Raw genomic sequence first — 44,527 nt, forward strand, 5'->3', positions numbered from 1 at the left:
GTGTTAATGAGGAAGTTTTCAATATAGTATAGTGCTTTCATGACTCAATCTCCTTTTGTGTTATTAGTTTTTGAGATTATTGTCCTAGTTTTTGTGATATGGAAGATTTTTTAGTCTATTATTTTTTTGGGTCGACACGGAATTTAATCTTTGTCCACTGATAGCCCTTTCGTAATATTTAATATATTCTTTGGCCATAGATAAGTGATCAAAATACTCTCTAGCATATTCGTGGCAACGATAAGGTAAATAGCTATTATATTTAATTGCATCAGCTAACTCGTCTTCGACATTAGAAAGTATGCCTAAATCAGGATTGCTCACTAATTCAGGCAATGAGCCATAAGGTGTTGCAAAAACAGGGGTGCCCATAAATAAACTTTCTATTACGGCTAAGCCAAAAGGTTCTTCCCAAGTGATAGGGAAAATAAGGCCATTTGAATTCTGAAGGATGTTGCATTTCTTTGCATTATTAACCATGCCATGAAATTTGACATGACGATTAAAAGTAAATCTAAACCCCATTTTGAAATTAATTCTAGTGCCTCCGAGCACATCGAGCTTCGTTTGAGATTTTTTGGTGATGGCTATAGCGCCTTTAACATTTTTTACTTTCCATGCGGCTTTTCCGAGAAAATGATAACGTCCTCCCTTTCTGATGCCTTTTAGGTTTGGTTCGTTATAGTCGCTCCAATCTAAACCATTATAAACGTAGCTATTACATCCATGGTTTATAGCGTGTCTTTCTGAAACAAAAATCGTATTAGGCTTTGTATTTTCTGAAACTAAGTTGTTCCCATGCTGTGTAACTACGAAAGGTTTTGTTTTTGTCTGACCCCCAGTATGGAAATGGACAATGTCAATGCCAGGTGGGATTTGTTCATCTATCGGGATATTCAGATTCTGTCTTATAGACTTAGCGAAATCACCGCACTCAACTTTGTTTGGATTAAGGATGAATACATTGTGGCCGAGTTGATGAAGTGCTTTTACTAGGCCCCAAACAACACGCTCGGTTCCACCATAGGTAACTGGCGGCAAAACTCCCTTGCAAACCATTAATATATTCATGACTTTTCAACTCAAATCTCGTAGAAATAAAATTTAGTATAGCTTAAGCCTACAGCTTAACGTCTAGTCGGCATGTTCTTGATAACGACCCATTATATGAATTTTCTTTATAACGCGGCTAGGGTCCAAATCCTTTAAACACTTCAAATGCCCAAGTGGACATTCGCGTTGAAAGCAGGGGCGACATTCAATATCTGTATGCACAATGTCGACCTTACTGGTTAAAGGCGGCGTGTAATCGGGGGACGTTGAGCCATAAATGGCAATGACCTGGCAGTTGACCGCCGCGGCGATGTGCATCAAGCCGGAGTCATTACTGACGACGGTTTGGCAAGCGCCTAATAGATCAACAGCCTCAATTAAATTGGTTTTACCCGCTAACACATGAATATTCGGTGCGTTGTCGGCAAGAGCGGCAATTTTTTCACAGGTGTCGATATCTTTGGCTGAGCCAAACAGCCAAACTTGAAACCCCTTAGCATGCATCTGGCGAGCGACCTCGGCATAGTGTTGCTCAGGCCACTTTTTGGCTGGGCCGAACTCGGCACCCGGGCAAAGACCCACGATGGGTCTATCTTGGTTTAAGCCCAGCTTAGTGATCACAGCCGCTTGTGCGTCAGGATCAATGGTTAATTCAGGTTTTGGTAGGCCTTCAAAGCCGCCGAGTGAGACCGAACTTTGCATCGTGGCGCGCGGGTGTGCCAGGGCAACATAGCGCTCAACCATATATTGAAACGCTTTTTTATTGGGCCGCAGGTCGTTGAGCAAACCATAACGCATTTCACCTTTCCAACCGGTACGTGTTGGGATCCCAGCAAACCAAGGGATCAGCGCCGATTTGGCGGAATTAGGCAATACATAAGCATGGTCATAGCCGTGTTTTGCTAAGCGTTTACCCAATTGGTAGCGCTTACCGAGTGCAAATTCTCCATGACCCAGTGGCATGTCGATACTGCGATTAACTTCTGGCATACGCGCCAAAATAGGGGCGCACCATCCAGGCGCCATCACGTCAATGGTGGCGTCAGGGTGTTGTTGTTTGATGGCTTTATACAGTGATTGCGACATCACCATATCGCCGACCCAAGACGGGCCAATGACGAGTACTCGTGTCATGATGCCCGTTTCCTTTTTGCCTCTTGGTAGATATTGCGGCCGTCTTCGCGTGTGCGGAGCAGCTGTAGGATCCACATGTATTGATCGTATTGACCTTCGAGCATGGTTTCGATGTGTTGGTTCATCATGTGGGCGTCCGTTTTGCTATCACCGGTTGGAAACTCGCTGAATGCTGGATGGATGGTTATGACAAACCGGCCGGTTTTGGCATCAAAGCCAGATAGCACAGGCACGATATGTGAACGCGTGACTTTGCTCAACTTGCCGAGACTTGGCAATGTCGCCTTGGTTGTTGAGAAAAAAGGAACAAACTCACTGCTTTCATCACGCATATCTTCATCGGGCAGGTAATAGCCTAAGAAGCCTCGTTTAACCGCACGAATAAAAGGTTTAATCCCTGCTTCTCGTTCGTAGCAGTTACCACCATATTGTACTCGTTGACGGTGCATCAGCCAGTCGAGGAGACCGTTTTTTTGTCGTTTTGAGAAGGCAGCGACAGGTAAGCCCTGTGAGGCAAATAAAATCGCCGCCGCATCAATCGCCCAGGTATGGGGCACAAACAAGATCACCGGCTCACCATGATCGGTGTGGCGGGTAATATGCTCCATGCCAATGACATCACAGTGCTGTTGAAACCACTGACGACCACGTAACGTAATCAGTGGAAAACTGAGTAAAAACGCTCCTGCGGTTGTTAGCGTCTCGACCAAGATCGCTTCGCGTGCTTGCTTAGATTGCTCTGGAAAGCAGGCTTCAAGGTTGAGCCATGCATTCAAAATCGTGCCTTTTTTCTTTTTCACCAGCTTGCGTGCCACCCATTGGGCAAAGCGATACTTTGCTCGTGCAGGCACCAACAAACAGATTGGCAAGGCAGCCAATAACATTAGCCAGGTGCCCCAATATTTCGGTGCGAGGAAGGCACGCGAAAATTCGGGGTTATAGGCATTTGGATCGTAATCGGGTCGCTGTTTTGTCATTATTCGATTTTCTCATACGCCAAGCGTCACGGCTTGGCGTAAACATCATTATATTAGCGATTGATTTCAGCCAGATAGGCGGCAACACCTTCAGCCACAGTCTTAAAGGAAGCGGTATATCCGGCTTCACGAACCTTGGTCAAATCGGCCTGCGTGTAAGCTTGATAGCGGCCTTTTAAGTGATCGGGGAACGGCACCTCTTCAATTTCCCCTTGACCGTGAAACGCGATGACAGCGTTGGCGACGGCGCTAAACGGTTCGGCACGGCCAGTACCACAGTTAAAAATGCCGGAGATTTGTTGCTGCCAGAACCAGATATTCATTTGACACACGTCGCCAACATAGACGAAATCACGCTTAAAGGTGTCACTGCCTTCAAACAGCTTCGGGTTTTCACCGTTTAAGATTTGCTGGTTCAGGTGGTAAGCAACGGACGCCATGCTGCCTTTGTGCTGCTCACGAGGGCCGTAAACGTTGAAGTAACGAAAACCGGTGATCGGTGGCAGTGTTTCACCGTGCGCCTTGGCATCGTCTTGCACGCGACGGACATAATTATCAAACTGCTGCTTCGAGTAGCCGTAAACATTCAGCGCGCCTTCATACTCTGGCGCTTCAATGAAGTCACTGTCGCGGCCGCCATAAGTAGCCGCTGACGAGGCGTATAAAAACGGAATGTCACGGTCAATGCAGTAATGCAATAGCTCTTTAGAATATTCATAGTTATTGAGCATCATGTACTTGCCGTCCCACTCGGTGGTCGCTGAGCAAGCACCTTGGTGGAAAATCGCTTCGATAGGCCCGAAGTTCTCACCGGCCATGATTTGGGTAAGAAAGTCTTCCTTATCCATGTAATCAGCAATATCCAAATCAACCAGGTTAACGAATTTGGTGCCGTCTTTAAGGTTATCGACGACAACGATGTCACGATAGCCTTGCTCGTTAAGTGCTTTTACTAAGTTGCTACCGATCATGCCGGCACCACCAGTCACAAAAATCATATCGTTACCTAATTCATCGTTGCAGGCGACAGACGCCGTCGCCATTATTGTTGACTGTGATAGTATGGTTACGCATCAACCGGGCAGAGGACTGAACCATACATGAAAACCCAAGACCGAATTATCCATGCTGCACTGGCTTTATTCAATCAACACGGTGAGCCAAATATTACCACGAATCATATTGCGGCTGATCTTGGGATAAGCCCGGGAAACCTTTATTACCACTTTCGTAATAAAGAGGCGATTATACACAGCATTTTTGATCAATACGCGCAAGATCTCGCCCTTGCGTTTGATCCTAGTCAGCCTCAAGAAGATACCCAAGCGCTGTTGCAACATTATCTCGATGCAACGTTCAGTTTGATGTGGCGCTACCGCTTTTTTTACGCCAATCTGCCCGATATTCTGCGTCGCGATGAAGCGCTACAGCATAAGTACCTCGATGCACAACAACAGCTTCAAACCAACCTGATGACTATTTTGCAGCATTACAGCCATGCGGGGTGGTTGAATCTGAGTGAGAGTGGGTTGGCTGCCGTGGGCGAAACCTTGAAGCAGGTCGCGTCAAGCTGGATTTTCTACCAAAGTGCGCAAGCGCCACAAACACATATTCATGCCGGTGTGATCTACAAAGGCGTTTTACAGATGTTGGCGTTGCTACATCCGCTGACTTCCTCGCAAGGGCAAACCGCTATCGCTGCATTAATGGACCACTATCAGCAGCAATTGGTTCGCCAAGATATACGCGCACTGGATACCTTAAACTAACCGGTCCAACGTCGTTTATTGTGTTTTGCGCGATATTCCGCCAGCCTAAAGCGGAATACACGATATGAATCACTGTCTCGTGCGGGTTATTGGCACAAACCTAATGAACGTGCCATGATAGCAGCCAATCATTCGCCGTACAGAAACTGTGCGGCGGCCTTCCAAAAGTAATCATCACCAGCATGGAGATTGCGATGACGGCTGCCTTCTATCAGCAAATGCGTCATCAGCTTGAGCAAGTAAAAGCTGATGGCTTGTACAAAAGTGAACGCCTTATTACTTCCCCGCAATCGGCCAGTGTGGCCGTTAATCATGAGCAACAGGTGCTCAATTTCTGCGCGAATAACTATCTAGGGTTAGCCAATCATCCTGCCTTGGTTGAGGCTGCCAAAGCGGGGATGGATGAGCACGGCTTTGGTATGGCGTCAGTGCGCTTTATTTGTGGCACGCAAGACGCCCATAAAACCCTTGAGGCCAAACTCTCTGACTTTTTGGGCATGGAAGATACGATTTTGTATTCGTCATGCTTTGATGCGAATACCGGCTTGTTTGAAACTATCCTGGGGCCTGATGATGCCATTGTCTCAGATGCGTTGAACCATGCATCGATCATTGATGGGGTGCGTTTATGTAAAGCGAAGCGGTTCCGTTACGCCAACAACGATATGGACGAGCTGGAAGCCCAACTTAAAGCCGCGAAAGCAGCCAATGTGGCGAATATCTTGATTGTCACCGACGGCGTTTTCTCGATGGATGGCGTGGTCGCTAACTTGCCCGCGGTGTGCGATCTGGCTGAGCAGTATGGCGCGCTGGTGATGGTGGATGACTCCCACGCTGTGGGCTTTATGGGCGATCATGGCCGTGGTACCCACGAATACCACCAAGTCATGGACCGCGTTGATATCATCACTGGGACCTTGGGTAAAGCCATGGGGGGAGCCTCGGGTGGCTATACATCGGGTAAAAAAGAAGTGATCGATTGGCTGCGTCAACGTTCACGCCCTTATCTGTTCTCGAATTCACTGGCACCGGCGATTGTGTCGGCCTCTATTCGCGTGCTCGATATGCTGGCGGAAAGTGACCATTTGCGCGCACAGCTATGGGATAACAGCGCACATTTCCGAGCTCGCATGACTGAGGCAGGTTTCACGCTAGCAGGCGCGGATCATGCCATTATTCCGGTGATGCTGGGAGATGCCAAAGTCGCGAGTGAGTTTGCCGAACGTATGATGCAAGAAGGCGTCTATGTGGTGGGCTTCTCTTATCCTGTGGTGCCGAAAGGGCAAGCACGTATTCGCACTCAAATGTCAGCCGCACACACGCGTGAGCAACTGGACCGCGCGATTGATGCTTTCATCAAAGTCGGTAAAGAAATGCAACTGATTGGGTAATCGTATGACACAAACAAGCATGAAAGCCCTGGCGAAGCTAAAAGCCGAGCCCGGTATTTGGATGACGGAGGCGGCGCTGCCTGAGCTTGGGCATAACGATCTACTGATCAAAATCCGCAAAACCGCCATCTGCGGTACCGACGTTCATATTTACAAGTGGGATGAGTGGTCGCAAAACACCATTCCGGTTCCCATGGTAGTCGGTCACGAATATGTGGGTGAAGTGGTTGGGATTGGACAAGAAGTCAAAGGTTTCGCCATCGGTGATCGCGTCTCCGGAGAAGGCCACATTACTTGTGGTCACTGCCGTAATTGCCGCGGCGGACGCACCCACCTTTGCCGTAATACCGAAGGGGTCGGGGTCAATCGTCCTGGCGCATTTGCGGAATATTTAGTGATCCCAGCGTTTAATGCCTTCAAAATTCCAGCGGAAATTTCGGACGATTTAGCCTCGATCTTTGACCCATTTGGCAATGCGGTGCACACCGCGTTATCGTTTGATCTGGTCGGCGAAGACGTGCTAATCACAGGAGCCGGCCCGATTGGTATTATGGCTGCGGCGGTTGCGCGTCATGTGGGCGCAAGACATGTGGTGATCACTGATGTGAACGAGTATCGCCTTGAGCTTGCCCGCAAAATGGGCGTGACTCGGGCGGTAAACGTCGCCGAGACCTCGATAGAATCGGTGATGGAAGAGCTTGGAATGACGGAAGGCTTTGACGTTGGCATGGAAATGTCGGGCGTCCCTGCCGCTTTTAATAGCATGCTGTCAGCCATGAACCATGGCGGCAATATTGCTTTACTCGGGATCCCACCGAGCGATATGGGCATTGATTGGAACCAAGTGATCTTTAAAGGCTTGGTAATCAAAGGTATCTATGGTCGCGAAATGTTTGAGACTTGGTACAAGATGGCCTCCTTGATTCAATCAGGGTTGGATTTAACCCCCATCATTACCCACCATTACCACGTGGATGACTTTCAAGAAGGCTTTGAGATGATGTGCTCAGGGCAGTCTGGCAAGGTGATCCTCGACTGGCAGGGCTAATGTAAGAGACCCATAACGCCATATGACCGGGTGATTGAAGGCTCACCAGGCGCTTGGCAATATTGACAGCGCTCACCCATGGGGTGGGCGTTTTTAATCCAACCAAGGAACTGGGTTAGTAGTATTGCCTTTACGACGAATCTCGAAATATAGCGATGGTGTTGATTGTCCGCCACTGTCGCCAACTAAGGCAATCGGTTCACCGGCGGTCACTGTGTCGCCGACGTCTTTGAGTAATGCTTGATTATAGCCGTACAAGCTCATATCCCCCTTGCCATGATCGACGGCAATCAATAGCCCGTAGCCACGTAGCCAACTGGATAGCACCACTTTTCCTGCATGCGCCGCTTTCACTTCCGTGCCACGCTTGGCATCAATCACGATGCCATTCCAAGTCACTTCGCCGGATTGGCGCTCGCCAAAGCGGTGAAGGAGTTTACCTTGGGCCGGCCAAGTGAGTTTTCCTTTGGCGTCACTAATGCCTGCCATATTGACCTGCGCGCGTCGTGCCGCCTCGGCGATTTGTTCTTGCAAGCGCTGCTTATTAGCTTTGAGCTCGGCTAAATATGCGCTGTCACTGGCAATCTTGGCACGAATTTGTTTCGCCGTTTGGCTTTGTGCGTTTTGCTCAGTCTCAAGCTCACGCTTTTTATCGGTTAACTCAGCCACGAGCTGCGTTTGTTTGTCCCGCTGCTGTTTGAGCTGGTGAGCGGTGAGCTGATAATCGGTACGGGTAGCGGCGAGTGACTCAATCGTCTGCTGCATTGTGCCTGCAACGATTTCGGCGTAGCGCGTTAACCGGTCAAGGGTGGCTGGTGATTCTTGGCTGAGCAGTCGTTTGAGTTGATCGTGTTTGCCTTGACGATATTGCGCATCGATAAGCTCGCCCAGTTGGGCTTGTTGGGCGATCATTTCCTGCTTTAATCGCGCTTGTTGTTGCGTCAGCTGGGTAATGTCGGTATCTGTTTCTTGCAGGCTAGCTTGCGCTTGGCGGATGCGCCTGGACAAGGTGTCAATCCGTTTAGATTGCGCTTTTAAGTCGCGCTGAAGTGCATTGAGTTTTTTATTGTGCGCGGCCAGCTGTGATTGTTGGCGGGCAATCTCATCGCTCACGCCCTCAAGTTGTGAGTTAGCGTGCACAGACCCTGTGAATAGACACAGAAAAACGCCAGTGCATAATGCACTGGCGCGGAGGGTTTGACCTAGGCGTGTTCGTTTCTCCCGCATGGGGAGATTATTTCAGATCGAACAGAGGCTTGCCAGTCATCTCTTCAGGAATCGGCATATCGGACAATGCCAACATGGTCGGTGCCAGATCAGACAGCTTACCGCCTTCTTTCAAGGTCACTGGTTTGCTACCGACATACATCAGTGGGACTGGTAAGTTGGTGTGTGCGGTATATGCACCGCCCGTTTCCTCGTTAACCATCATTTCAGCGTTACCGTGGTCGGCGGTGATCAGCATTTGACCGTCCACTTCTTTAATCGCTTCTAGCACGCGACCGATACAGCCATCGACAGCTTCACACGCTTGGACAGCAGCCTCGTAGACGCCCGTATGACCTACCATATCACCGTTCGGGTAGTTACAGATGATCATATCGAACTTGCCGGACTTAATCGCATCAACCAGTTTATCCGTTAGCTCTTCAGAGCTCATTTCGGGTTGTAGATCGTAAGTGGCCACTTTGGGTGACGCCACCAAAGAGCGCTCTTCGCCTTCAAATACGGTTTCCATACCACCGTTGAAGAAGAAAGTGACGTGCGCGTATTTCTCAGTTTCTGAAATACGTAGCTGGGTTTTACCGGTTTTCGATAGCCATTCACCCAAGGTGTTTGACAGGCTTGTCGGTGGGAAAGCCACCGTCGTATCGATATCGGCTGCGTATTCGGTCAGCATGACAAAGTCGGACAGTTCGGCATACTTCTTACGCGCAAACCCATCAAACTCAGGCATAAAGGCACGAGTCATTTCGCGCGCCCGGTCGGCACGGAAGTTCATGAAAATAACTGCGTCGCCGTCGTTGATGGTCGCTTTGTTGTCACCCTCACGGAAGATTTCCGTTGGGGCGACAAACTCGTCATTTTCTTCACGCGCATACGCCGCTTCGAGGCCTTCAACCGCGCTCGTTGCGCTATGCTCGCCTTGCGCCAAGGTCAACAAATCGTAAGCTCGCTCTACACGATCCCAGTTGTTGTCGCGGTCCATCGCGTAGTAGCGACCCACCAGTGAGGCCGTACGTCCTTTGCCTAGCTTGGCAAAAAGGGCGTCAAAACGCTCAAGTGAGGCTTTTGCGCTACGTGGTGGCGTATCACGACCATCCAAGAAGGCGTGCAGATAGATTTGATCCGCACCACGCTCAGCGGCCAACTCAACCATGGCCGCAATGTGGTCTTCATGGCTATGAACGCCACCTGGTGACATCAGACCCATGATATGAACGGCTTTGCCTTTATCCACGGCTTTATCGACCGCGGCAGTGAGTGCGGGGGTCTGGTTAAAGTCGCCATCGGCGATGGATTTGGTGATACGGGTGAGTTCTTGATACACCACGCGGCCAGCACCGATATTCACGTGACCGACTTCTGAGTTACCCATTTGCCCATCAGGCAGGCCAACGTCAAAACCGGATGCTGAAATCAAGGTGCTATTGTCGGCCATCAGGCTGTCGATAATCGGCGTGTTAGCATTGGTGATGGCATTATCGCTTTGTGGGTCACGATAGCCCCAGCCATCGAGAATCACCAGTGCAAGTGGTTTTTTCGCAGACATATTACGTCCTCTTAATTCAAGCTAAAGACTGACATTGGATGCCACTGACATTGAATGTCATGGAGCAGCCACTGAGGCTTGATGCCAGATTTGAGGCTAGCATCAGGCCTCAGTGGTGCAGTGTGCGTAATTTTACAACATTTTACGCAAGGATACGTAGGCTAAGATCAATTATTCCAGCTGATAAGTTAACCAGCAAGGGTTGCATGGCTTGCCTTCTACCCTTGACTCCCCTCATTATGGCGAAGATTGTCGGTATACGCGAATGGCTTCACTCGATGTCTGCGATTGATGAAACCTTCTTTCTTTTTAACATATTGAGGGGAACGAAAATTTATCATTCGATCACCGTGAGTGAGCAAGCGCGCGATTTCGTCTTGGTAGGCTGTAAAACCCTGACGAGCAGGTTATACTCGACACCATTTTCACCCCTTGATGGACTCTCGCCTCGCGGGACAAACAAGCAGTATAGAGCAAAGGTTATGCAGGAATATATCGATTTTGTCTCCAACAACATGATTCTGACACTGGTCTGGGTTGGCTTAGCTGCCACCCTGTCGATGTCGCTGATCAAACAGAAAACCGCCGCTTACAAAGTGGTGGCTCCGAACGATGCCGCGATCCTGAACAACCGTGAAAATGGGGTGTTTGTGGATATTCGCAGTCATGACGAGTTTCGTGCGGGCCATATCACGGGTGCAATCAACGTATTGCCCAGTGAAATTAAATCGCACTCATTTGGCGAACTTGAAAAACATAAAACTGACCCCATCATCGTAGTATGCAAGACCGGTCAAACCGCGGCTGACAGTGCGAATCAACTCGCCAAAGCGGGTTTTGAGTCTGTGTATGTGCTCAAAGATGGCTTGACCTCGTGGAACGATGCCAAAATGCCACTGGTCCGCGCCAAAAGCGGCAAAGGCAAAAGCAAAAAGAAAAAGTGATCCCTCACTCAAATCTCGAGCGACTGCATGACGCAGTGGCTCGCATTTTTTAATGTGCCCGGCACATAAGCAACTAGTTAGAAAGGACGAACCACCATGGCTGAAGCAGAAAACAACCAACAAGCCGAGCAAAACTTTGCCATCCAACGCGTTTTTCTTAAAGACGTGTCTTTTGAGGCGCCAAATTCACCTGACGTTTTTCAGCAAGACTGGGCACCTGACGTTAACTTAGATTTAGACACGCAAAGCCGCGAGCTGGGTGAAGGCATTTACGAGGTTGTTCTGCGTCTAACCGTGACCGTGAAAAACCAAGAGAGCAGTGCGTTCTTGTGCGAAGTACAACAAGGCGGCATCTTCTCGGTTACCGGCATGGATGCGCCGCAATTAGCGCATTGCCTCGGCGCTTTTTGCCCGAATATTCTTTTCCCTTACGCGCGTGAGACGATTTCTAGCTTGGTCGTTAAAGGGACGTTCCCACAGCTTAACCTTGCACCGGTAAACTTTGATGCCTTGTTCATGAACTACCTGCAACAGCAGGCGGACGCGAAATCTGGCAAAGAAGAAGACGCGCAAGCCTAAGGGGTCATTATGACAGATCTTGCTCCCACTCAAGACGCCGCGATTGTTGTATTGGGCGCTGGCTCGTACGGCACTGCCTTAGCGATCTCACTGGCGAGAAATGGTGCCAACGTTGTGTTATGGGGGCACGATCCACGTCATCTTGCGCAGTTGGAAATTGACCGTGCTAACCAGGCTTTTTTACCAGGCGTCGCCTTTCCAGACTCGCTGGTGCTTTGTGCCGATTTGTCCGTGGCGGTGAATGCCAGTCGTGATTTATTGGTGGTGGTGCCCAGCCACGTCTTTGGTCAAGTGCTCGGCCAAATCCGGCCCTACTTACGCGCGGATTCTCGCGTTTGCTGGGCCACAAAAGGGCTAGAACCGGAAACCGGACGCCTGTTGCAAGAAGTCGCGCGTGAACAACTGGGTGATTCGCGCTCGCTGGCGGTACTCTCGGGTCCCACTTTCGCTAAAGAGCTGGCGGCTGGCATGCCGACGGCGATTTCTGTTTCCTCGCCTGACCCTGAGTTTGTGCGTGATTTGCAAGAGACGATTCATTGCCAGCAGAGTTTCCGCGTTTACGGCAATCATGATTTTATCGGCATGCAATTAGGTGGCGCGGTAAAAAACGTGATTGCGATTGGGGCTGGGATTTCTGATGGTATCGGGTTTGGCGCCAATGCGCGCACGGCTCTGATTACGCGTGGCTTGGCGGAAATGACGCGCTTGGGTGAAGCGCTAGGCGCATCGCGAGAGACCTTTATGGGCATGGCCGGTTTAGGTGATCTGGTTTTAACCTGCACCGATAATCAATCGCGTAATCGCCGCTTTGGGCTGGCGCTTGGCCAAGGTGAAGGCGTGCAAGCGGCGCAGGATAATATCGGTCAAGTGGTTGAGGGCTTTCGCAATACCAAAGAGGTGTGGGCACTGGCGCAGCGCGCTGGGGTTGAAATGCCGATTGTGGAGCAAATTTATCAAGTTTTATATCAGGGTAAATTGGCGCATCACGCTGCTCGAGACTTGCTGGCCCGCGATAAAAAATCCGAATAACGGCAACGTGTATCAGCATATAAATAGGCGCGCGGGGTGAGAACCGCGCGTTTTTTTTATACACTGGCACGGTAGGGGAAAGTCCCAGTTGCCGGTGATTTTTGATAAGGATGAAGGCAGTGAATCAGGCTAAAAAAGAATGCCAACAGAACCGTGTGTGGCAAGCGGTAAAAACAGAAGCACGCGAACACTCAGAGCGCGAGCCCATGTTGGCCAGCTTTTACCATGCCACAATTATCAAGCACGATAATCTCGCCAGTGCCCTGAGCTATATTTTGGCCAATAAATTGTCGACGCCGTCGATGCCGTCGATGGCGGTGCGAGAAGTGATTGAAGAAGTGTATGCCAATGATGCGTCGGTGGCTGAATCGGCTGCCTGCGATATTTGTGCCACGGTAGAGCGGGATCCTGCGGTGGAACTGTACTCCACGCCCTTACTGTACCTAAAAGGGTTTCATGCCTTGCAAGGCTTCCGTGTGGCAAATTGGCTGTGGCACCAAGGTCGCAAAGAGTTAGCGACGTACCTACAAAACCAAATTTCAGTGACCAGTCAGGTGGATGTTCATCCGGCGGCCACTATCGGACGTGGGATCATGTTTGACCACGCCACGGGGATCGTGATCGGTGAGACGGCGGTGATCGAAGATAATGTTTCGATCTTGCAAGATGTTACTCTCGGCGGGACCGGAAAAGAAGGCGGTGATCGCCATCCGAAAATTCGGACCGGTGTGATGATCGGCGCCGGTGCGAAAATCCTTGGCAATATCGATATTGGCGAGGGCGCGAAAATTGGATCATGCTCTGTGGTGCTCAACCCTGTACCGCCGCACACCACGGTGGCGGGCGTGCCGGCTAAAATCGTTGGGCGCCCGAGTTCACACATGCCCTCACTGGATATGGATCAAGAGTTTAACGGCTCACACAAAACGTTTATTTCGGGGGACGGCATATAACTGCTTTGACGCCATTCCACAAAAAAAACGGAACCGCACAGTTCCGTTTTTTTGATCGCCATGCGCTAATCAGCGCAATATCGCGAGCGGCTTAGAACAGTTTTTCTGCCACTTCGTAAAGATCATCACGGAATGGGCGCTTCATGTTTTCAATGGCATCAATGATGTCATGGTGAACCATTTTGTCATTTTGAATCCCGACACAGCGTCCGCCTTCGCCGTTTTGCAGCAGGTCGACCGCATAGGCACCCATGCGCGAAGCAAGGATACGGTCAAATGCACCGGGCTGACCGCCACGCTGAATGTGGCCCAAAATGGTCGCACGTGTTTCGCGGCCAGTTTCGGTTTCGATGAACTTCGCCAGTTCATTAGCATCGGTCATTAGCTCTGTAATCGCGATGATCGCGTGCTTTTTACCCTTGTAAATGCCTTCTTTCACTTTGGCAAGCAGCTTGTCTTTATCAAGACCAATTTCCGGTGTGATGATGTATTCACAGCCGCCAGCGATCGACGCCATTAAGGTCAAGTCACCACAGTGGCGCCCCATGACTTCGACAATAGAGATCCGCTGATGCGACGAGGAGGTGTCACGCAAACGGTCGATAGCGTCGATCACTGTGTTCATCGCGGTCATATAGCCAATGGTATAATCGGTACCGGCGACGTCGTTATCAATGGTGCCTGGCAGGCCAATACAAGGATAGCCCATCTCAGTCAGTTTTTTCGCGCCCATGAACGACCCGTCACCACCGATAACCACCAGCGCATCAATGCCGTGCATTTTTAGATTTTGAATGGCTTGCTCACGTACTTTTTCGTCAGCAAACTCGGGGAAGCGAGCTGAACCTAAAAAGGTTCCGCCGCGGTTAATCACGTCAGATACGCTTGTTCGGTTTAGGCGTTCGATGCGGTTTTGATGCAAGCCAAGAAACCCGTCATAAATACCGTAAACTTCTAATCCTTCGCTCAATGCGCTGCGAACCACACCGCGAATCGCTGCGTTCATACCTGGCGCATCACCGCCACTGGTCAAAACACCAATTTTTCTAACCATGGTTACCCTCTGACTGTTCGTCACTTATTTCGTGCCGATTGCGGAAATGGCAACCTGCTTGCCCCAGTGAACCCGCAATGACGCTTGCTTAAACTGTAATTTTCCTACTTCTGTAATAGTATTACAATTACTGTAGAAAAAAAGTTGATACATGTCAGCCCGATGAGCTTTTGTTCAGCCTCTCATCAAGGCTTTTGTTTTCCTTGCCACCACCTGTTTCCCTTGCCACCACCGATTTTGGGTCTTGATGAATCATGACATCCGCGCCGGGAAAGGCGACCAGTAGCCTATCTTCTACGACATCTGCAAGGGTATGTGCATCCACTAAGGGTAGCTCGTCATCAAGCTCTATGTGTAGTTGGATAAATTTTGTCATACCGGCTTGGCGCGTACGCAGTTGGTGAATGCCATGAACGCCGACGACAGAACTGGAAAGTACCGCGATTTTCTCTTGCTCTTCAAGCGGTAACTGCCTATCAAGCAGTGATTGGACCGCCTCGTACGCCATTTTGACAGCTTGAGATAGGATAAAAACACTGATGCCGATGGCAAACCAAGCGTCAGCTTGCGTCCAGCCGTACCAACTCAGTGCCAAGGCGACAATGATCGCAATATTCATTAATAAATCGGATTGATAGTGAAGTGCATCGGCAGCAATGGCTGGACTGGCCGTTTTGCGAATCACCCATTTTTGGAATAAGACTAACCCTAGCGTAATCACGGTGGCACCGGCACTGACAGCAACGCCAAGCTCTGGCGATGCAATCGGCACTGGCTTGAACAAACGTTCAAGGCCACTGAGGAGCAAAAAGGAGGCCGATCCGACGATAAAGGTTGATTGCGCGAGTGCGGCGAGGGATTCGGCTTTGCCGTGGCCGAAACTATGCTCACTATCAGCAGGTTGAACGGCGTACCGCACCACAATTAAATTGGTCAACGAGGCCAGTAGATCGAGCAGTGAATCGACAAATGAGGCCAGCACACTGACCGATCCTGTCAACCACCATGCAATCAATTTGGCCAGAAGTAAGGTGGTCGCTACCGCGGTGGCTGCCCACGCGGCGGCCTCGACCCAGAAAGCATACTGTTTTTTCATAAAAAAGGGCTGTGTAATGAAACGCAACCCTTAGTATATAGACTGTTGACCCGATGCGTATGACACGACGCAGATTTATCGTGAACAATTGCCTCGACGATCATGGTGGCCTTGGCCGCGCTTGCCTTTTTCTTTATCCCAACCGCCGTGTCGGCGTTGGTCATGCATCTTATCTAAGAAGGTTTCTTGCTGCTCCGGCGTCAACACTTGCATCATGGCATGCATGTGGCGAGCGCGCTCGATCCCTTGGCCGTGCATTTGTCGGCCATGTTGTGGCATGGCATTGAATAGCTCGGTGGCCGCCGCTTCATCAAATTCAGGTTGAGTTAGCAGTGCCCCCATTTGCTGCCGGAATCCGTCACGCGCCTGGAGACGTTGATCTCGGTAAGTGTCGCGAAGGGTGTCGAGTTGTGATTGTTGTGCTTCCGTTAAGTCAAGATCCTGCCAGATCCCGCGGTTGGTGTCGTTACCGAACTGCGGTGCAGCAAGGGTGGGAATCGCAATGAGCGCGGCGGCTAAGCCAAGGGTTAAACGTTTCATCCTGTCTCTCCATCATTGAGTAGGTACACGTTTAGATTAACCCTTGGGATGTAAAGTCACGTTATGCGATGTAAAGATGGGTAAAGTCATGCCTGTGCCGATGTCGCTATGATAAAAAGATTGTATTCAGCGTCACTGAATTGAGGAGAGGGTCACGGGCGATGCAGCAGGTTCTAATTATTGACGATGACACCGAATTGACCGCACTGCTTGGTGAGTTGCTGTCATTGGAAGGGTTTTCGGTTCGCTGCGCGGACAATGGACAAATGGGCTTAGCAATGGCGAGTGAATTACCGCCAGATATTATTTTGCTCGATGTCATGATGCCGGTCTTAAATGGTATGGAAACGTTACGGCAACTCCGCGCCACGTCACATGTTGCGATTTTGATGTTGACCGCACGAGGTGAAGAAGTAGACCGCGTGATGGGCTTAGAGCTTGGGGCGGATGATTACCTGGCCAAACCGTTTAGTGATCGAGAGCTTCTAGCAAGAATGCGGGCGATTTTACGACGCACTCGGTTACCGGACCCCGAGCCGCCGACCCAAGCGCAAGAGCCTGTTTTAGCCCATGACGATGTGTGCGTTTACCCGCATCGGTTGGAAACAGTATGCCAAGGCGAGACGGTCGATCTGACCGGCATGGAGACAGAAATGTTGGCGTGCTTGCTGGCGCACCCGGGTGAAGTGGTAAGTAAAGCCCACTTGAGTGAGCAGGTGTTAGGTAAGCGTTTGATGCCCTTTGACCGTGCCGTGGATGTGCACATTTCCAATTTGCGCAAAAAGTTACCTGAACGTGCTGATGCTAAACCAAGAATCAAAACGCTGCGAGGAAAGGGGTATTTATGGGTCGACTAGCCAGCGTGCGCCAAACCCTGTCGCGTGTTCCTTTTTTCTCTAGTTTGTATGGTCGGATTTTCGTGATTTTTTGGCTCACACTATTACTGGTATTAGCGGCGGTCATTTGGGCTCAGCGTGGCGATCCGCGATCGCTGCACCCAGTGCCGGCCGCGGAGCAAGCACGTATTGCTGCTCAAATAAATCAGTTAGTGAACATCGCGACGACACGCGACATACCGATAGCCACGCTCGTTGCCAGACATAATCAGCGTCGTGGTCATCGCCACAGTCGGGCAGCGAACACCCTTTACTGGGTCCCTAAATCGGCCCGGATTGACGATTTACCGACCGAGTTACGTCGCTTTATGGCTCAAACCAATGAGACAGAGCAGCCGATGCAACGCTTGGTGCGTCGCGCCATGCTCGCCGGTCCTTTTTCTGTGAGTACGGATAACGCGCAAGGCAATCTTTATCATGCCCGTCGTTGGCAGCCTCGTCTTCCTTTCGTGTTGAAAATACTGGAAACGCCGCAGCATTTGTTGCTGGTCACTATGTTGGTCAGTACTCCCTTGTTGCTTTGGTTGGCCTATACACTGACGCGTCCGGCGCGGCGGTTTGAGGCGGCAAGTCGTCGTGTCGCCAACGGCGATTTAGTGCCGGATCCTGCGTTAGAGTGCGGCCCGAGAGAATTCAGTGAGGCTGGGAAGGGATTTAATCATATGGTTACGGCGCTCAATCAAATGGTGACCGGACAACAGCAACTGGTGTCGGATATTTCTCATGAGTTACGGTCGCCGCTGACGCGCTTACAAATGGCACGCGCCTTGGCGGAGCGTGAATTAGGACACAGTGATAGCTTGGCCAGGATTGAGCGGGAAGCGGGGCAGCTTGAAGCCTTAATTGCGGAGCTGCTTACGTTGTCAAAACTGCAAGCGCAAGGGCAGCTTGAGCGCGCGTCAGTCAGTGCGGATGTGTTGTGGCAGTCGGTGGTGGACGATGCGAGTTTCGAAGCGAATCAACAAGGCAAATCGATCACGATAACGCCATGGCCGTCGGTCACATTGAGTGTTAATTCGCGCCTAGCTTGTAGCGCGTTGGAAAACGTACTAAGAAACGCGATCCGTTATGCGCACCTAGGTATCGATATCACCACATTCATTGATGATACCATGCTGGTCATTCAGGTTGCCGATGATGGTCCGGGAGTGCCAGAGAGCATGTTGACCGATATCTTTCGGCCTTTTTATCGTGTCTCTGCCGCCCGAGAGCGGCAATCTGGCGGCTCTGGGCTAGGGCTTGCGATCACCGCGCAAGCGGTACAACAGCATGGCGGGCAGGTCTTGGCTCACAATCGACCGCAAGGCGGGTTGGTCGTCACACTTCGCTGGCCGGTGCATTAATATTGCGCTGGTTTCCCGCGGTTGCGACAATAACGGCTTATTTCTCACTGTGGTAACTGACCATGTTTGACATTGCGCTTTATGAGCCAGAAATTGCGCCTAATACGGGCAATATTATTCGATTATGTGCTAACTGTGGCGCTAACTTGCACTTGATTGAGCCGTTAGGCTTCGATTTGGAAGAAAAGAAGGTACGCCGTGCGGGGTTGGATTATCATGACTTGGCGCGGGTGACGCGACATGCGAATTATGCCGCCTTCATTGATGCCATGGCGGGACGTCGGATCTTTGCTTGTACAACCAAAGCGACGCAATATCATACTCAGGCAACATTTGCGCCTGGTGACGTGCTGTTGTTTGGCCCTGAAACACGGGGGCTACCGCAGGATCTTATTCAGGCACTGCCGGACACGCAGCGTTTGCGTATCCCGATGCAGCCAGATGCACGCAGCCTCAACTTATCCAATGCAGTGGCAATTATTGGCTACGAAGCCTGGCGTCAGTTAGGTTTTGAAGGCGCATAGCGAACAGACTGACAGACAAAAAACGCCCCCTACCAATAGGGGGCGTTTTTATTCGCGAGCGCGTTGCTATTGGCTATTTAACCGCACAACGAATTACGCTTTTTTCGCTTCACCGGCGGCTTTCGCGATTGCAGCAAAGCCTGCAGCGTCAAGCGCGGCACCGCCAACCAAGGCGCCGTCGATATCCGGCATCGCGAACAGCTCTGCGGCATTTCCAGCTTTGACCGAACCGCCGTACTGGATGACCACTTTGCTTGCGACGTCTTCGCTGTAAGACGCAATGTGCTTACGGATGGCAGCATGAATGTCTTGCGCTTGCTGAGCGGTTGCCGCTTTACCGGTGCCGATTGCCCAGATTGGCTCATAAGCAATGATCGCACCGTTTAGCGCTTCAACGCCTTGAGATTGGATCACAGCGTCAAGCTGGCGAGAACACACCGCCAGGGTTTCGCCCGCTTCGTTTTGTGCGTCAGACTCACCGATACAAAGTACTGGCGTGAGGCCATTTTCTTTCAAGAAAGCGAATTTTTTCGCCACAAACTCGTCAGATTCTTGGTGATATTCACGACGCTCTGAGTGGCCGATAATAATATGGGTTGCACCAAAATCTTTCAGCATGTCGGCAGAGATATCACCGGTGAATGCACCGCTATTGTTGGTATCAACGTTTTGCGCACCCAACTTAATGGCGCTGTCAGCCAGCAGTTGTTCGGCTTGTGCCAGATACATCACCGGTGGTGCGACGGCAACGTCAACGCTTTCAACGTCTTTGAGTTCAGCATTAAGGCCGTTAAGCAGTTCAGTGACCATGGCTTTGCTGCCATTGAGTTTCCAGTTACCCATTACCAATGGACGGCGCATAGGAGTTCCTCCGCGGTTTAGTTGATTTGAAGTCAAAAGATGTAAAGAAGGTAGTCTATTGTAGCGCGGCCTTCTCTGTTTAAAATCATAGAATGGCGAGAATGTCCTCGTTTTTACCCGTTTTGCGCGCAAAAGGGAACCTTCAGGTAGTAAAATTTCATCATTATTGCGTCAATGGGGCGGCCAAAGTGTGACAGAGGTGCTCGTGATGGCGACTATCTTGCGGCATGATGCAGGTTTGTGTTTTCAACGGAGTGAAACAATGCCTCATTTGGTGATGGAATACACCGACGCGTTAGCAGAGCGTGTGAACATTGATCAGCTGGTGGATGATCTGCACCAAGCGGCGATCGCGACCGATTGTTTTGACCCTGACGCGCTCAAATCTCGCGCTGTTCCATGCGCCGTTTGGCGTGTCGGCGCGCAAGCCGATCGCGGCGAGTTTGTGCATGTCGAGTTTCGCTTACTGGCTGGACGCAGTGATCAACAAAAACAGCAAATCAGTGACGCATTAACCGGGCCGCTGCGTGAGCATGCAGGCCATGTCACCAGCCTAACGGTGGAAGTCCGTGACATGGATACCACCAGTTATCGCAAGTGGGTCGGGCCCAATCATGCACTATGAGTGGCTCAATCGGTTTATCTCGATTGCGTTGGCGATGTGGGGGCGTTGGCTGTTTGTCCCACTTTAAATTCCATGATGTCCGCTTGGTGGCTGCGCAAGGCGTCTGGGTTGGTAAACGCAGTCGAAAAGCGCGAATACTGACGAGTCAGTGCTTGGAAGAGCATCATGTTGACGTGTAATGGATTTTTACCATGATCAATCATGCGATTAATATGGCTTAACATGGCATGGAGCTGTGGCTGAGTGGCGTGGGACGCATTGGCGATCACCTCTTCGCTCATCTTAAGCCGTAATGTTTCTAATGCACGAGGGTCGGTCTGGGCCAACGCCGCTAACTCATCAAAAGAAGGAAGGGTCTTCATCGCATACTCCTTACGCGTCGTCGGCCGCGTGGCCATGTTACCAAAGCGTTAAAGTAACTATGAGTCGGGGTTTGCCAGGGATCAAACTTGCGCTGTCTGGCTAAGCTAGCGCCGTGGATAGAGAGATGGACGACGTGTTGAGTAATCAATTGAATCAACGTCGTTTTTCTGGGATTATTTTTGTGGATAAAAATGCCCCGCTTTACCGTATGCGTATCAGCAAAGCAGGGGGAGGAATTACCAGTAATGCTCAGTGGTCACATTCCCGGGCTTGCGGCGTAAGTTTTTACTGAGGCCTTTTCCTTCCAGCAGTGTTTTCACTTCTTTTACCATGGCTGGGTTGCCACATAACATCACCTGGCTGTGCTCGGACGTCAGAGGCAGACCAACCACGCGTTCGAGCAATCCGTCTTCGAGCGCGTGTGTTACCCGACCTGATAAGGCGCCAGCTATAGGCTCGCGACTAACAAAAGGCTGAACCACCAGTTGGTCAGGGTATTTTTCTGCCAGTGCGTTAATGCGTGCTTGATAGGTTAAATCGGCAGCAAAACGTACCGCATGGACCAAGATAATTTTGCGAAAACGTGACCAGACATCGCCTTGCTCCATCAGCGAAATATAAGGGCCGATGGCTGTCCCCGTGGCAAACATCCAGAGGTGTTGACCTTGTGGTACTTCATCTAGGGTAAAGTAGCCGGCTGGATCTTGGGTAATCATCACGTTATCACCCGGCTCGAGCGCGTGAAGGCGTGGTGACATCAGGCCGTCAGCCACACGTGTCGCATACACTTCTAAGTATTTACTTTGTGGAGGATTCACAAACGAATAGGCGCGCTGGATCAGTTTGCCATCGATCTCCATCCCTAGCTTTGTGAATTGGCCTGCCGTAAAGGGCGCGACAGGGGCGGATAACACCAGGCTGAAGAGATCCTTCGTCCAATGTTGGTTCTCCACGACATCAGCCTTGATCCAAGTGGCCATATTACCTCCTCACGTTTTATCTCCAATGCGATAAGTGCAGCGATGCTGTCCTGAAACAATGTGTTCTTCACGTTCCACCCGATAGCGGTCGCCCAGTAAGTGTCGAAATAACTGGATTTCTGAGCGACATAGCGCAGGACAGGTTTTCGCTGCTTGACAGATAGGGCAGTGATGTTCAATCAACATATAGTCAGCGCCGTCTCGATGGAGCTCGGCCATATACCCCTCGCTCTCTCTAAGATACGCCAAGGTTTGCAATTTAGCCTCTAAATTATCGCAATCTTTGAGCGCATCTTGGTATTGGGCGAAGGTGGCAGCTTCACGTTGGGCGATCACTTTTGCGACCCCTTGGTCGCCAAAAACCTCTTGCACCGAATCGATCAAGGTGACGGATAAATCATGATGACTATCCGCAAACCGTCGGTGTCCGGTGGCGGTTAAAGACCAGTGGCGTGTAGGCCGGCCAACTTTGGCGCGGATATCTTCAAAATCCACCAAGCCATCACGCTCAAGGCTTTGTAAATGCTGACGCACGCCCATGGTGGTCATATTCAGATTATCCGCTAAGACTTTTGCACTGACACGGCCTTCGCGCTTTATGGTGTCTAAAATGCGGTCAGTGGATTTCATCGTCCGGACCTCGATTACCCCAATTGCAAATGTGCGAACGCATACTCACAATTAAATAAAGTAAAATATTTATAAAAGGGTAATCGAAATCAATAGATTTGACCAGTCAGAAGCTGCATTCATCAATGTGGAGATTATAAGATGTGCGGTTTGATCGCTTCATCTTTACGGCTTAAATAGTGGGTCGAGCGAATACGGCGAATGGTCCGACATTGACCACGTACCACTAGGGTTTCTGTCGTGGCCAGATCGCCCTGTCGGCTGATCCCATCAAGTAGGTCGCCTTTGGTGATGCCGGTCGCGGCGAAGACAACATTATCGCTACTGGCCATCTGTGACAGCGTGAGGACTTGGCGGGCTTGAATCCCCATTTGTTGACAACGGGCCAGTTCTTGCTCTCCGTAAACACGGTTTTCTGGGGTGTCACCTTTCACATCGTGTCGAGGGAGCAAACGGCCTTGCATGTCCCCGCCTAGTGCACGGATCACGGCCGCAGAGACGACCCCCTCTGGCGCTCCGCCGATCCCAACCATGACATCCACTTCACTTTCTGGCATGCAGGTTAGAATAGAAGCAGCTACATCACCATCTGGAAAGGCGAATACTCGGATCCCTTGCGCTTGCATACTGGCAATAATGGCATCATGACGAGGTTTTGCTAAGGTGGCAACGACGAGGGTGTCGAGGGTTTTTCCGAGCGCAATGGCGACATTCTTGAGGTTTTCAAGCAGGGGCTTATTGAGGTCAATCATACCTTTGGCGCCAGGCCCCACCACTAATTTTTCCATGTACATATCTGGCGCTTTTAAAAAGCTGCCCTTTTCTCCAGCGGCCAGCACTGCCAAGGCATTGGCCTGACCCATTGCTGTCATGCGTGTGCCTTCAATCGGATCAACGGCAATATCAACCGCTTCACCGCCCAAGCCGACTTGCTCGCCAATATATAGCATGGGGGCATCGTCGATTTCCCCTTCACCGATGACGACTTCACCGTCAATCTCGGTCAGGTTTAGCAAGGTACGCATTACCTCAACCGCTGCGCCATCGGCTGCGTTTTTGTCCCCTCTTCCCAACCACTTATAACCCGCGAGAGCGGCGCCTTCGGTGACGCGAGAAAAAGCCAATGCGAGATCACGTTTCATGAGTACTCCGGAATGTCAGCCACATTAAGACAGGCGTTAGCCTAATTTGCGCGCAGTTTACCAGAAATAGAAAACGTTTGCGTGACGAGAGCGGCGGTGATTTTTATCTTCGCAGTGCGATAGTTGGCGAAGTCGCTGCATTTTTGCGCACTTGTCCATGCATAGGTAGTGAGAATAGTGGCAGTCTGACACCACCTGAGTACAATAAAGTCGGGGTGCACACCTGTTGCACGGGTTACTGCCGGATAAGCAGTAACGGGATCAATCGTCAGAAATAAGGTGGCCTTGATGTCATTGGAAGTATTAGAACAACTCGAAGCTAAAGTACAAATGGCGGTGGATACGATTTCGCTGCTACAAATGGAAATCGAAGAGCTCAAAGAAAAGAACGGGTCGCTGGAGCAAGATGCAGTGGCTGAAAAAGAAAGCCGTGAGCAATTAGCGCAAGAAAACGCCAAGTTAAAAGAAGAGCAAGAAGCTTGGCAGAATCGTATCCGTAGCTTACTCGGTAAGATCGAGAGCGTTGAATAAACCAAAAACAGAGCCGATGGGCTCTGTTTTTTATCGGTCAACTGACGCTACTAATCCTCGTCGAGATCATCGTCTTCTTCGTCGACTTCAGTGATGCTGAGCGGATCCGGCGATAAGATGACGCCAGTGGTGTCCGCATAGACATGGTCATCCGGCAAAAAGGTGACGCCGCCAAAGTTCACGGGGACGTCGGTTTCACCGGTACCTTGTTCATCAGCGCCCACTGGGATAGAGGCCAAGGCCTGGATACCTATGTCGATTTCATCGATGGTATCCACGTCGCGCACGCAGCCATAGACAATCATGCCAGCCCAGTCGTTATCTGCCGCGAGCTGTGCAATCTCGCCATCAATTAAGGCGCGACGTAACGAGCCACCGCCATCGATCAACATAATTCGCTGCTCGCCGTCTTGCTCGGCCATCTCGCGAATTAAGCCTGTATCTTCGAAGCATTTTACCGTGGTAATTTGGCCACCAAACGAGCTGCGGCCCCCATAAGAGCTAAACATTGGCTCCACGACATCCACTTGGTCGAGGTACATGTCGCATAGTTCCGAGGTATTGTATTCCATAGTCTAACTTCTTGTTGAGGCAGAAAAAGGCTGGCAAGCTTGCGCTGCCAACATGGCAAGTCCAAGTATAACGGGGCAATAAGGGTTTGCAATGACAAAGCGGCTAATCTGTGTCTTTATTAGACTAACAGCATCCCAGTCATAAATAGCCCATTAGTCACTAAGGCGCAGCGCACCATGTTGCCCATCATTGGCCGAAGCGCGTTCGCATTCGCCGTTTGATACACTTCGCGTCCGTGGCGAACCAATAAGGGCACACTCGCCAAGAACAACCATCCCAGCCAAGCTTGTAAGGTCAACGCGGCAAATAATGAGTAACAAACAATCGCACCGGCAAGTAGGATGACATGGTACTGCCGGCCTCGCTCGGGACCCAAGCGCACGACCAGGGTGTGTTTGCCACAAGCACGATCATTATCAATGTCTCGTAAGTTGTTGATGTTGAGCACGCCGACAGCCAGCAATCCGCATGCTGTCGCAGGCAAGATCACTAGCGAGTCAATCTGTCCAACTTGCAAATAGTAGGTCCCGGCGACGCCTAACCAACCAAAAAACATCAGCACCGATAAATCACCTAGGCCTCGATAGCCGTAAGGTTTATTGCCGACGGTATAGGTGATCGAAGCGACGATGGCCATCAGGCCGAGCAATAAAAAGCTAATAATATCGGTGGGTTGCTGACAGGCAATCGCGATCAGTCCGCCGCCACTTAACACGGTGAGGGCAATATTGAAGGTCAGGGCGCGGCGCATGGTGGCGAGGCTCACTTTGCCCGATTGGATGGCACGCATCGGACCTAAACGGGTCATGTTGTCCGTGCCTTTTATCGCATCCCCGTAGTCATTAGCAAGATTAGAGAGGATTTGTAAGAATAAAGCGGTGATCAGCGCCATAACACTGATAGACCAAGAGAGGTTGCCTTGCGCTGCGGCGACCGCACTCCCTGATAAAATAGATGTCACGGCCAAAGGCAGCGTTTTGGGTCGCGCAGCATCAAGCCAAATAGCGAGCGTAGGGTGCAGCATAGCGATCCTCGAGACGAAAAAACGATGTCACTATTATTACGCAAGCAGCACAAGGAGTAACGAGTTCGCGACCGAAATCCTGCTTCCTATTGCGCCAGCTCAAGTTTTGATGCAAAAAAGGGCAGCGTTTGCTGCCCTAAGTTCGATAGTTGACGTGTCGTGACTACAGGATAAACCGACTTAAGTCTTCGTCATCCACCAGCTCTTCGAGGTGGCTACGGACGTATTCTGCGTCAACCACAACCTGTTGACCGGCGCGTTCACTGGCTTCGTATGAGACATCTTCCATCAGTCGCTCCATCAAGGTATGCAGACGACGCGCACCGATGTTTTCGGTTTTCTCATTGACTCGCCACGCCGCGGAAGCTAGCTCATCAATACCGCTTGGCTCAAAGCTCAAGTCAATCTCCTCGGTTTTGAGTAGTGCCGAGTATTGCTGGGTCAGTGAGGCGTTCGGCTCGGTAAGAATCCGTTTGAAGTCATTGGTTGACAATGCTTCTAGCTCGACGCGGATCGGGAGACGGCCTTGTAGTTCCGGGATCAAGTCTGACGGACGTGAGACCTGAAATGCACCAGAGGCAATAAACAGGATATGATCGGTTTTGATCATGCCATGCTTGGTTGAGACCGTACTGCCTTCAACTAACGGTAAGAGATCACGCTGTACACCTTCACGTGATACATCGCCACCACTGGTGTTACCCGACTTACAAATCTTATCGATTTCATCCACGAACACGATGCCATTGTTTTCCACCATGTGGATGGCTTGCTCTTTGATTTCTTCTTGATTGACCAGCTTAGCCGCTTCTTCTTCGGTCAGCGCCTTCATTGCGTCTTTGATTTTCATCTTACGCTTTTTAGTGCTGTTGCCGGCAAGGTTTTGGAACATCCCTTGCAGCTGATTGGTCATTTCTTCCATGCCCGGTGGTGACATGATTTCTACGCCCATTTGCGGCGCCGCAACATCGACTTCCACTTCTTTGTCGTCAAGTTTACCTTCGCGTAATTTTTTACGGAAGCTTTGGCGTGTTGACGAATCTTCTTGGGTCGCTTCGTTTTGGCCCCATGCATCACGCGCTGGAGGCAGTAAGATGTCGAGGATACGATCTTCCGCTTGTTCTTCGGCGCGGAATTTGACTTTTTCCATCGCCTGCTGCTGGGTCAGATTCATCGCCACATCCGCAAGATCACGAATAATGGTTTCGACTTCTTTACCCACATAGCCGACTTCGGTGAATTTGGTCGCTTCTACTTTGATAAAAGGCGCATTCGCTAATCGCGCAAGACGACGTGCAATTTCGGTTTTACCGACACCGGTGGGGCCAATCATCAAGATGTTTTTCGGGGTCACTTCCGCACGCAAGTCTTCTGGCAGTTGCATACGGCGCCAGCGGTTTCGCAGTGCGATCGCCACCGCACGTTTGGCATTGTCTTGACCAATAATATGGCGGTCAAGTTCGTGCACGATTTCGCGTGGAGTCATTTCAGACATCACTAATCCTGTTTATTACTCTCGAGTTCTTCAACCGTGTGTTGTTGGTTTGTAAACACACATATATCACCGGCGATGGTTAGCGCTTTCTCTGCAATCTCGCGGGCGTCTAACTCGGTGTTTTCTAACATGGCAACGGCGGCGGCTTGCGCATAGTTACCGCCTGAGCCAATAGCAATCAGATCGCGCTCGGGCTCAACCACATCACCATTACCGGTAATGATTAAGGAAGCGGTTTCATCCGCGACAGCCAGTAGGGCTTCAAGGCGACGCAGCGCGCGATCGGTTCGCCATTCTTTGGCAAGCTCAACGGCTGCTTTGGTTAGGTGCCCTTGGTGGAGCTCAAGCTTACGCTCAAAGCGCTCAAATAAGGTAAAGGCATCTGCGGTACCGCCAGCAAAACCAGCGAGCACTTGGCCGTTATACAAGCGACGAACTTTTCGCGCATTACCTTTCATGACGGTATTGCCGAGCGATACTTGACCATCGCCAGCAATAACCACTTTACCTTCGCGACGGACGGAGACGATTGTAGTCACGGGAACCTCTTTGTTTGTGTCTGGTGCACCAGATGGGTGATTAATCTAGATGGTTGGGTTTTGACGCTGACTTTTCAAGGGGAGAGCGCAATACTTTCCCCGTTCGCTATTCCCAATACCAAATAGCACAAGGTTCGACACCGGCGCGACGCAGCATATTGCGATCTTTCTCTGCTTGGCGCTTGCGCGGGTAAGGGCCAAGCACCACACGATACCAAGTGCCTTTCTCACCAGGGCTTACCTTGATTTGGCTTTCTAGCCCTTGAAACGCAATGATCGCTTTACGCTCATTAGCCTGCCCTTGGCTACGGTAAGCACCGCATTGCATGAGGTAAGGACGGGTCGATTGTGGCAGCGCTTTTGCTTTCACTTCTACTTCCTTGCCTTCCAGCTCTTCGATGTAGCTCCATTTTTCTTTGGGCTTTTTCGGTAGACTTTCTACCTGGCTTTGCGTGGCCGGTTGCGTGTGAGACACGGGGGGAGAAGGGGGTGTCGGTGCATCGGTTTTGCTCAACCAATACAGGCCATAAGCAAACGCACCCACTAAGACAACAGCAAGCAGCGCCCATTTAAATGGGAATCCAGCCCGCGTCTTGGTCGGTTGGCGGCGAGTATTTTTTTTACGCGGCGCTTTGCCACGTTTAACGTAATCACGAGTTGCCACAGCAAATAATCAAATTAAGAAGCCAGTAAAGGGCTCATATTACTGGCTTGAGCCCGTGCTGACTAGTCTTACTACCGAGACGGAGGGGCGACACTCTCACGGATCACCAGCTTGGCGTCCAAAAGCCGGGAGCCAGGGGTCACTTCTCGTCCTTGTAACGTGTTTAGCAGCATCAACATGGCTTGGCGGCCAATGTCATAGCGAGGCTGCGAAACGGTCGTGAGTGGTGGATCGCAATACTCGGCGAATTGGATATCATCAAAACCAACAATGGAGATATCTTGCGGGACCCGCATGCCTAAACGTTTCGCTTGTTGCATCGCGCCAACGGCCATGACATCGCAGTGACAGAATACCGCAGTGGGTGGCTCAGGCAGTGAGAGCAAGTTGGTGATGGCACGCGCTCCGGAGGCAAAACTAAAGTCACCGACGACGCTATACGCTGGATTGATGGTGATCCCCGCTCGATGTAACGCTTGCTGATACCCTTGTGAGCGGAACTGCGTTAATGCTGTCTCCGGTACGCCGGTAATGTTAGCAATCCGAGTATGGCCGACTTGGGTGAGATAATTAACCGCTTCAAAGGCAGCGGTAAGGTTATCGATATGAACCGTCGGTAATTCCAGATCGGGCGCATATTCACAGGCCATGACCAGTGGCGGTAAGTTTTTTTGCTCAGGCTTGCTGACATCAAAAGGGACGTCGGAGCCAAGCAGCAGCATGCCATCCGCTTGTTTAGTAAACACCAGATTGACGAATGAATTTTCACGGTGGTGTTGCTGGGCACTGTCACCCAGTAGAACTAGGTAGCCATGTTCCATGGCGGCTTCTTCAATGCCGCGAATAATCTCACTGAAGTAGGGATCACAAATGTCCGGTACAATAGCGACGATGGTTTTTGATTCATTGCGACGCAAGTTACGCGCAAGTGAATTAGGGGAATAACCAGCTTCAACCACAGCATGTTCAACTTTTTTACGCGTGCTGGCTGACACCTTCTCTGGGTTCATCAGCGCGCGCGATACCGTTGCTGTGGATACACCGGCAATGTGGGCAACGTCCTTCATTGTCGCCATAATGACAGTCCTCTTGTTATCTATATTGTGAGATCAAACAGTTATTAGCTCATCTGACCTGTTTTCTTAGCCAATTGCGGCCCTATTTTACCTATGCTTGTCCAATTTAAATACGGACAAGCTAACACTTATTGCAATGAAAGTGTGACTTGTGTCGACTTACGGCAAGGGAGTATTAAGAAAGGTCTTGCGGCTCGACATCTAAAGACCAACGTACTTTGCGCGAAAGGGGTAATTGATGGATTGCAGGAAGAGCCACCGTTAGCCACTGCTGCATCACTTTTCGACTTGGGGCTTGGATTAATAATTGCCAGCGATAACGGCCCGCGCGTTTGGCCATCGCTGCGGGCATAGGGCCCATGACATGGCTTTCATCGTGTTGAATGGGGGAGGCAGCGAGCGTTTGACGTACTTGTTGTAAAAACTGCTGCACACTGTTTTCTTCATGGCCTTCGGCGCGAAATAAACTTAAGAACGTATAGGGCGGAAGCCAAGCTTGGCGGCGTTCAGTGAGCGCCGACTCCGCAAAGGCTTGATAGCCTTTGTGTACCAGCGATTGGATCAGGCTGTGCTCGGGATGGTGCGTTTGTAATAGCACCGTCCCTGGCTTGCTGGCGCGACCGGCGCGGCCGGCGACTTGCACCATCAGTTGCGCCAACCGTTCAGGCGCGCGAAAGTCATTACTAAACAAGGCACCGTCGACATCAACTAACGCCACTAGGGTGACATTGGGAAAATGATGGCCCTTAGCGAGCATTTGTGTGCCCAGTAGGATCTGATATTCGCCCTTTTCTATGCCATTAAGGTAGGTTTCCAAGCTGCCCTTACGGCGGGTATTGTCGCGATCAATACGCACGGTTTTATATTCAGGAAAGAGCTCGCCCAACTGGCTTTCAAGCTGCTCGGTGCCCACGCCGACACTGATTAACTGGGTGGAGCCACAATCGTGACACTGGTGCGGAACGGGTTTTTGGTGGCCACAATGATGACAACGCAATTCTTGCTGTTGCTGGTGAAGGGTATAGTAAGCATCACAACGTTGACAATTCGCGAGCCAGCCACACTCGTGGCACATCATGGCGGGCGCATAGCCACGGCGATTTAAAAACAACATGACCTGATTGCCTTGTTGTAGGTGCTGGCGCATTTCGGCGATCAACGGCGCGGATAATCCAGCGTCGAGGTAATGGCCCTTAATATCGAGTATTCCCTGACGTGCGGTCACCGCATTACCTGGACGCTGAGTCAGCTTGAGGTACTGATATTTACCGGTTTTTGCGTTATGCAAGCTTTCCAAAGAGGGGGTGGCAGAACCGAGTATCACCGGCACTTTTTCTTCATGACCACGCATAACCGCTAAGTCTCGGGCATGATAACGAAAGCTATCTTGCTGTTTATACGAGGGGTCATGCTCTTCGTCAATAATGATAATGCCTAAATTAGCCATCGGCGTGAACAGGGCAGACCGTGTACCAATGACGATTGCTGCTTGATTCTCGCGCGCGGCTAACCAGGCTTTTAGTCGATCGTTATCATTTAAGCCTGAATGCATCACGGTTACCGGGACATGAAAGCGGCGCTCAAACCGGCGAATGGTTTGTGGGGTGAGGCCGATTTCTGGTACCAAAATTAAGGCTTGTTCACCGCGAGCAAGCACAGGTTCGAGCACGTTTAGGTAGACCTCTGTCTTCCCTGAACCGGTGATCCCCTCGAGTAAAGCACAAGCAAAACCGTCATTGGCATTGATGGTGGCAACCGCCATCGCCTGTTCATGGTTGAGTGCCGGTTTGTCTTCGGTGACGGCAAAATGCGGTTGCCAGGCTTGAGCGTTTAGCGGTGGTGTGTAGGGGGCTATCCAACCTTTTTTGGCCAGGGTTTTTAGCACCGGTGCGCCGATGTCTTGTTCGATCAAGTCGGCATGGGTGGCAGGGCCGTGTGTGAGCAACTGCAACACCCGAGCTTGTTTAGGGGCACGGCTCAGGCCCGAGAGGGGTTGGTTTTGTCCTGACTCGGTAATTTGCCACCATTTTTGCTGTTGTAATGCCGCAGGGCGTCCTTTTCGAAGCAGGGTTGGCATCACAGCGCCCATCGCATCCCCTAGCGGATGATGATAAAAGCGGCTTGCCCAGTGGAGTAAATGATAGACGCCGGGCGTCCAAACCGGTTGGGTATCCAATACGGCATCGAGCACCTTGAGTTGGCTCGCGTCCACACTGGCGGTTGCGGATAAGCCGGTGACAATGCCAACCTTGTGCTGGCGGCCAAAGGGCACTTTTACCCGCCCACCGATGATGGGATGTTGATTCTCACCGATTCGGTAATCAAAAGTTTTCGCTAACGGGACCGGTAGGGCCACCTGAGCAAACTGTTCCATCACAACATCTTATTGACCAGAAGGGGGCTCAGTGTAACGGTTCGCCTTCGGTTGGCAAAGCCTTGTTGTACGGTGACGCGGCGTGGTGATTGCACAAAAAAGTTGCGAAACCGAGGGGGCTTGATTAGAATTGCGCGCCTTAGAAAATATTTGTTAACGACGTGTGGTGCCCGGCTTAGGATCGGGAGAGCGACACGGCCTTTAAAATGAGGTTATCCCTATGAAAGCTGGTATCCATCCAGAGTACAAAGCCGTCACAGCAAAATGCTCTTGCGGTAACGAATTTGCGTTCAGCACAACCCTAGGTAAAAACATCAACCTAGACGTGTGTGACAAATGTCACCCATTCTACACCGGTAAGCAGCGTATCCTTGATGCTGGTGGCCGTGTTGATCGCTTTAAGAAACGTTTCGGTGCCCTTAGCAGCAAAAAATAAGCAGCTATTGACCGAATATAGAGAAGGGACGCATCAGCGTCCCTTTTTTTGATCGTATCGTCCTAGTATTCGGACAACAGGTCCGAGCATCATCGCGAATACGGCGTTAGTACTGGTGGACGTTTCCCCGCTGCGTTACCATCTTTACCCTTATACAAACCTTTCCTGTGTGGTTTGTAGAGTGTCTGGCTAATATCGGTCATCCTTCCCTGCCGGTATTGGTTACCCCTTCACGATAATAACTAGGAAAACGACATGTCGGACGATAAACGCCAGCAAGCGCTGGATTATCATGCATACCCTACACCCGGAAAAATCTCTGTCGAACTCAGTAAGCCTGCTGATTCAGCGGCGGATCTTGCTCTCGCCTACAGCCCAGGCGTTGCTGAACCTGTGCGTGAAATAGCCCAAGATGCGGATGCCGTATATCGCTATACCGGTAAAGGCAATATGGTTGCGGTGATCTCAAACGGCACCGCGATTTTGGGGTTAGGGAATTTAGGGCCGATGGCGTCAAAGCCTGTCATGGAAGGCAAAGCGTTATTGTTCAAGCGTTTTGCCGGCTTGGACTCGATCGACATTGAAGTTAAACACCGCACCATCGATGAGTTTGTTGATACCGTAGCCAATATTGCTGACACCTTTGGCGGTATCAACCTTGAAGATATCAAAGCCCCAGATTGTTTTGAGATCGAAAAGCAGCTGATTGAACGCTGTGAAGTGCCTGTCTTCCATGATGATCAACATGGTACCGCGATTGTCACTGCTGCGGGGATGCTTAACGCGCTCGAGTTGCAAGGCAAAGATATTGGTGAAGCCACCATCGTGTGTCTCGGTGCGGGTGCCGCTGCGGTGGCCTGTATGGAGCTATTGATTAAATGTGGCGCCCAGCGCGAAAAGATTTACATGCTGGATCGCAAAGGGGTGATTCACACCCGTCGTGATGACATTAACAAGTATAAGCAGCTGTTTGCCAATAACACGGATAAGCGTACCCTCGAAGATGTGATTGAAGGTGCGGATCTCTTTGTTGGCGTATCAGGCCCGGATTTGCTCTCGCCTGAGGCATTAAAACTGATGGCGGATAAGCCTGTCGTGTTTGCCTGCTCAAACCCAGATCCTGAAATTAACCCAGAGGTTGCGCACCAAGTCCGGGATGATCTGATCATTGGAACGGGGCGTTCGGATTACCCGAATCAGGTGAATAACGTCTTGTGTTTCCCGTTTATTTTCCGGGGAGCATTAGATGTGCGTGCCAGTGAGATTAATGATGCGATGAAGTTGGCCGCCGTTGAAGCGATTCGTGGTTTGGCGAAAGAGCCTGTACCACAATCGGTCTTAGATGCCGCGGGCTTGTCTTCACTCAGTTTTGGCCCGGATTACATCATTCCCAAGCCGATGGATGCCCGTTTACTGCCCAAGGTAGCACGTGCCGTGGCGCTTGCGGCCGTCGAAACCGGCGTAGCCCGTATTGAGATGCCAGACAACTATATGTTGTAAAGAAAACATGTTGTAAAGAAAATATGTTGTAAGTAGAACATGTTATAAGTCGAAAACAGTGTCTTACCATAAAAAAACCGCCGATGGCGGTTTTTTTGTTTAGTATTCACTGTCGTCAAACTCAATACCCAACTCTTCCATGATCCGACGTGCCTCGGCAGGAATGCTATCGGGTTTATCCTTACGGATGTCGTCATCGGTTGGCAGAGGCTGCCCGGTATAGGCATGTAAAAATGCCTCACACAATAGCTCACTGTTGGTCGCATGACGCAGGTTATGAACCTGACGGCGAGTGCGCTCATCAGTAAGAATTTTTAATACTTTAAGTGGGATAGAGACGGTGATCTTCTTTACCTGCTCTTTCTTTTTACCATGTTCGGCATACGGATTAATGTAATCGCCGTTCCACTGCGCCATGTCTCACCTATCTTGATTATGGAATACCCAGAATGATGCTGCGGAGATTTTAGCTATATTAACCGCCACATGCAAAGGTGTTTAGACGTCTAGAAGTGTTGACGTCCCAAAAGCGCCGAGGTAAAGTAGTATGATGACGACTGGATCACGTAAACCGTGCCAGCGCAACAAGAGCAAGGATGAACCATGACAGGTAAAAAAACCGACACCATTGCCGTTCGAACAGGAATTGGCACTGACACGCAACATCATGCGGTTGTGCCGCCTTTGTATTTATCAACCAACTATCGTTTTCCTGCTTTTGGCGACGTTCCCACTTATGATTATGCCCGTGGGGGCAATCCAACTCGAGCTCAGTTAGAGCAAGCGTTAACGGAACTGGAAGGCGGAGCCGGTGCCGTGGTGACCAACTGTGGGATGGCAGCCATTAACTTGGTGTTGTCTTTACTGGATGCAGGGGATCATATTGTTGCACCGCACGACTGTTATGGTGGTACCTATCGCTTGTTAGAGTCACGCGCCAAGCAAGGGATTTGGCAGGTCAGTTTTGTCGATCAATCTGATCACCAGGCGTTAACCGCTGCGCTGGCAAAACAGCCGAAACTGGTGTTAGTTGAAACACCCTCTAATCCGCTATTGCGTGTGGTCGATATTGCTAAAATCTGCCAACAGGCCCACCAAGTGGGGGCATGGGTGGTGGTCGATAACACCTTTTTATCGCCAGCACTCCAACAGCCTTTTTCACTGGGTGCGGACATCATCGTGCATTCCACTACTAAATTTATTAATGGTCACTCTGATATTGTCGGTGGCGCTGTAGTGGCGAAGACGCCTGAATTGGCTGCAACATTAGCGTGGTGGGGCAACTGCTTGGGCGCGACAGGCAACGCCTTTGACAGTTATATGACATTGCGAGGGTTGCGTACCTTGGGCGCTCGGGTTAAACAACATCAGCAAAATACGCAAGCGGTATTAACCTATTTGCAAACAGTCCCTGCGGTGCGGCAACTCTACTATCCCGGTTTGGCGACACATCCAGGCCATGAGATTGCCGCCCGTCAGCAGTTTGGATTTGGTAGTATGCTCAGCCTCGAGCTGGACACGGACTCCGCTGGGATCGCACGTTTTATTGAAGGCTTATCTTTATTTGCGCTTGCCGAGTCGCTGGGCGGGGTAGAAAGTCTGGTCACGCATCCAGGGTCAATGACCCATCGTGCGATGAGTGATGACGCGCAAGCCGAGGCTGGCATTACCCGGACGTTGTTGCGTTTTTCTATTGGACTAGAAGACGCAGAAGACTTAGTGGCCGATTTGGCGCATGCCTTCGCCCATTTAGCTAACCAGTAAAACCGATTGCTATAGGTGTTGCTGTCATAGCACGCCGCTTTATTGATATTTATTGAGACCAAGAGAGACCTCGCCATGCACGCGCAACCGATGGACACCGCCCCCGAATCACAACGCCAATTGCATAAATTTGGTGGCAGCAGTTTAGCGAGCCCAGATTGTTATCGCCGTGTGGTCGATGTGCTGACGGCGCATGCAAAGGCGCACGACTTAATTGTGGTCTCTGCGGCGGGGAAAACGACCAATCAGCTCATTGCTTGGCTCGCTCAACTGGGCAAAGATGGCCGGTTGGCGCATGAGACCTTGCAAGGCGTCCGTGCCTTTCAGCAAGACTTGATTGAAAATCTGATCAACGGTGATCACAAACAACAGTTGGTTGATGCCTTATCTGCTGACATCGCGACGATCGCGTCGCTCGGGGAGACAGCGCTGAGCGACAGCGTACAAGCCGATGTGCAAGGGTTCGGAGAGGTTTGGTCGGCGCGTTTATTAGCTGCGCTGCTTAATCAGCAGTGTCGTCAGGCGGTGATGTTGGACTCGCGCCACTGTTTACGCGCGGAACGTGCGGCTCAACCTGAGGTCGATCGCGGCGCATCATGGCCACTGTTACGGCAGCAACTTTCTCAGCACACGCAATCTCACGTCGTTATTACGGGGTTTATGGCGCAAAATCAAGCTGGGGAAACCGTACTTTTGGGGCGTAACGGGTCAGATTATTCGGCCACGGTGCTCGGTGCGTTAGCGGGGGTCCGCCGCGTGACTATATGGAGTGATGTTGCCGGTGTATACAGCGCGGATCCACGCCATGTCGATAATGCTTGCTTGTTACCCTTAATCCGATTGGATGAAGCAGGCGAATTGGCACGCTTGGCGGCGCCCGTGCTTCATAGCCGTACTTTACAGCCTGTGGCGCAAAGTGCGACCGATCTGACCTTACGTTGTACCCAGGCCCCCGACAGTGGCTCGACCCATATAGAGCGTGTACTGGCTACCGGACGCGGGGCAAAAATCATTACATCTTTGGATGATGTGTGCCTATTGCAGTTTGATGTCGCCCGCGGGCAAGATTTTCAGGCAATTAAACAAGAGTTGAGCCGTATCCTCTCTCAGCTGAAAGTGCAACCACTGGCGACGGATTATCAAGATGATCAGTATCGTATCTTACTGGCCTTTACGGCGGAGGTCGTGGCCTCGGTCATGGCCCAGATCCAGGATGCCGGGCTATCCGCGGAGTTGAAGCTGCGCGAAGGGTTTAATATGGTTGCTGCCGTCGGAGCCGGCGTGGTCAATAATCCCGTGCACTGTCATGGTTTTTATCAGCAGCTGAAGTCACAGCCTGTAGAGTTTATCAGTGAATCTGCATCTGGACTGAGCATGGTGGCGATTTTGCGTCAGGTGCATACGCCTGCCCTTGTGGCCAGCTTACATGATGCGCTGTTCCAAGCCCAACGTCGCATTGGCTTGGTGTTGGTAGGGAAAGGAAATATTGGCGCGCGTTGGCTCAGCTTGTTTGCCGAGCAAAAATCGCACCTCGAAAAGCGTCATGGCAAGGAGGTGTCGCTGATTTCGGTGGTAGATAGTCGTAATCAATGGTTAGATTTTGCTGGCATCGATCCAATGCAGATCAGGGATGACTTTGATGACAATGGCACGCCATACTTTGATGATGAATGGTTAACACGCTTATTGAATCATCCTTATGATGATGTGGTGATTTTGGATGTCACGGCCAATACCTCACTGGCAGCTCTCTATCCGCGTCTCGCCGAGCATGGTTTTCATTTAATCTCCGCCAACAAAGAAGCCGGCGCGGCACCGGCCGAACAATACCATGCGATTCAACATGCGTTTGCGAAAACGGGGCGCCATTGGTTATATAACGCCACGGTAGGCGCTGGGCTGCCGATTAACTATGCGGTTCAAGACTTACGTGAAAGCGGTGATCATATCCTCGCACTCTCAGGGATCTTTTCCGGTACGTTATCCTGGCTTTTTTTGCAATTCACCGGCGAGGTCCCGTTCAGTGCTTTACTTGAACAGGCATGGCAGCAAGGGCTAACTGAACCTGATCCGCGTGACGATCTGTCGGGTGCCGACGTGGTGCGTAAATTAGTGATTCTCGCAAGGGAGGCGGGCCTGTCATTGGAGCCCGAGCAGGTCAAGGTTGAGTCACTGATACCGCCAGCGCTGCAATCTTTGTCGTTAGATGCGTTTCTCGATAACGCCCATCAAATGGATGCGTGTTTACAGGATCGATTGGAAATAGCGCAGCAAGATCGCGCCGTGTTGCGCTATGTGGCGCGTCTAGAAGCCAATGGTAATGCGCAGGTGAGCTTAGAAACCTTACCGAGTGAGCATCCGCTGGCGCATCTACTGCCCTGTGATAATGTGTTTGCGATTGAAAGCCAATGGTATCGTGAAAATCCATTAGTGATCCGCGGACCGGGGGCGGGGCGGGATGTCACCGCTGGGGCGATACAATCTGATCTGAATCGCTTAATTGGGCGTCTTCACTAATGTCCTTTTAGTAAACGTGATCTTCGCAAACGTGAAAGCTGTCTTACTCCACATAAGACAGCTTTTTTTATCTGAAGATCACGTTATATGACGCGCTTTTGGCTGCTGCTCTCGGTGGCTTCCTGCATGTTGACTATCTTCATAATACTATGAGTTCTTTTCATGGCTGAGATCGTTGACATTTCACCCAGATAACGACAATCTTTAGACATATGGACGTCTAAACGTATAAACCAAAAACGCACATCATCGCGAATAAAACCGGTTGCAGGGAGAGGGTATGAGCTATACGCACGCAGGCCACATTGATGCACTTAATCAGAATATTGCCGACTTAGACGGTGATATTAACGTCTCATTTGAGTTTTTTCCGCCCAGCACGCCCAGTATGGAAGAAACCCTCTGGAATTCCGTGCACCGCCTCAAAGGGCTTAAACCTAAGTTTATGTCAGTGACTTATGGCGCCAATTCTGGTGAGCGTGATCGCACCCATGACATCGTGAAAAGTATTCATGATCAAACGGGGGTCGCGGCGGCGCCCCATCTAACCTGTATCGATGCCACTGAAGATGAGCTGCGCCATATTGCCCGTGACTACTGGCAAAATGGTATTCGTGACATTGTGGCTTTGCGCGGAGACTTACCGTCGCCGGAGAAAAAGCCGACTATGTATGCGGCTGACTTGGTGCGGTTGCTCAAAGAAGAACATGACTTTGATATTTCTGTCGCCGCTTATCCTGAAGTGCACCCGGAAGCGAAAAGTGCGCAAGCGGATCTCATTAATCTGAAACGGAAAGTCGATGCCGGTGCCAGTCGTGCCATTACCCAGTTTTTCTTTGATGTGGAAAGCTACCTACGTTTTCGTGACCGCTGTGTGGCGGCGGGGATTGATGTCGAGATTGTGCCGGGGATTTTGCCCGTCTCCAACTTTAAGCAAGCTTCTCGGTTTGCGCAAATGACGCATGTGCGTGTCCCACAGTGGATGCACAAACAGTATCAAGGTCTTGAGGATGACCCTGTGACCCGGCAGATGGTCGGTGCCTCGATTGCTATCGATATGGTGCGCGTACTCAGCCGTGAAGGGGTAAAAGATTTTCATTTTTATACCCTCAACCGGGCCGAATTGACCTATGCACTTTGCCATACTTTGGGGGTTCGCCCATTGGCTGTCGCACCTTAGCTAAACCGTTAAACCGCTAAACCGCCAAACCGCCAAACCGGTTTACCTTTAGCCAAAAAAAGCGCCCCGTTTCGTGGGGCGCCTAGGTTGCGAGTTGTGTTTATTGTTCTGATTAGGCGCTGGCGGCCAGTATAGTAAGCTCATCGCGCACTTCTTGCGCCCAGGCCATCCAAGCGCGACGTTGATGAATGCTGCGTCGTAATGCTAATCGCATGAGGCGTTGTTGTTGCGTTAATGATGTGGATTGACCGTAATCACGCTGCTCAAGCAGAGCATAATGATTAAGTAGTTGTTGTGATTCCGCAATCAAGTTATTGATATGCTCGAGCATCGGCGCGGGATCCAAGACCTCACAGCTGAGTAGGCGTGCGACGTACTCGTCGCGAGGCGGGGCCAGCTTAGGCGCTTGGATAAACCACGCCTCTAACACCTCGGTGCCGACAGGGGTGATGGCATAGACTTTTCTATCTGGTTTGCCGACTTGCGGCTCAAGTCGATAGGTCACAGCACCTCGCTCGGCGAGCTTAGTCAGTTCACGATATACCTGTTGATGGCTGGCTTTCCACACATTACTGATAGTGGTAGAAAACGCCTTGGTAATATCATAACCCGTGGCTTCGCAGTTGCTGAGTACCGTCAGTATGACATGGGGAAGTGACATCTTTTATATCCACATTTATTGGTATAACAATCGGTTCGCATGAGTCGCCTATCTCGGGCTATTTTACTGCACTCAATGCTTGTTCAAGGTCGGCAATGATGTCATCAATATGCTCAATGCCGACACAAAGACGGATCATTTCTGGGGTCACCCCGGCCTTCGCTTGCTCTTGCGCATTCAGTTGACGATGGGTGGTAGAGGCGGGATGGCAAGCAAGTGACTTAGCATCACCAATATTGACCAGGCGTTTAAATACATTCAGCGCATCATAAAACTGTACCCCCTCATCAAAGCCACCTTTTAAGCCGAAAGACAGCAGTGATGCGGGCAGTCCACCGCGGATAAGCGACTGGGCACGTTGGTAATGAGGATGAGTTTGTTGACCGGCATAGTTCACCCATGCCACCGCTGGATGACTGGCAAGGTAATCCGCCACCGCTTTGGCATTCTCGCAGTGACGCTCCATACGCAGGCTCAAGGTTTCGAGACCTTGCATCAACATAAAGGCGTTCATCGGCGATAAGGCGGCGCCGCTGTTACGTAAAGGCACGGTACGCGCGCGGGCAATAAATGCCGCCGGGCCAAAGGTATCGCTATAGACCACGCCGTGATACGCCGGCTCGGGCTGTGAAAATTGCGGGAAGCGGGCTTGATGTGCCACCCAATCAAAAGTGCCGCCATCAACGATCATACCGCCTAGGGTGGTGCCATGGCCGCCAATGTATTTGGTTAGCGAGTGCACCACGATATCGGCGCCATGTTCAATCGGTTTGCATAGCACGGGCGTGGCCACGGTATTGTCGACCACCAAAGGGACACCGTGCGCGTGGGCAACCTTGGCAAGACCGGGGATATCGGCAATATTGCCGGCCGGATTACCAACTGATTCGCAATACACCGCTTTGGTATTGGCATCAATCAGCGCTTCAATCGCACTGGCGTCGTCACTTTGGGCAAAACGTACTTCAATGCCTTGTTCGGGGAGCATATGAGCAAACAAGGTATAGGTGCCGCCGTAAAGCTGTGGTGTGGCGACGATGTTATCACCGGCCTTGGCCAGGGTTTGGATTGCATAGGTAATTGCCGCGGCGCCAGCACTGACGCATAGGCCTGCGATACCGCCCTCTAATGCCGCCACACGTTGTTCTAATACATCGTTGGTGGGGTTCATGATCCGCGAATAGATATTGCCCGGCACATCGAGGTTAAACAGATCAGCACCATGTTGGGCGTTATCAAACTCATAGGCGACGGTTTGATAGATGGGGGTAGCGACTGATTTGGTGGTCGGATCGGTCTGATAACCGTGATGAATCGAGAGGGTTTCGTCTTTCATGGCAATTCCTTTGCGTTTTCCTTTGCGTTGTTAAATCGCGTCACCGCGACCTTCCATAGTAATAATACTATCAATGTAACAGCAAGCCTTAGACGTGGCTATGGATAAAAAATCTCGCGTGTGCGTCGGTTTCTATTCGCTCGCTTGATACAAAAAAAGCCGCACCCGAGGGTACGGCTTGGGCCGATTAGCCGGTGTTACGCAGGCCTGCGGCAATGCCCGCGATGGAGATCATCAAGGCATCGTCAAGCGACTGATCGTCCTCTTCACATTGCCGTGTACGGTATAACAGCTCAGCTTGCAGCATATTCAGTGGCTCGACGTAAATATTACGTAAGCGAATCGCCTCAGCGCCCCATGGGTTTTGCTCCATCAGGTTATCGCTGTTTTCCACCGCCAAAATCACTTGAATGTCTTGGCGTAATTGATCGCGGAGTGATTCACCCAAAGGCCAGAGGCTTTCATCGACCAAACGCTGATCATAGTATTTGGCAATATCGAGGTTGGTTTTGGTAAACACCATTTCCAGCATGCCAAGCCGGGTGGAGAAGAATGGCCACTCACGACACATTTCTTCTAGCTGGGCTTTATGGCCTTTGGAAATGGCATGATCGATCGCTTGTCCAGCGCCCAGCCAAGCTGGAAGTAAGAGGCGATTTTGACTCCAGGCGAAAATCCAAGGAATTGCCCGTAAGCTCTCGACACCGCCATTGGGGTTACGTTTGGAAGGGCGCGATCCCAGTGGCAACTTGCCTAACTCAAGCTCTGGTGTGGTGGAGCGGAAGTAAGGCACAAATTGCTCATGGCCGCGAACCACATCGCGATAGGCTTGGCAAGAAATGTCACTCAAGGTATCCATCAGCGCACGCCACTCTTGTTTGGGCTCTGGTGGTGGCAGTAAGTTCGCTTCTAATATCGCACTGGTGTAGAGGTTCAAACTGTTGACCGCGACATCGGGCAGCCCCAGTTTAAAGCGGATCATCTCGCCTTGTTCGGTCACACGGAGGCCACCTTTTAAACTACGAGGGGGCTGTGACAACAAGGCGGCATGGGCGGGCGCACCGCCACGGCCTACGGTGCCGCCACGGCCATGGAAGAGAGTTAGATCAACCCCTTGGTCATCGCATAAGTTGACCAGCGCTTCCATGGCGCGATATTGCGCCCAACCGGCTGCCATCACCCCGGCATCTTTAGCTGAGTCCGAATAGCCTATCATCACCATTTGGAAGTTCTGAGTAAAACCACGGTACCAATCAATCGCCATGAGCTCGCCAATGACTGATTCCGCGTTGTTCAGGTCGTCCAAGGTTTCGAATAACGGGCACACATCCATGCGGAATGGGCAGCCGGCTTCTTGGAGTATCAAATGTACCGCCAGCACGTCCGAGGCGGTCCTCGCCATTGAAATCACATAGGCACCAAGCGCTTCACGCGGCTGCTGGGCAATCACCCGGCAGGTGTCGATCACTTCTTTGACGTCATCCGACGGGGTCCAATCACGGGGTAATAGCGGCCGTTTCGAGGACAATTCACGGATCAAGAACGCTTGTTTGTCTTGCTCGCTCCATTGCGCGTAATCGCCCATCCCCAAATAGCGGGTCACTTCTGAGAGCACATCGGCATGACGAGTGCTTTCTTGGCGAATATCGAGCTTGATTAAGTGAACACCAAAACATTGCACGCAGCGAAGCAAATCAAGCAACTTACCGTCGGCAATAATGCCCATGCCGCATTGGTGGAGTGACTGATAACACGCCAGTAATGGCTGCCACAGCTGCTGGGTGTCGGTCAGAATGCCCTGTGATGACGTGCGCTCGCCTTTCAGCTTGGCATCTAAATAACTTAATGTGTGATTGAGCTGACTGCGCAGCGTTTTCAAGATCGCGCGATACGGTTCGTGCGCCTCTCCGGCCATCTCGCGCACGGTGTCATCACACTGAGTCATCGACAGTTCGCTGATCAGATCTTGCACATCACGCAAATACAGGTCGGCGGCTTTCCAGCGTGAAAGCAGCATCACTTCACGGGTGACCTCGCTGGTGACATACGGGTTGCCGTCGCGGTCACCGCCCATCCAAGAGGAAATTTGTACTGGCTTGGCATCAATGGGCAAGTTGATGTCTAAATGGCTCTCAAGCTGCTGATCGAATTGGCGTAAAAATGCGGGCACTGCTTGCCATAATGAATTTTCAATCACCGCGAAGCCCCACTTGGCCTCGTCGAGCGGTGTCGGGCGCTCTTGGCGAATCACATCGGTATGCCAGGCTTGCGCAATCAACTGTTCAAGGCGTTTCTCGGTTTTGGCTCGCTCGTCGGCGCCTAAATAGTCGCTCAGCTCGAGTTTGGATAAGCATTTATTGATTTGCACCAAGTTATGAATGGTGGTGCGGCGCGCAATTTCAGTGGGGTGCGCGGTCAGGACTAACTCAATTTTTAAATCGGCGATCGCCTTCTGCGCGTCATTGGCATCAATCTCACCTTGGCTGACGCGTCGGAGCAGGTTATCAATCGCATCGGGGCTACACTCATGGGTGTCAGATTGGCGCGACACCGTATGGTATTGCTCAGCAATATTAGTCAGATTCAAAAATTGGCTAAAGGCGCGGGCGACCGGAAGCAGTTGGTCTGCGGGTAAGTTTTGCAGCACGGTTTTCAGCTTAGCATGATCATCCTGATTACCTGCTGCAGCCGATTTTGAGAGCTGACGAATTTCCTCAACTTTTTCTAAAAGTGCGGGGCCATGGGCATCTTCAATGGTGTTGCCCAGCAGATGGCCAAGCATACTGACGTTACTTTTTAAGGCAGAGTACTTTTCGTTCATAGCGTATCCATTCTGTAACAAAGTTACATCCTACTGTGACTGTAAAGACCCAATCTAGCGAATGTTGCGTGATCGGGTCAACTTAACCGCAAGTTAGCGCGAAAACTGGCTACCGGATTTGATGCTTATCATAGAGCCACCTCAAAAGATGAAAAAAAGTTTCAGCTTTCATGTTTGCTAGCTTCTAGAGGGTCTCTCCGCGCTCGTCATCGTGGGATTTTGTCGTAAATGACGACCGTGTTATTTGCATGGTTAAATAGAATTATTGCTTTAATATGAATAAATAGAGATTAAAAGTGATTTTTTACGCTTTTTGGGGTTGACGGGTAAAC

The 44,527-nt window shown here is 50.9% G+C and carries 42 protein-coding genes; 17 read left to right on the top strand and 25 right to left on the bottom strand.

Annotated features, from left to right (window positions below; genetic code table 11):
* Window positions 1–84: 84 nt before the first annotated feature.
* The 4 genes from BZG75_RS12805 to rfaD form a co-directional block, all read right to left on the bottom strand.
* Entirely contained in the window at window positions 85–1,071 is a 987-nt protein-coding gene (locus BZG75_RS12805; protein ID WP_077577207.1) for a glycosyltransferase, read from the bottom strand.
* A gap of 63 nt (window positions 1,072–1,134) precedes the next feature.
* Complete coding sequence (waaF, locus tag BZG75_RS12810) at window positions 1,135–2,187, bottom strand: lipopolysaccharide heptosyltransferase II (RefSeq protein WP_077577208.1); 1,053 nt, start codon at window positions 2,185–2,187, stop codon at window positions 1,135–1,137.
* Window positions 2,184–3,164 carry a lauroyl-Kdo(2)-lipid IV(A) myristoyltransferase gene (gene lpxM / locus BZG75_RS12815; RefSeq protein WP_077461514.1) on the bottom strand — a complete coding sequence of 327 codons (981 nt, stop codon included), beginning with the start codon at window positions 3,162–3,164 and terminating at the stop codon, window positions 2,184–2,186. The genes waaF and lpxM overlap by 4 nt, the downstream gene beginning before the upstream one ends.
* A gap of 53 nt (window positions 3,165–3,217) precedes the next feature.
* Window positions 3,218–4,162, bottom strand: a complete 945-nt coding sequence (gene rfaD / locus BZG75_RS12820; RefSeq protein WP_077461580.1) for an ADP-glyceromanno-heptose 6-epimerase — start codon at window positions 4,160–4,162, stop codon at window positions 3,218–3,220.
* A 102-nt stretch (window positions 4,163–4,264) separates the two neighbouring features.
* On the opposite strand from rfaD, the gene BZG75_RS12825 reads away from it, so the two are divergent.
* From BZG75_RS12825 to tdh, 3 genes are all read left to right on the top strand, one after another.
* Window positions 4,265–4,933 (top strand): TetR/AcrR family transcriptional regulator, encoded by a 669-nt coding sequence (locus BZG75_RS12825; protein ID WP_077461515.1) that lies wholly within the window; start codon window positions 4,265–4,267, stop codon window positions 4,931–4,933.
* Between the two features lie 194 nt (window positions 4,934–5,127).
* A complete protein-coding gene (locus BZG75_RS12830; RefSeq protein ID WP_077461516.1) occupies window positions 5,128–6,324 on the top strand; it encodes a glycine C-acetyltransferase in 1,197 nt (398 codons plus the stop codon).
* 19 nt (window positions 6,325–6,343) lie between these two features.
* Complete coding sequence (gene tdh, locus BZG75_RS12835; RefSeq protein ID WP_077461581.1) at window positions 6,344–7,372, top strand: L-threonine 3-dehydrogenase; 1,029 nt, start codon at window positions 6,344–6,346, stop codon at window positions 7,370–7,372.
* 93 nt (window positions 7,373–7,465) lie between these two features.
* On the opposite strand, the gene BZG75_RS12840 is transcribed toward tdh, so the two are convergent.
* Window positions 7,466–8,512 (bottom strand): murein hydrolase activator EnvC family protein, encoded by a 1,047-nt coding sequence (locus BZG75_RS12840; protein ID WP_242413606.1) that lies wholly within the window; start codon window positions 8,510–8,512, stop codon window positions 7,466–7,468.
* A gap of 94 nt (window positions 8,513–8,606) precedes the next feature.
* Window positions 8,607–10,145, bottom strand: coding sequence for a 2,3-bisphosphoglycerate-independent phosphoglycerate mutase (gpmM, locus tag BZG75_RS12845; RefSeq protein WP_025744222.1), 1,539 nt, complete (start codon window positions 10,143–10,145; stop codon window positions 8,607–8,609).
* Between the two features lie 482 nt (window positions 10,146–10,627).
* On the opposite strand from gpmM, the gene BZG75_RS12850 reads away from it, so the two are divergent.
* From BZG75_RS12850 to cysE, 4 genes are all read left to right on the top strand, one after another.
* Window positions 10,628–11,089 carry a rhodanese-like domain-containing protein gene (locus tag BZG75_RS12850; protein WP_077461518.1) on the top strand — a complete coding sequence of 154 codons (462 nt, stop codon included), beginning with the start codon at window positions 10,628–10,630 and terminating at the stop codon, window positions 11,087–11,089.
* A 96-nt stretch (window positions 11,090–11,185) separates the two neighbouring features.
* Window positions 11,186–11,668, top strand: a complete 483-nt coding sequence (gene secB, locus BZG75_RS12855; protein WP_077461519.1) for a protein-export chaperone SecB — start codon at window positions 11,186–11,188, stop codon at window positions 11,666–11,668.
* A gap of 9 nt (window positions 11,669–11,677) precedes the next feature.
* Window positions 11,678–12,697, top strand: a complete 1,020-nt coding sequence (gene gpsA, locus BZG75_RS12860) for an NAD(P)H-dependent glycerol-3-phosphate dehydrogenase (protein WP_025744225.1) — start codon at window positions 11,678–11,680, stop codon at window positions 12,695–12,697.
* Window positions 12,698–12,816: 119 nt separating this feature from the next.
* A complete protein-coding gene (cysE, locus tag BZG75_RS12865) occupies window positions 12,817–13,650 on the top strand; it encodes a serine O-acetyltransferase (protein WP_236719494.1) in 834 nt (277 codons plus the stop codon).
* Window positions 13,651–13,741: 91 nt separating this feature from the next.
* On the opposite strand, the gene pfkA is transcribed toward cysE, so the two are convergent.
* From pfkA to BZG75_RS12880, 3 genes are all read right to left on the bottom strand, one after another.
* Window positions 13,742–14,704 carry a 6-phosphofructokinase gene (gene pfkA / locus BZG75_RS12870; protein WP_025744227.1) on the bottom strand — a complete coding sequence of 321 codons (963 nt, stop codon included), beginning with the start codon at window positions 14,702–14,704 and terminating at the stop codon, window positions 13,742–13,744.
* 154 nt (window positions 14,705–14,858) lie between these two features.
* Complete coding sequence (gene fieF, locus BZG75_RS12875; protein ID WP_077461521.1) at window positions 14,859–15,800, bottom strand: CDF family cation-efflux transporter FieF; 942 nt, start codon at window positions 15,798–15,800, stop codon at window positions 14,859–14,861.
* Between the two features lie 75 nt (window positions 15,801–15,875).
* Window positions 15,876–16,340 carry a Spy/CpxP family protein refolding chaperone gene (locus BZG75_RS12880; RefSeq protein ID WP_077461522.1) on the bottom strand — a complete coding sequence of 155 codons (465 nt, stop codon included), beginning with the start codon at window positions 16,338–16,340 and terminating at the stop codon, window positions 15,876–15,878.
* Between the two features lie 161 nt (window positions 16,341–16,501).
* On the opposite strand from BZG75_RS12880, the gene BZG75_RS12885 reads away from it, so the two are divergent.
* From BZG75_RS12885 to trmL, 3 genes are all read left to right on the top strand, one after another.
* Window positions 16,502–17,197, top strand: a complete 696-nt coding sequence (locus tag BZG75_RS12885) for a response regulator (RefSeq protein WP_077461523.1) — start codon at window positions 16,502–16,504, stop codon at window positions 17,195–17,197.
* Window positions 17,185–18,579, top strand: a complete 1,395-nt coding sequence (cpxA, locus tag BZG75_RS12890; protein ID WP_077461524.1) for an envelope stress sensor histidine kinase CpxA — start codon at window positions 17,185–17,187, stop codon at window positions 18,577–18,579. The genes BZG75_RS12885 and cpxA overlap by 13 nt, the downstream gene beginning before the upstream one ends.
* 62 nt (window positions 18,580–18,641) lie before the next feature.
* Window positions 18,642–19,103, top strand: a complete 462-nt coding sequence (gene trmL / locus BZG75_RS12895) for a tRNA (uridine(34)/cytosine(34)/5-carboxymethylaminomethyluridine(34)-2'-O)-methyltransferase TrmL (RefSeq protein WP_077461525.1) — start codon at window positions 18,642–18,644, stop codon at window positions 19,101–19,103.
* Window positions 19,104–19,196: 93 nt separating this feature from the next.
* Here the strand turns inward: trmL and tpiA are convergent, their stop codons facing one another.
* Window positions 19,197–19,964 (bottom strand): triose-phosphate isomerase, encoded by a 768-nt coding sequence (gene tpiA / locus BZG75_RS12900; RefSeq protein ID WP_025744232.1) that lies wholly within the window; start codon window positions 19,962–19,964, stop codon window positions 19,197–19,199.
* 208 nt (window positions 19,965–20,172) lie between these two features.
* Here tpiA and BZG75_RS12905 point away from each other — a divergent pair, with 208 nt between their 5' ends.
* The gene (locus BZG75_RS12905) at window positions 20,173–20,589 is read left to right on the top strand and encodes a 5-carboxymethyl-2-hydroxymuconate Delta-isomerase (protein WP_241827339.1); all 417 of its coding nucleotides are present in this window, start codon (window positions 20,173–20,175) and stop codon (window positions 20,587–20,589) included.
* Window positions 20,590–20,603: 14 nt separating this feature from the next.
* Here BZG75_RS12905 and BZG75_RS12910 read toward each other — a convergent pair whose 3' ends face one another.
* The 4 genes from BZG75_RS12910 to glpX form a co-directional block, all read right to left on the bottom strand.
* Window positions 20,604–20,951, bottom strand: a complete 348-nt coding sequence (locus BZG75_RS12910) for a DUF3135 domain-containing protein (RefSeq protein WP_077577210.1) — start codon at window positions 20,949–20,951, stop codon at window positions 20,604–20,606.
* A 237-nt stretch (window positions 20,952–21,188) separates the two neighbouring features.
* Complete coding sequence (locus BZG75_RS12915; protein WP_025744235.1) at window positions 21,189–21,932, bottom strand: ferredoxin--NADP reductase; 744 nt, start codon at window positions 21,930–21,932, stop codon at window positions 21,189–21,191.
* Between the two features lie 9 nt (window positions 21,933–21,941).
* Window positions 21,942–22,562, bottom strand: a complete 621-nt coding sequence (locus BZG75_RS12920) for a helix-turn-helix transcriptional regulator (protein WP_077461527.1) — start codon at window positions 22,560–22,562, stop codon at window positions 21,942–21,944.
* 134 nt (window positions 22,563–22,696) lie between these two features.
* Complete coding sequence (gene glpX / locus BZG75_RS12925) at window positions 22,697–23,704, bottom strand: class II fructose-bisphosphatase (protein WP_077577211.1); 1,008 nt, start codon at window positions 23,702–23,704, stop codon at window positions 22,697–22,699.
* Window positions 23,705–23,992: 288 nt separating this feature from the next.
* Here glpX and zapB point away from each other — a divergent pair, with 288 nt between their 5' ends.
* On the top strand, window positions 23,993–24,235 hold the full coding sequence (gene zapB / locus BZG75_RS12930; protein WP_025744238.1) for a cell division protein ZapB: 243 nt from the start codon (window positions 23,993–23,995) through the stop codon (window positions 24,233–24,235).
* 50 nt (window positions 24,236–24,285) lie between these two features.
* Here zapB and rraA read toward each other — a convergent pair whose 3' ends face one another.
* The 7 genes from rraA to priA form a co-directional block, all read right to left on the bottom strand.
* A complete protein-coding gene (rraA, locus tag BZG75_RS12935; RefSeq protein WP_025744239.1) occupies window positions 24,286–24,807 on the bottom strand; it encodes a ribonuclease E activity regulator RraA in 522 nt (173 codons plus the stop codon).
* Window positions 24,808–24,926: 119 nt separating this feature from the next.
* Window positions 24,927–25,832: a 1,4-dihydroxy-2-naphthoate polyprenyltransferase gene (locus BZG75_RS12940; protein ID WP_077461530.1), complete on the bottom strand. Its 906-nt coding sequence runs from the start codon at window positions 25,830–25,832 to the stop codon at window positions 24,927–24,929.
* A 163-nt stretch (window positions 25,833–25,995) separates the two neighbouring features.
* On the bottom strand, window positions 25,996–27,327 hold the full coding sequence (gene hslU, locus BZG75_RS12945) for an HslU--HslV peptidase ATPase subunit (RefSeq protein WP_025744240.1): 1,332 nt from the start codon (window positions 27,325–27,327) through the stop codon (window positions 25,996–25,998).
* A 2-nt stretch (window positions 27,328–27,329) separates the two neighbouring features.
* Window positions 27,330–27,866: an ATP-dependent protease subunit HslV gene (hslV, locus tag BZG75_RS12950; protein WP_077577212.1), complete on the bottom strand. Its 537-nt coding sequence runs from the start codon at window positions 27,864–27,866 to the stop codon at window positions 27,330–27,332.
* A 106-nt stretch (window positions 27,867–27,972) separates the two neighbouring features.
* A complete protein-coding gene (locus BZG75_RS12955; protein ID WP_077461532.1) occupies window positions 27,973–28,530 on the bottom strand; it encodes an SPOR domain-containing protein in 558 nt (185 codons plus the stop codon).
* 71 nt (window positions 28,531–28,601) lie between these two features.
* Window positions 28,602–29,630 (bottom strand): DNA-binding transcriptional regulator CytR, encoded by a 1,029-nt coding sequence (gene cytR / locus BZG75_RS12960; RefSeq protein WP_269087430.1) that lies wholly within the window; start codon window positions 29,628–29,630, stop codon window positions 28,602–28,604.
* A 151-nt stretch (window positions 29,631–29,781) separates the two neighbouring features.
* Window positions 29,782–31,980 carry a primosomal protein N' gene (gene priA, locus BZG75_RS12965; RefSeq protein ID WP_108742926.1) on the bottom strand — a complete coding sequence of 733 codons (2,199 nt, stop codon included), beginning with the start codon at window positions 31,978–31,980 and terminating at the stop codon, window positions 29,782–29,784.
* A gap of 220 nt (window positions 31,981–32,200) precedes the next feature.
* Here priA and rpmE point away from each other — a divergent pair, with 220 nt between their 5' ends.
* Both rpmE and BZG75_RS12975 read left to right on the top strand, forming a co-directional pair.
* Entirely contained in the window at window positions 32,201–32,416 is a 216-nt protein-coding gene (rpmE, locus tag BZG75_RS12970; RefSeq protein WP_077461534.1) for a 50S ribosomal protein L31, read from the top strand.
* 255 nt (window positions 32,417–32,671) lie between these two features.
* A complete protein-coding gene (locus tag BZG75_RS12975) occupies window positions 32,672–33,916 on the top strand; it encodes a malic enzyme-like NAD(P)-binding protein (protein WP_077461535.1) in 1,245 nt (414 codons plus the stop codon).
* 99 nt (window positions 33,917–34,015) lie between these two features.
* Here the strand turns inward: BZG75_RS12975 and metJ are convergent, their stop codons facing one another.
* Window positions 34,016–34,333, bottom strand: coding sequence for a met regulon transcriptional regulator MetJ (gene metJ, locus BZG75_RS12980; RefSeq protein ID WP_025673335.1), 318 nt, complete (start codon window positions 34,331–34,333; stop codon window positions 34,016–34,018).
* Window positions 34,334–34,519: 186 nt separating this feature from the next.
* Between metJ and metB the strand changes: the two genes are divergently transcribed.
* From metB to metF, 3 genes are all read left to right on the top strand, one after another.
* Window positions 34,520–35,680, top strand: coding sequence for a cystathionine gamma-synthase (gene metB, locus BZG75_RS12985; RefSeq protein ID WP_077461536.1), 1,161 nt, complete (start codon window positions 34,520–34,522; stop codon window positions 35,678–35,680).
* A 75-nt stretch (window positions 35,681–35,755) separates the two neighbouring features.
* Complete coding sequence (locus BZG75_RS12990; protein WP_077461537.1) at window positions 35,756–38,197, top strand: bifunctional aspartate kinase/homoserine dehydrogenase II; 2,442 nt, start codon at window positions 35,756–35,758, stop codon at window positions 38,195–38,197.
* A 280-nt stretch (window positions 38,198–38,477) separates the two neighbouring features.
* Window positions 38,478–39,377 carry a methylenetetrahydrofolate reductase gene (gene metF / locus BZG75_RS12995; protein WP_025744244.1) on the top strand — a complete coding sequence of 300 codons (900 nt, stop codon included), beginning with the start codon at window positions 38,478–38,480 and terminating at the stop codon, window positions 39,375–39,377.
* A gap of 112 nt (window positions 39,378–39,489) precedes the next feature.
* Here metF and BZG75_RS13000 read toward each other — a convergent pair whose 3' ends face one another.
* From BZG75_RS13000 to ppc, 3 genes are all read right to left on the bottom strand, one after another.
* Window positions 39,490–40,038 carry a PadR family transcriptional regulator gene (locus tag BZG75_RS13000; RefSeq protein ID WP_077461538.1) on the bottom strand — a complete coding sequence of 183 codons (549 nt, stop codon included), beginning with the start codon at window positions 40,036–40,038 and terminating at the stop codon, window positions 39,490–39,492.
* A gap of 58 nt (window positions 40,039–40,096) precedes the next feature.
* On the bottom strand, window positions 40,097–41,374 hold the full coding sequence (locus BZG75_RS13005) for an O-acetylhomoserine aminocarboxypropyltransferase/cysteine synthase family protein (RefSeq protein ID WP_077461539.1): 1,278 nt from the start codon (window positions 41,372–41,374) through the stop codon (window positions 40,097–40,099).
* Between the two features lie 187 nt (window positions 41,375–41,561).
* A complete protein-coding gene (gene ppc, locus BZG75_RS13010; protein WP_077461540.1) occupies window positions 41,562–44,195 on the bottom strand; it encodes a phosphoenolpyruvate carboxylase in 2,634 nt (877 codons plus the stop codon).
* Between the last annotated feature and the right edge of the window lie 332 nt (window positions 44,196–44,527).

This window comes from Salinivibrio sp. AR640, assembly GCF_001995405.1.
In the GTDB taxonomy this organism is placed as follows: domain Bacteria; phylum Pseudomonadota; class Gammaproteobacteria; order Enterobacterales; family Vibrionaceae; genus Salinivibrio; species Salinivibrio costicola.

Bases quoted from the DNA above. Each gene is read 5' to 3' on its own strand.
- BZG75_RS12805 (WP_077577207.1), bottom strand. From the start codon at position 1,071: ATGAATATATTAATGGTTTGCAAGGGAGTTTTGCCGCCAGTTACCTAT.
- waaF (WP_077577208.1), bottom strand. From the start codon at position 2,187: ATGACACGAGTACTCGTCATTGGCCCGTCTTGGGTCGGCGATATGGTG.
- lpxM (WP_077461514.1), bottom strand. From the start codon at position 3,164: ATGACAAAACAGCGACCCGATTACGATCCAAATGCCTATAACCCCGAA.
- rfaD (WP_077461580.1), bottom strand. From the start codon at position 4,162: ATGATTTTTGTGACTGGTGGTGCCGGCATGATCGGTAGCAACTTAGTA.
- BZG75_RS12825 (WP_077461515.1), top strand. From the start codon at position 4,265: ATGAAAACCCAAGACCGAATTATCCATGCTGCACTGGCTTTATTCAAT.
- BZG75_RS12830 (WP_077461516.1), top strand. From the start codon at position 5,128: ATGACGGCTGCCTTCTATCAGCAAATGCGTCATCAGCTTGAGCAAGTA.
- tdh (WP_077461581.1), top strand. From the start codon at position 6,344: ATGAAAGCCCTGGCGAAGCTAAAAGCCGAGCCCGGTATTTGGATGACG.
- gpmM (WP_025744222.1), bottom strand. From the start codon at position 10,145: ATGTCTGCGAAAAAACCACTTGCACTGGTGATTCTCGATGGCTGGGGC.
- BZG75_RS12850 (WP_077461518.1), top strand. From the start codon at position 10,628: ATGCAGGAATATATCGATTTTGTCTCCAACAACATGATTCTGACACTG.
- secB (WP_077461519.1), top strand. From the start codon at position 11,186: ATGGCTGAAGCAGAAAACAACCAACAAGCCGAGCAAAACTTTGCCATC.
- gpsA (WP_025744225.1), top strand. From the start codon at position 11,678: ATGACAGATCTTGCTCCCACTCAAGACGCCGCGATTGTTGTATTGGGC.
- pfkA (WP_025744227.1), bottom strand. From the start codon at position 14,704: ATGGTTAGAAAAATTGGTGTTTTGACCAGTGGCGGTGATGCGCCAGGT.
- fieF (WP_077461521.1), bottom strand. From the start codon at position 15,800: ATGAAAAAACAGTATGCTTTCTGGGTCGAGGCCGCCGCGTGGGCAGCC.
- BZG75_RS12880 (WP_077461522.1), bottom strand. From the start codon at position 16,340: ATGAAACGTTTAACCCTTGGCTTAGCCGCCGCGCTCATTGCGATTCCC.
- BZG75_RS12885 (WP_077461523.1), top strand. From the start codon at position 16,502: ATGCAGCAGGTTCTAATTATTGACGATGACACCGAATTGACCGCACTG.
- cpxA (WP_077461524.1), top strand. From the start codon at position 17,185: ATGGGTCGACTAGCCAGCGTGCGCCAAACCCTGTCGCGTGTTCCTTTT.
- trmL (WP_077461525.1), top strand. From the start codon at position 18,642: ATGTTTGACATTGCGCTTTATGAGCCAGAAATTGCGCCTAATACGGGC.
- tpiA (WP_025744232.1), bottom strand. From the start codon at position 19,964: ATGCGCCGTCCATTGGTAATGGGTAACTGGAAACTCAATGGCAGCAAA.
- BZG75_RS12905 (WP_241827339.1), top strand. From the start codon at position 20,173: ATGGCGACTATCTTGCGGCATGATGCAGGTTTGTGTTTTCAACGGAGT.
- BZG75_RS12910 (WP_077577210.1), bottom strand. From the start codon at position 20,951: ATGAAGACCCTTCCTTCTTTTGATGAGTTAGCGGCGTTGGCCCAGACC.
- BZG75_RS12915 (WP_025744235.1), bottom strand. From the start codon at position 21,932: ATGGCCACTTGGATCAAGGCTGATGTCGTGGAGAACCAACATTGGACG.
- BZG75_RS12920 (WP_077461527.1), bottom strand. From the start codon at position 22,562: ATGAAATCCACTGACCGCATTTTAGACACCATAAAGCGCGAAGGCCGT.
- glpX (WP_077577211.1), bottom strand. From the start codon at position 23,704: ATGAAACGTGATCTCGCATTGGCTTTTTCTCGCGTCACCGAAGGCGCC.
- zapB (WP_025744238.1), top strand. From the start codon at position 23,993: ATGTCATTGGAAGTATTAGAACAACTCGAAGCTAAAGTACAAATGGCG.
- rraA (WP_025744239.1), bottom strand. From the start codon at position 24,807: ATGGAATACAATACCTCGGAACTATGCGACATGTACCTCGACCAAGTG.
- BZG75_RS12940 (WP_077461530.1), bottom strand. From the start codon at position 25,832: ATGCTGCACCCTACGCTCGCTATTTGGCTTGATGCTGCGCGACCCAAA.
- hslU (WP_025744240.1), bottom strand. From the start codon at position 27,327: ATGTCTGAAATGACTCCACGCGAAATCGTGCACGAACTTGACCGCCAT.
- priA (WP_108742926.1), bottom strand. From the start codon at position 31,980: ATGGAACAGTTTGCTCAGGTGGCCCTACCGGTCCCGTTAGCGAAAACT.
- rpmE (WP_077461534.1), top strand. From the start codon at position 32,201: ATGAAAGCTGGTATCCATCCAGAGTACAAAGCCGTCACAGCAAAATGC.
- BZG75_RS12975 (WP_077461535.1), top strand. From the start codon at position 32,672: ATGTCGGACGATAAACGCCAGCAAGCGCTGGATTATCATGCATACCCT.
- metJ (WP_025673335.1), bottom strand. From the start codon at position 34,333: ATGGCGCAGTGGAACGGCGATTACATTAATCCGTATGCCGAACATGGT.
- metB (WP_077461536.1), top strand. From the start codon at position 34,520: ATGACAGGTAAAAAAACCGACACCATTGCCGTTCGAACAGGAATTGGC.
- BZG75_RS12990 (WP_077461537.1), top strand. From the start codon at position 35,756: ATGCACGCGCAACCGATGGACACCGCCCCCGAATCACAACGCCAATTG.
- metF (WP_025744244.1), top strand. From the start codon at position 38,478: ATGAGCTATACGCACGCAGGCCACATTGATGCACTTAATCAGAATATT.
- BZG75_RS13000 (WP_077461538.1), bottom strand. From the start codon at position 40,038: ATGTCACTTCCCCATGTCATACTGACGGTACTCAGCAACTGCGAAGCC.
- BZG75_RS13005 (WP_077461539.1), bottom strand. From the start codon at position 41,374: ATGAAAGACGAAACCCTCTCGATTCATCACGGTTATCAGACCGATCCG.
- ppc (WP_077461540.1), bottom strand. From the start codon at position 44,195: ATGAACGAAAAGTACTCTGCCTTAAAAAGTAACGTCAGTATGCTTGGC.